This is a genomic window from Serratia marcescens subsp. marcescens ATCC 13880, from assembly GCF_017299535.1.
Taxonomy (GTDB): Bacteria; Pseudomonadota; Gammaproteobacteria; order Enterobacterales; family Enterobacteriaceae; genus Serratia; species Serratia marcescens.
Window position 1 is genome coordinate 914,430 of sequence record NZ_CP071238.1, and the last position, 57,671, is coordinate 972,100.

Below are 57,671 nucleotides of genomic sequence, written 5' to 3' on the forward strand. Positions count from 1 at the left end.
TGTGTCAATGTAGTTGCTTAAAAGACGAGCAATAATACTTTGCTTCGCCAAATAACACAACTAAAAGCTTAGAAGTTATCTTTCCGCAGGCGTAATTCGGAAAAAACTGAATGAAGGCTTTGGGGTGGTGAATTAAAGCCTAATTTCTTTTGTAAATCAGTGTCATGGCAGCGTAAAAATAGGTTAATTTTGCGCTCTAATTGCAATGTAGTCGGCACGCTGGCTTGGCCTTTTGCCCTTAACGCTTCAACATGTTGTTGATATGTTTCAATCTCTCGATCTTCCGGCAAAATAGCCCGCGCAAACTTAAGATTTGAAAGAGTATATTCATGCGCGCAGCAAATTAAGGTGTTATCGGGAAGTTGCGCGAGTTGTTGAAATGAGTCGTACATTTGTTTGGCGGTGCCTTCAAACAGCCTGCCGCAGCCGGCGGAGAAAATGGTGTCGCCGCAGAACAGATAAGGGGCACTATAGAATGCCACATGGCCCAACGTATGACCGGGAACGGCGATAGTCTTGTAGTGGCGGCCATCGATGTCAAAGGTGTCGCCATCGCGGACGATGTGGTTGGCGCCTTTGTCCGCGGTTTCTTGCGGCCCATAGACGGCCAGGCCGGGATACTGCGCCACGATCTGCGCCACGCCGCCGACGTGATCGTGATGATGGTGGGTCAGCAGGATCGCCGCCGGCGCCAGCTGCAGGCGCTGCAACGCTTCAAGTACCGGCTGCGCTTCACCCGGATCGACGATAATGCAGCGCCCCTGTCGGTCATCCAATAACCAAATGTAATTGTCCTGGAAGGCGGGAATGCTGATAAGATTCATGGTGTACCTCTCGTTGGCAACGGCTTGAAAGAAGATAATAAATCATGAAACCAGCCCATACTCTACAAAAGCTCACCGGCCCGCAGTCCTGGGCTGAGCTGCCGTGGGGGGAGTACTATCGTGAAGCGCTCGAGCGGCAGTTGCAACCCTGGTGGCCCAAGCTGTTCGGTTTCCATCTGCTGAAGATGGGCATGCTCAGCGCCGAGCTGGCCACGGACAAATGCGCAATCTCCCACCAGGTTAACGTAGGGCTGGAGGGGGAAGGGCTGCAGGTGGTCGCCGATGCTTATCAACTGCCGTTCGCCGCCAAGTCGGTAGATGCCTGCCTGCTGGCGCATACGCTGTCCTATGCGGACGATCCGCACCGCATGCTGCGTGAAGTGGACAGGGTGTTGATCGACGACGGCTGGTTGGTCATCAGCAGCTTCAATCCGTTCAGCCTGCTGGGATTGGGCAAGCTGGTGCCCGGGTTGCGTCGCCGCCAGCCCTATGTCAGCCGCATGTTTACCCAGATGCGGCTGCTGGATTGGCTCAGCCTGCTGAATTACGAGGTGTTGCACCAGGCGCGTTTTCACGTGCTGCCGTGGCACCGCAAGGGCGGCAAGTTTTTATGTACCCATTTGCCGGCGCTGGGCTGCATGAGCGTGATTGTGGCGCGTAAGCGCACCTTGCCGCTGACGCCTACGCCGATGAAACTGGGGGCGAGAAAGCCGTCTCTCAGCCGCGCGGTGGGCGCGACCAAGAGCTATCGCAAGCTGCCTTAGGCTTCCGGTTGGTAACCGACGTCTTCCTGCGTCGGTTTGCCGGCCGCTTCGCGCGCCAGCACGTCACAACGTTCGTTCTCCGGATGGCCGGCGTGGCCCTTGACCCATTCCCATTTCACCTCGTGGCGCTGAATGGCCTGATCCAGCCGCTGCCACAGATCGACATTTTTGACCGGTTTTTTGTCGGCGGTTTTCCAACCGCGTTTCTTCCAGTTATGGATCCAGCTGGTGATGCCCTGGCGCACGTACTGGCTGTCGGTGCTGAGCGTCACGGCGCAGGGGACGGTCAGCGCTTCCAGCGCCACGATCGCCGCCATCATTTCCATGCGGTTATTGGTGGTCAGACGAAATCCTTCGCTGAAGGTTTTTTCCGTCTGCTTATAGCGTAGTATCGCGCCGTAGCCACCGGGGCCGGGGTTGCCAAGGCAGGAGCCGTCGGTGAAAATTTCTACCTGTTTGAGCATCTCTGGTAGACTCTTCCTATCAGTTTTATAAAAGCCAAGTCTGACATAAACGAGCGCTGTGAGCACTGCAATATGATCTCTACAACCACCAGACAGATTGTCCTCGATACCGAAACCACCGGTATGAACAAGCTTGGGGTGCACTACGAAGGGCACCGCATCATCGAAATCGGTGCGGTGGAGGTGATTAACCGCCGTCTGACCGGGCGCAACTTCCACGTTTACATCAAGCCGGATAGGCTGGTGGATCCGGAAGCCTACGGCGTACACGGCATCAGCGACGACTTCCTGGCCGACAAGCCGACCTTCGATCAGGTTGCCGAGGAATTCCTCGACTTTATCCGCGGCGGCGAGCTGGTGATCCATAACGCGGCGTTCGATATCGGCTTTATGGATCACGAATTCCGCATGTTGCAGCAGGGCATCCCGAAGACCGAGACCTTCTGCACCATCACCGACAGCCTGTTGATGGCGCGTCGCCTGTTCCCGGGCAAACGCAACAACCTCGATGCCTTGTGCAGCCGTTATGAGATAGATAACAGCAAGCGTACGCTGCACGGCGCATTGCTCGATGCCGAGATCCTGGCGGAAGTCTATCTGGCGATGACCGGCGGTCAGACCTCGATAGCGTTCCAGATGGAGGGGGATACCCAGCAAAATGACGCCGCGCAAGAAATACAGCGCATTGTCCGTCCGGCGACGGCGATGAAAGTGGTCTACGCCAGCGACGAAGAAGTGAAGGCGCATGAGGCGCGTCTGGATCTGGTGGCAAAAAAGGGCGGTAGCTGCCTGTGGCGCGGGGCGCCGGCGGAATAACGGCGTTTTTGCGTGAAAAAACCTCACCGGATGAATCTTCGTTGAAAAACTGTGCAAACGGTTCATTTGCGGAGAAAAAGGCGTTGACGGAACCGAGAGGCGTCCGTAATATGCGCCTCGTTCCCCCGCAAGAGGGAATGGCGCGGAGCGGTAGTTCAGTTGGTTAGAATACCTGCCTGTCACGCAGGGGGTCGCGGGTTCGAGCCCCGTCCGTTCCGCCACTATTCAGAAGCCCTGAGTTAGCGATAACTCAGGGCTTCGTCGTTTCCGTTCTCTGAAAAACGGTGCGGCCCAATCAACGGGGCCGGCGGACCGGCCCCTTATCCTCAGAATAACACCGAATAGTTCAAGCCGAAGGTGCGTCCGCGGCCTTTATAGCTGTATAGCTCAGGCGAGCCGTAGGTCGGACTGTACAGGATCGGCGCGCGTTGGCCCCAAACGGTGGTGTACTCCTTGTCCAGCAGGTTTTCCACGCTGAAGCTGATTTTTCCTACCGGCAGGGTATAGCTGCCGAGGAAGTCGACGGTGTTGTAGCCATCGATCTTGCGGCCCTGAGTGGAGTTGGCTTTGGTGTAATCGCCATCGTCCGACACGTCGAAGGTTTGCTGCGACTGTAAGCGCAGATTCCAGTCGCCCGGCGCCCAGCCGACATAAGCGGTGACTTTCGATGGGCTGGCGGTATCGACCACCAGCTTCTTCCATTCGCCGTTGACCTTGGTTTCGGAACGAATGAGGTTGAAGTTGGTACCGGCGCTCCAGTCGCTGTCTTCAAAGAAATAATCCACCGCGCCTTCCAGCCCATAGATGCGCCGCTTGTCCGCATTGACGTTGATGGTCATGTCGGTTTTGTTGATGGCGATGCTCTTGTCGGACAGCGAGTAGTAGGCGGCGATTTGCGTGCGCAGGTTATCACCGGTATAGCGCCAGCCCAGCTCGTAGGCGTTGACCTTGATGCCTTCCAGCTTGGAATCGCCGACGTTGACGCTCTTCAACAACTGGTAATGGCTGCCGTTCAACGCGTAGGTGCCGTTGCCGTAATATTTGCCCGGATCCGGGATCTCGAAGCCCTGAGAGAAGTTGAACCAGGTTTGCTGGCGCTCGGTCAGATGTGCCAACAGGCCGGCGTTGAACAGCGCGTTGTTGTAGTCGGTTTTCCCTCCCGGTATAGCGTCGGCGGACGTCGCGGCGCCGGTGGCGATCGCCTGCTGCTGGTTATAACCGACGAAGTCATCAATCTTGTTTTCGGTGTACTGATAACGCACGCCGCCGCTCAGGGTGAAAATGGGATTGATGTCGTAACTGGCCTGCAGGAACGACGCCAGGTTGCTGGTGGTATAGCTCGGGTAGCGGCCGGTGCTGTAAGCGTTCTCCAGCGTCATGCCGCCGGACTGTTGGGCCTTCGCCAGATTGAAGAACTGCTGGTTGGCGTTGAAGCTTTCATGCTCGGCGTCGATGCCGTAAGTCAGCGTCAGCGCGTCGACAGGTTTGCTGTTTAACGTCAGTTTTCCGCCGTAAAAATCGGTTTTTTGCTGCGAAGCGCCAATGCTGCTGACGTAATAGTTCGGCGCTTTGCCCGCTAGCGTCGGGAACGGGTAGAAGGTCAACGTTTCGTCGCGATAGTAGACCTGCGCCACCAGATCCTGGCCGAGGAAATCGGTGTTGGAATATTGCAGGTTGATCAGGTGGCGCTCGGTGCCGGGGATGCGATCGGAGTTTAAGTTACCGCTGTTGTACGCCTTGGCGTTGCCGGTCACCGCCGCAAAGTTCTCTCCCAGAAACAGGCCGTGATCGCCGTCGGATTGGCTTTTGTAGTATTGGGTGGTCAGCTGCAGCTGTTGATGATCGTCGATGTTGAGGGTGCCGGTGCCCATCACGTCGAGGCGATCGGAATACTGCAGGCCGGTTTGGGTATTGTCGATCAATACCTCATTGCCTTTGCCGTCATACCAGCCGCCATAGCGCTGGTAAGAAACGGACAGGCGCCCCGAGGCGTTGTCGTTGCCGCCGCTGACCGCCGCCGCCACGTTCTCGTCGTGATCGTTATGGCCGCCAAAGCCGGTTTTACCGCCGACCTGCAACTCGACCTGCTGTTCCTGTTGTCCTTTTTTGGTGACGATATTGATCAGGCCGCCGGTGCTGCCGCCGCCGTACAGCGAGGTCGCGCCGGAAATCACCTCGATATGATCGATATTGAACGGATCGATCGAATCCAACTGGCGGCTGTCGCTGCGCGATGAATTCAGGCGCACGCCGTCAATCATCACCATCATCGAGCGGCCGCGCATATTCATGCCATAGTTGGTGCGGCCCTGGCCGCTGACGTCCATGCCGGGGATCAGCTGCGCCAACATGTCCTTGATCTCTTTGCCGCCCTGAACCTGCTGTTCGATCTCCTGGCTTTCGATCACCCAGGTGGTCTGCGCCATTTCCGCCATGCTGCGGTGTGAACGGCTGGCTGAGACCACCATCTGCTCTTCGGCGCCGGCTTTCTGATCTTCGGCCCAGGCCGCTGGCGCAAGCATTGCCAGCAGACAAGGGTTCAAAACCCAAAGGTGTTTGCGTTTCATCGTTATTTATTTCCCAGGTGATATTGTTATTGCGTTATTTTTGAGAATGATTCTTTTATCAATAACGTTTCTTGTTATCAATAAAATCATGATATGATTTTTTGCGATACATTAACGTAATTAATTAGTTTTATTAACATTTTGCCCGCTGCGCGATCGAGCAACCCACGCCGTCAACACGGCAGCCGATCGGCCATACGTTCAAGCGACAGCCGTTGCCGGAGAATCGAGAACATGTCCGCCAGCTACAGAATTTTTGATATCACCTTGAAAAGCAAAATGCTGATTTCACCTTCGCTGGTGCGCTGCGTGTTTGAAGGTGCGGATATTCATCGGATGAAGCTGGAAGCGCCGGATCAGCGCATCAAACTGCTGTTGCCGGCGGCGGACGGCCAGATCCCGCAGTTGGCCAATAGCCCGGACTGGTACGCCGATTACATGGCGATCCCCAAAGAGCGGCGCCCGGTGATGCGCACTTATACGCTGCGTGCGCTGCGCCGTGAGCAGAATCAGATGGACGTCGAGTTCGTGCTGCATGGCGTGAACGGCCCGGCCTCCGCCTGGGCGACTCATGCCGAGCCGGGTGATGCCATTCAGACCGTCGCCCCCAACGCTGACTTCGACGGCGACAGCGGCGGCTACGAATGGGCGCCGCCGTCGCAGTTGCAGCAGGCGCTGTTGATCGCCGATGAAACGGCCGTGCCGGCGGCGATGGGCATTCTGGAGCAATTGGCGCAGCAGGCTAATCCGCCGCGCGTGCAGGCGTTCTTCGAAGTGCCGCAGGCGGGGGATTGCCTGGATTTGACCCGCTTCCCGTTCGCCGAGGTTTACTGGCTGCCGCGCGATGTGGGCCGCCAGTTGGCGCACGGCACGTTGCTGGTGGAAGCGGTGCGCCAGCGGGTGGATATCCCCGCGTCGGCCTGTGCGCAGGCGCAGTCCCTGGTGGAAAGCAGCCTGAGCGATGAGGTGTTGTGGGAGCGGGCAGCCGGCAGCAACGCTTTCTACGCCTGGGTGGCGGCCGAGTCTTCCACGGTGAAAACGCTGCGGCGTTACCTGATCGGTGAACGCGATCTGGATCGCTCTACCGTCAACTTCATGGCCTACTGGTGTTGAGTGCGCCGTCCTTTTCCGGCATCGGCGCTGGAGGTGCAGCAGGCCGCCGCACGGATGATGACGCGCGGCGACAAGCTGGCGGCGATCGGCGCGGAGCCTTTATCTCTCTGCCGAACATCGACGTGGCAATCGCCGGCTGGGAGCGTGTTTAATCAGTCGAGACGCAGAAAGCTGTCGGCGTCGCGCCAGGCCGGGAAGGCGCTGCGGTAACTCTGCAGGGTTTCCAGCGACAGCTCAGCGTCCAGCTGCGCGGCTGCGCCGGGCTCGGCATCCGCCAGGATCTCGCCCTGCGGGCTGATGATCAGGCTGTCTCCGCTGTAGTTCAGGCCGTTGGCATCGTCGCCCACCCGGTTGCAGCCCGCCACATACACCTGATTTTCAATCGCCCGCGCCGCCAGCAGCGTTTGCCAATGGCGGCTGCGCGGCGCCGGCCAGTTGGCGACGTACAGCGCCAGATCGTAATCCTGCTGATAGCGCGCCCAGACCGGGAAACGCAGGTCGTAGCAGATCTGCGGCAGGATGCGCCAGCCGCGCCACTCGAAGATTTCACGCCGGTTGCCGGCCTGGTAGTGCAGGTGTTCGCCGGCCATGCGGAACAGATGGCGTTTATCATAGGCATGCACCTGGCCGCCCGGCTCCACCAGCAGGAAGCGGTTGACCGCGCCCTCGTCAGTTTTCAGCGCCACGCTGCCGCCGATTAACGCATGGCTTTTCACCGCCCAACCGTGCAGCCAGTCGATCACCTGCTGTTCGGGCAGGGCGCTCTCGCCGGCATCCATGGCGAAACCGGTGGTGAACATTTCCGGCAAGACGATGAGATCACGCCCGGCGATCGGCGCCAGCAACGCGTCGAAGGCGGCCAGGTTAGCGAGGCCGTCGCGCCAGACCAGCGGTTGCTGCAACAGGGTAATTTTTAAAGTCGACATAACCGCTCCGCAGCTGCATCCAGCGTGGCGTCCTGTTTAGCGAAGCACAGCCGGATCAATTTATGGGGGAAAGGATCGGCACAGAAGACCGACAGCGGAATGGCCGCCACGCCCACGTGCTCGGTTAACCAATGGCAGAACGCTACATCGTCCAGATCGGAGATGGCGCTGTAGTCCGCCAGCAAGAAGTATGTACCGGCGCAGGGTAAAATTTCCAGTCGGCTGCTCGCCAGCGCCTGCACAAAGCGATCTCGCTTGGCGCGATAGAACGCCGGCAGCTGTCGCCAGTGCTCCGGCTCGGCGCGCAGGCTATCCGCCAGCGCCAGCTGCGCCGGAGTATTGACCGAAAAGGTCAGGTATTGATGCACCTTGCGCACCTCAGCGCTCAGCGCGGCGGGCGCCACGCAGTAACCCACTTTCCAGCCGGTCATGTGGAAGGTTTTTCCGAAAGAGGAGACCGCGATCGCCCGTTGGCGCAGCTGCGGGTGGGCCAACACGCTGGCGTGGCCGCCTTTGGCGAAGCAGATGTGTTCGTAAACCTCGTCGCTGAGCACGTAGATTTCGCGTTCGGCGATGGCGTGCCACAGCTGTTGCATGTCTTCCGCCTGCCAGGCGGTGGCGGACGGGTTGTGCGGCGTGTTGACGATCACCAGGCGGGTGCGCGGCGACAGCGCGGCGGCGAACCGTTGCCAATCCACGGCAAACGCGGGCGGCTGCAGGGCGAGGCGTTTGAGTACGCCGCCCGCCAGCGTCACCGCCGGCGCGTAGCTGTCGTAGCTCGGATCGAAACAGACAACCTCATCGCCGGGGCGCACCAGCGCGGTGATGGCGGCGAACAGCGCTTCGGTGGCGCCGGCGGTGACGGTCACTTCGCCGCCGGCGTCCGGCTGCCAGCCATACAGCTCGGCGGTTTTGTCGGCGATGGCTTCGCGCAGCGCCGCCACGCCGGTCATCGGCGCATATTGGTTGGCCCCCTGGGCGACGTGCCAGGCCAGGCGTTCTTTCAGGTAGTCCGGCCCGTCGAAATCAGGGAAGCCCTGCGACAGGTTGATCGCCTGATGCTGCTGCGCCAGCGCGCTCATTTGGGTGAAGATGGTGGTGCCCAGGGCAGGCAGTTTACTTTCGGGAATCAATGCGGAAGTGCTCATAGCAGGTGAATACTCCAGGCGCTTATATTGCCGTCAATATAACACGATGCTAGTATTTGGCAATCAAGACGCTTAGATGGCTAAATGCGAAAAAGTGCTTAGCCCGCCACGCGGCAGGCAACGTTTCATCTGCCGGCCGCCTTACCGAACGGGAAACGATAACAATGACGGAGAATCCGCAACTTACCGCATTACTGGCGGCCTGCCACTGGATTGGCGACAAAGGCTGGTGTCCGGCGACCGGCGGCAACATGTCGCTGCGCCTCGACGAACGCCAGTGCCTGGTCACCGAATCCGGCAAAGACAAAGGCAGCCTGAGCGCCGCCGATTTTCTGCAGGTGGATATCGCCGACAATCATGTGCCGAGCGGCCGTACACCGTCGGCGGAAACCGGGCTGCATACGCTGCTCTATCGCTTGTACCCGCATCTTGGCGCGGTGTTGCATACCCATTCCGTCAACGCCACCGTGTTGTCGCGGGTGGAACGCGGCGATGCGTTGGTGCTGCAGGGGTACGAAATGCAAAAGTCGCTCGCCGGTCAGCGCAGCCACCTGGACAGCGTGGCGATCCCCATTTTCGATAACGATCAGGACATTCCCCGGCTGGCGTCGCGCGTCGCGGCCTATGCCGAGGTCACGCCGCTGCAGTACGGTTTTCTGGTGCGCGGCCACGGTCTCTATTGCTGGGGAAGCCAGGTGGCGGAAGCCCGCCGCCATCTCGAAGGACTGGAATTCCTGTTCCAGTGTGAACTGCAACGTCGTTTGCTGGAGGCGAAATGATCCGCGCTATCGTGACCGATATTGAAGGCACCACCAGCGATATTCGCTTCGTGCATCAGGTATTGTTTCCCTATGCCCGCGAACGGCTGGCGGATTTTGTACGCCGTCACGCCACGGAGAGCGAAGTCGCCGCGCCGCTGGCGGCGCTGCGCGCTGAAATTGACCAGCCGCAGGCGGATCTCGACGCGCTGATCGCCGCGTTGTACCGCTTTATGGATGAAGACCGCAAATCCACCGCGCTCAAGGCGCTGCAGGGCATCATCTGGCGCAGCGGCTATCGCGAAGGGGATTTCCGCGGGCATCTGTACCCGGAAGTCGCCGGGCAGTTGGCCGCCTGGCAGCGTCAGGGGCTGAAGCTTTACGTCTATTCCTCCGGTTCGGTGGAAGCGCAGAAACTGCTGTTCGGCCACAGCAGCGCCGGCGATCTGCAGCCGCTGTTCAGCGGCTATTTCGACACGCACGTCGGGGCCAAGCGTGAAACCGCGTCGTACCGCAACATTGCGCAGGCTATCGGCATCGCGCCCGACGAACTGCTGTTCCTGTCCGATATCCACCAGGAACTGGACGCCGCGCAGGCCGCCGGCTGGCATACCTGCCAGCTGATCCGCGATGAGGCGGATGCACAGAGCCGGCATCCGCAGGTCAGCCGTTTTGATCATATCGATTTAGGGGAGTTTGTCTCATGAGTGGATTGACCATTTTCAGTGATACAGCGCCGCAGCAGCAGCCGCTGTGGCAGAGCCGCGACGCGCAGGAGATCCAGCGGCAGCTGGCGCAGATCGGCGTGCGCTTTGAGCGTTGGCAGGCGGATCGCGAACTGGGCGACAATCCGCAGCCGCAGGCGGTGATCGCCGCCTACCAGCATGAGATCGACCGGCTGGTGGCGGAAAAGGGCTACCAGAGCTGGGACGTGATCAGCATGCGGCCCGACCACGAACAGCGCCAGGCGCTGCGCGAAAAATTCCTGTCCGAACATACGCACGGCGAGGATGAAGTGCGCTTTTTCGTTGAAGGGGCGGGGCTGTTTTGCCTGCATCTGGACGGCAAGATCTTCCAGATCCTGTGCGAAAAGAACGATCTGATCTCAGTGCCGGCCAACACCCGTCACTGGTTCGATATGGGCTCGGCGCCGCACTTTACCGCGATCCGGGTATTTGACAACCCGGAAGGCTGGGTGGCGCATTTCACCGGCGACACGATCGCCGATGCCTATCCGCGTCTGGACTGATCGTCAACCGGCGGGCGTTAACCCAGTGTCCGCCGGAAAATCCCCGCTTCAACCTGCTGCGGCGTGATCACGCCGCTGTCGAACACCCACCCGCTGATAAGCTTCGCCGGCGTGACGTCGAACGCCGGATTGTAGACCGGCGCATCGGCCGGCGCCCACTGACAGGCGCCGAAGCTGCCTGAAACGCCGGTGACTTCGGCCGCCGCGCGTTGCTCGATCGGGATGGCGGCGCCGTCCGGACAGTGCGGATCGTGGGTGGTGTGCGGGGCGGCCACGTAGAACGGGATGCCGTGATAGTGCGCCAGCACCGCCAGGCTGTAGGTGCCAATCTTGTTGGCGACGTCGCCGTTGGCGGCGATGCGATCCGCGCCGACCCATACCGCATCGACCTGGCCTTGCGCCATCAGGCTGGCGGCCATTGAATCGCAGATCAGACGATAGGGAATGCCCAGCTCGCCCAGTTCCCAGGCGGTCAGGCGGCCGCCCTGCAGCAGCGGCCGGGTTTCATCGACCCATACTTGTTGCACCTTGCCCTGCTGGTGGGCGCGCAGCAGCACCCCGATAGCGGTGCCGACGCCGGCGGTGGCCAATCCGCCGGTATTGCAGTGGGTCAGCAGGCGGCTGCCGGGCTTGACCAGCCCTGCGCCGCGATCGGCGATGCGATCGCACAGCAGGCGATCCTCCTCCACCAACCGCAGCGCTTCGTTCACCATCGCCGGCGCCCAGTCAGGCTCCGCCAGCGCCAACTTCATGCGATCCAGATTGTTCATCAGGTTAACCGCCGTCGGGCGGGCGGCGCGCAGCGTGTGCAGCGCCTGCTCCAGCTCGGCGCGCGGCAGACCGCGTTCCGCGAGCAGCGCCAACAGCAGGCTGGCGGACAGCCCGATCAGCGGTGCGCCGCGCACCCGCAGGCTGTGAATGTGCCCGACCAACTCTTCCACGCTGTCGCAAGCGCGCCACCGCTTTTCCTGCGGCAGGGCTTGCTGATCGAGGATCCAAAGGCGGTTATCTCGCAGGGTCAAACTGGTGGTGTTAAGCGCTTGCATCGGCGGTTAATTCCTTGTTGCGTGGTTATTGCATCTGAAACGCTATTCTGCCAACATGACTTCCAGATGTATAGACGTCCAAATGCTTTTACGTCTAAATAATCAAAGTCGCTGGGTCAGTGAGAGAGAACAGAGGGGTTGGGGAATGTCGCTTTATCGTACGTTTACGGCTGCCGATGCCGTTGAATATGCCCGCCAATACGGGCAGGTGGCCGAACCGCAGGCGCTGGTGAGCGCCGACGAGATCGGTGACGGCAACCTGAACCTGGTGTTCAAGATCCGCGATCGTGAAGGCGTGAGCCGGGTGATCGTCAAACAGGCGCTGCCCTACGTGCGCTGCGTGGGCGAATCCTGGCCGCTGACGTTGGATCGGGCGCGCATCGAAGCGGAAACGCTGCTGGTCCACGGCGGTTTCTGCCCGCGGCATACGGTAAAAGTCTTGCATCACGATCCCGAGTTGGCGGTGATGGTGCAGGAAGATCTCTCCGATCATCGCATCTGGCGCAGTGAACTGGTGCAGGGGAACTATCATCCGCTGGCGGCCGGGCAGTTGGCGGAATACCTGGCGCAGACGCTGTTTCACACCTCCGATTTTTATCAGTCGGCGCAGCAGAAAAAGGCGGAAGTCAGCCGTTTCACCAACCCCGAACTGTGCCAGATCACCGAGGATCTGTTCTTTACCGATCCCTATATCGACCATGAGCGCAATCAGTTCGAGGCGGCGCTGTTGCCGCAGGTGCAGGCGCTGCGCGAGGATGCGCCGCTGAAGGTGGCGGTCGCCGGCCTGAAACATCGCTTCCTCAGCAAGGCGGAGGCGCTGTTGCACGGGGATATCCACAGCGGTTCGATCTTCGTGGCGGAAGGGCGATTGAAAGCGATCGACGCTGAATTCGGTTTCTACGGCCCGATCGGTTTCGATGTCGGCACTGCGTTAGGCAATCTGCTGCTCAACTATTGCGGCCAGCCGGGGCTGTTCGGGCCGCGCGACGCCGCCGCCGGGCGCGAGCAGCGGCTGCAGGATGTGCGCGAGCTGTGGCTGATCTTTGCCGATCGCTTTCTGGCGCTGTGCCATCAGCAAAGCCGCGATGCGGCGCTGGCGACGCCGGGTTACGCTGAGCAGTTCCTGCAGCAGGTCTGGAGCGACGCGATAGGATACTGCGGCACCGAACTGATTCGGCGCACCATCGGCCTGGCGCACGTCGCCGATCTGGACAGTATCGCCGACGCCGACATGCGCCTCGACTGCCAGCGTCACGCCCTGGGATTGGGGCGCACGCTGATCGTCAATGCGCCGCAGATCGAGCATATCGACGCGCTGTTGGCGCGCATTCGTCAGCAGGGCTGAAAAGGCGGGTGCTCGTGGATCCTGCCTGACACCATCAGCCAACGGGCGGGGCGAACCCCGCCGTTGGGTTGCCTTACCGTCCGGATTCGTAAGCCAAAGTGGCCGCAACCTCCGAGTCTCCCAACCTGATGCGCAGTTCGCACAGCGAACCGCGGGTTAGCCAGATGAACGCGATCGGCGTCATACAGACGATCACCAGTTTAAGCACGACCCGTTTTTGCTGCATTTTTGACCTCCCTATCCTTGCCTTGCGGCGGGTAAGAGGCTAACCTGATGTTGCTAGGCATCAGAGTGGCCTCGGGTTGATAATATCGACTCGGGGCCTTTCTCTTTCTCTCCTTTGCCAAGGCTCCGGACAGAAAGATCCAGAGCACCCGCCGCGCAGTCTACTCGAACTTCCTTCCCGTGAAATCCGCCGTTGCGCCAACCTGCGGCGCGGTGCGCAGTTTGTGGTGCAAGAAAAGAAAAAGGGGCGATGATGATCGCCCCTTGGATGCGTGAAGTGAACGTTAAGCCGCTTCGGTCTGCTGCTGGCGCTTAGACTGCGCCGCCGGCTTTTCCGGCTTGGCGGCCGCCAGCGCATCCGGCGCAAAGTCGTCCACGTTGATGGAGCGCAGGCGGCTCTCTTCGGCTTTCACCAGGATCTTCGCTTCGTCGGCGCTGATCTTGCCTTCTTCCAGCGCGCGCTCCGCCAAACGATCCAGACGGGTGAACGGCAGGTTTTTGCCGGCCGCCTTGCACAGACGTTCGTGAATCGGCTCGGCGGCCATCACGTCGGCCAGCGCCGCTTCCAGCAGGCCGATTGGGTTATGCTCGCTCGGCGTCAGGTACTGGCCGCGCCCCAGACGGCTGCGGGTGGCGGAAGGCACCTGCAGGATCTTGGCCAACTGATGATCCAGGCGATCGGACGGCGCGGTATGCACGCGGCCGAACGGGAAGACCACGAAGCGCAGCGCGCCGGCGATAAAGCGGTTCGGGAAGTTGCGCAGCAGATCATCCAGCGCCTGTTCGGCTTTATGCAGGCTGTCTTGCACGCCCCAATGCACCAGCGGCAGATCTTCTTTCTGACGGCCTTCGTCGTCAAAGCGTTTCAGCACGGCGGAAGCCAAATACATCTGGCTGAGGATATCCCCCAGGCGAGCGGAGATGCGCTCACGGCGCTTCAGGCTGCCGCCCAGCACGCCCATGGAAACGTCCGACAGCAGCGCCAGGTTGGCGCTCAGGCGGTTCAGCTGCTGATAGTAACGACGGGTCGCGTCCTTGGTTGGCGTGGCGCTGGTGCGGCCGTTGGTCAGGCCCAGCCAGAAGCTGCGTACCTTGTTGCTGCCGACGTGGCCCAGGTGGCCGAACAGCGATTTATCGAAGGCGTTCAGATCGTTGTTCTGCGCCGCCGCCATTTCATCCAGCACATAAGGATGGCAGCGGATCGCGCCCTGACCGAAGATCATCATGGTGCGGGTCAGGATGTTCGCACCTTCCACCGTGATGGCGATCGGTGCCCCCTGATAAGCGCGAGCCAGGAAGTTGGATTCGCCCAGCATGATGCCTTTACCGCCGGCGATATCCATGGCGTCAACGATCGACTGCTGGCCGCGGTGCGTGCAGTGGTATTTGACGATGGCCGACAGCACGGCCGGCTTCTCGCCCTGCACCAGCGCATAGGTGATCAGCGAAGCGGCGGCGTCCATCACATAGGTGTTGCCGGCGATGCGCGCCAACGGTTCCTCGATCCCTTCCATCTTGCCGATGGAGATCTTGAACTGACGGCGAATGTGCGCGTAGGCGCCGGTCGCCAGGGCGATGGATTTCAGGCTGCCGGTAGAGTTGGACGGCAGGGTGATGCCGCGGCCGACCGACAGGCACTCAACCAGCATGCGCCAGCCCTGGCCGGCCATTTTCGGCCCGCCGATGATGTAATCGATCGGCACGAACACGTCGGTGCCGCGGGTTGGGCCGTTCTGGAACGGCACGTTCAGCGGGAAGTGACGGTTGCCGATTTCCACGCCCGGGGTGCTGGTCGGGATCAGCGCACAGGTGATGCCCGGGGATTCGTTGTCGCTCAGCAGGCGGTTCGGGTCATGCAGTTTGAACGCCAGGCCCAGTACGGTGGCGACCGGCGCCAACGTGATGTAGCGCTTGTTCCAGGTCAGGCGCATGCCCAGCACCTGCTTGCCTTGCCATTCGCCCATGCACACGGTGCCGACGTCCGGGATCGCGCCGGCATCGGAACCCGCTTCCGGGCTGGTCAGCGCGAAGCATGGGATTTCGTCGCCGCGCGCCAGGCCCGGCAGATAGTGGTTTTTCTGTTCTTCGGTACCGTAGTGCTGCAGCAGTTCGCCCGGGCCGAGGGAGTTCGGTACGCCGACGGTGATCGCCAGGATGCCGGAAACGCCGGCCAGTTTTTGCAGCACCATCGCCTGAGCGTAAGGGGAGAATTCCAGACCGCCGTACTCTTTCTTGATGATCATCGCGAAGAAACGGTGTTCTTTCAGGTACGCCCAGAGTTCTGGCGGCAGATCGGCCAGTTCGTGGGTGATCTGGAAGTCGTTGGCCATGCGGCAGGCTTCTTCCACCGGGCCGTCGATAAACGCCTGCTCTTCTTCCGTCAGGCGCGGTTTCGGGTAGCTGTGCAGTTTGTTCCAGTCCGGCGCACCGCGGAACAGATCGCCTTCCCACCAAGTGGTGCCGGCGTCGATCGCTTCCTTCTCGGTGGTGGACATCGGCGGCATCACCTTGCGGAAGGCGCGCAGCGCCGGCGCGGAGAGCAGGGAACGGCGCACAGAGGAAAGGTTCAGCGGCAGCAGCACGATCGCCAGCGGCAGCAACAGCCAGAAGCTCCACAGGCCGATAGCGCCCATGACGGCGGTGTACGCCACCAGGATCAGGCTGCTGAGGGTAAGGTTCACTCGGTGGTAGAACACCACGCCGAGGAGAGCCAGGAAAACGACGATACTAAGAACCATCATAAGAAGCTCCGAAGTAGTAAGAGGTCTGACCTGTTGTGTGTATGTAATAGGTTTTAGTACAAGGCAGAATTTTTATCAATGCGTTTACAGTTTAATTACAACTCAGGTCACAAACTGACAGCACCAATCATCAAAAACCTCTCCGCTTCCTTAACCGGCGCGCTGTTTGGCCGAGAATGCTTCTCGCTGTTTCCGCGATCCGGTACACTGCGGAGCGGAAGATTTGACGATAACAAGAGGTTCCTCATGTACCACGACCTTATTCGCAGTGAACTGAACGAAGCGGCTGATACCCTGGCGAAATTTATCAATGACGACGCCAACATCGACGCCATCCAACGCGCGGCGGTGCTGCTGGCGGATTCCTTCAAAGCCGGCGGTAAAGTGATTTCCTGCGGCAACGGCGGTTCCCATTGCGACGCGATGCATTTCGCCGAAGAGCTGACCGGCCGCTACCGCGAAAACCGCCCGGGCTACCCGGCGATTGCCATCTCGGACGTGAGCCACCTGTCCTGCGTCAGCAACGACTTCGGCTATGAGTATGTGTTCTCGCGCTATGTGGAAGCGGTGGGCCGCGAAGGCGACGTGCTGCTGGGCATTTCCACCTCCGGCAACTCCGGCAACATCATCAAGGCTATCGATGCGGCGCGTGCCAAGGGGATGAAAGTGATCACCCTGACCGGCAAGGACGGCGGCAAGATGGCGGGTTCCGCCGATGTGGAAATTCGCGTGCCGCACTTCGGTTACGCCGATCGCATTCAGGAAATCCACATTAAAGCGATTCACATCTTGATTCAGCTGATCGAAAAAGAGATGGTTAAGGCGTAATAGCCTTCGGGGGGCTGCGGCTCCCCATGAATAAGACTGCGGGCGCCGCATGTATGCCGTGTCCGCACAGTCTGTGTCAGTGTGGTTAAGGAGTGCTGGCGATGTGTGAACTGCTCGGGATGAGCGCAAACGTACCGACCGATATCTGCTTCAGCTTTACCGGCCTGGTACAGCGCGGCGGCCGCACCGGGCCGCATAAGGATGGCTGGGGCATTACCTTCTATGAAGGGAACGGCTGCCGCACATTCAAGGATCCGCAGCCGAGCTTCAACTCGCCGATCGCCCGCCTGGTGCAGGACTACCCGATCAAGTCTTGCGCGGTGGTGTCCCATATTCGCCAGGCCAACCGCGGCGAAGTGGCGTTGGAAAACACCCATCCGTTCACCCGCGAACTGTGGGGCCGCAACTGGACCTACGCGCACAACGGCCAATTGAAAGGCTATCGTCAGTTGGATACCGGCACGTTCCGCCCGGTCGGCCAGACTGACAGCGAATATGCCTTCTGCTGGCTGTTGCACCAGCTGGCGCTGAAATATCCGCGCACCCCGAGCCAGTGGCCGGCGGTATTCCGCTACATTGGCCTGTTGGCGAGCCAACTGCGCAAGAAAGGGGTATTCAATATGCTGTTGTCGGACGGGCGCTTCGTGATGGCGTATTGCTCCACCAACCTGTATTGGATTACGCGCCGCGCGCCGTTCGGCAAGGCGACGCTGCTTGATCAGGACGTGGAGATTGATTTTCAGCAACAGACCACACCGAACGATGTGGTCACGGTGATCGCCACCCAACCGCTGACCGCCAACGAAACCTGGCACAAGATTGAGCCAGGCGAGTTCGCGTTATTTCACTTCGGTGAGCGGCTTGTTCTGAGCGAAGGGGTTGGTGTTGGGCGTCGGGCTGGCTGACGCGTACTGCGTCATCATGCCGCCGCTGCTCATCAGCGGTTGACCCAAGACGTACTGGCCATTGACCACGCCCATTGTCGGCGGTTGGCGGTTCTTCGCGAAGTAATCATAGCCCGGCTTCAGCTGGCGCCAGAAGGCGATATAGCTGGATGACGCATGGCGTTTCAGGTTCTGTTCGGTCATGCGGAACGGGTAGATGCTGATGTCGACGCGGCTTTGGCCATAGGCGAAGGCGGCTTCGACGTAGCGATAGATCTCATCCATATAGGTGTTGGTCATCGCGTAACAGCCGATCGATTTACATTCGCCGTGGATCATCAGATAAGCGCCGGAATAGCCCTGCGACTTATCGTAATCGTTAGGGAAACCGATATTGATCGCCCGATAATACTTGCTGTCGGGTTTCAGATGGCGCGCGTCAACGCTATAAAAGCCTTCAGGACTTTTAAAGTCGCCTTCACGACGTTTAGGACCCAGCCCGCCGGAGAAATTACAGATCGGGAACGTGTTGACCAGGCGGAATTCATTGCCCATTCTGGCATACAATTCCAGCTTGCGTTCCTCTTTGAAGATCTGAATATAGACCGGCGAACCCAATAATTGCTGTTTAACTACCGGCGCTTCGGGTACCTGCTCGCTGGCGCTGCAGGCCGTGATCATCGGCATAGAAACAAGCATCGCAAACAACAGCGCGATTTTGCTCATTATAATTCCTGCTTATATTTATCTGCCGGCGTAATCAACCTGGCCAGCATGCCACTGATTATTGTTTTTACTGCTGCAAAACACCGCCAGATTACCAGCGCGTTTATTTTTAGCAATACGTGATATGTATAAAAAAACGACAAAGCTCGATAAAAGTGAAATGACCGGCAGATTTTAACGATAAGTAGTGAAAAACAGGCGAAATTTAATTGCGTTTGCTTGACCCAAGTCACGACGGAACGCAGAACAATGTTGCGAACAATGTTAATATTCTCTCTTCAATTTAACGCGCGGTGGCGATTGAAACGGCGGAGGTTATGGCATATAACCCGGCCGTTTCGGTGGTTATTTGGCTACAGGCCGTTAACACATCGATTGTCACGCAAATAACGGAGAGGGGGGAATCAAGGGAATGCGCGTTACCCCATATATTCACTGCGAGAAAGTTCATGTTGGGCGTGCCGTCGTGCGCACTGCCCGGCAATCCTGGCATCGTCCGCACCCGCCTCTGGGGCCGGGCAGACGTGTAAACCAAACTACATCGTATAAATCCTATGATTAAGATTAGAAAAGGGTTAGATCTGCCGATAGCCGGGGTTCCGGTTCAGGCGATCCAAGATGGCCCGAACATTCAGCATGTCGCCCTGCTTGGGGAAGAGTATGTCGGAATGCGCCCCTCCATGCTGGTGCAGGAAGGCGATACCGTTAAGAAAGGCCAGGCGTTGTTCGAAGATAAGAAAAACCCCGGGGTTTTCTTCACGGCACCCGCCAGCGGCCGCATCGCCGCGATTAACCGCGGCGAGCGGCGCGTATTGCAATCGGTGGTGATTGCGCTGGAAAACGGCGGCGACGATCAGCTTGAGTTTGCGCACTATCCGCTGGGTGAACTGAGCCAGCTGCCGCGTGAACAGGTCGAAAGCGAACTGATCGCCAGCGGCTTGTGGACCGCGCTGCGCACCCGTCCGTTCAGCAAAACGCCGAGCCCCGGCAGCGAGCCGCGCGCCATTTTCGTCACCGCGATGGATACCCAGCCGTTGGCCGCCGACCCGCAGGTGATCATCGCCGAACAGCAGGCGGCGTTTAACGCCGGGCTGGTGGTGTTGGCGCGCCTGACGGCGGGCAAGGTACACGTATGCCACGCCGCCGGCGCCTCGGTTGGGCAGCAAAGCGGCTCGCAGATCGCCTACAGCGAATTCGCCGGCCCGCATCCCGCCGGGCTGGCGGGCACCCACATTCATTTCCTTGAACCGGTCAGCCTGAAGAAAATCGTTTGGCACATCGGTTACCAGGATGTCATCGCCATCGGCACGCTGTTCACCACCGGCAAGCTCGATACCCGCCGTGTGGTGGCGCTGGCCGGGCCGCAGGTGGCGCAGCCGGCGCTGCTGCGCACCCGCCTGGGGGCCAGCCTCGATGAGCTGACCGCCGGCCGCCTGAAAGGCGGCGAGAATCGGGTGATCTCCGGTTCGGTGCTGAACGGCATGCACGCCGCCGGGCCGAACGCCTGGCTCGGCCGCTTCCACTCGCAGGTGTCGGTGTTGGAGGAAGGGCGCGACAAAGAGCTGTTCGGTTGGATCGTGCCCTCACCGAACAAATTCTCCATTACCCGCACCACGCTGGGCCACTTCCTGAAGAACAAACTGTTCGCTTTCTCAACCACCACTAACGGCGGCGAGCGCGCCATGGTGCCGATCGGCAACTATGAGCGGGTGATGCCGCTGGATATTTTGCCGACGCTGCTGCTGCGCGATTTGCTGGCGGGCGACAGCGACAGCGCGCAAGCGCTGGGCTGCCTGGAACTGGATGAGGAAGATCTGGCGCTGTGCACCTTCGTTTGCCCCGGCAAGTATGAGTACGCGCCGGTGCTGCGCGAGGTGCTGACCAAGATTGAGCAGGAAGGATAACCGATGGGCCTGAAGAATTATTTCGAGAAGATAGAGCATCACTTCACGCCGGGCGGCAAACTGGAAAAGTGGTACCCGCTGTATGAAGCGACCACCACGGTGTTTTACACCCCCGGCACGGTGACGCGCGGCGCTTCGCACGTGCGCGACGCCATCGATTTGAAACGCATGATGATCCTGGTGTGGCTGGCGGTGTTCCCGGCGATGTTCTGGGGCATGTACAACGTCGGCCAGCAGGCAATCCCGGCGCTGCACCATCTGTACAGCGGCGACGCGCTGCAACAGGTGCTGGCGGGCGACTGGCATTATCGCCTGGCGCAGTGGCTCGGCGCCTCGCTGGCGGCCGACGCCGGCTGGGTCAGCAAGATGGTGCTGGGCGCCTGTTACTTCCTGCCGATCTACGCCGTGGTATTCGTAGTCGGCGGCTTCTGGGAAGTGCTGTTCGCCATTATCCGCAAGCATGAGGTCAACGAAGGCTTCTTCGTCACGTCCATCCTGTTCGCGCTGATCGTGCCGCCGACCCTGCCGCTGTGGCAGGCCGCGCTGGGCATCACCTTCGGCGTGGTGGTGGCCAAAGAGATCTTCGGCGGCACCGGGCGCAACTTCCTCAACCCGGCGCTGGCCGGCCGCGCCTTCCTGTTCTTCGCCTATCCGGCGCAGATCTCCGGCGATTTGGTGTGGACCTCCGCGGACGGTTTCTCCGGCGCGACGCCGCTGGCGCAGTGGAGCGCGGGCGGGGCGCACAGCCTGAGCAACGTGGCCACCGGCCAGTCCATCAGCTGGCTGGACGCTTTCCTCGGCAACATTCCCGGCTCGATCGGTGAGGTGTCCACGCTGATGATCCTGATCGGCGGGGCGATTATCCTGTTCGGCCGCGTGGCCTCCTGGCGCATCGTCGCCGGCGTAATGCTCGGCATGGTGGCTTCCGCCCTGTTGTTCAACGCCATCGGTTCGGACACCAACCCGATGTTCGCCATGCCGTGGTACTGGCATCTGGTGCTGGGCGGCTTCGCTTTCGGCATGATCTTTATGGCGACCGACCCGGTTTCCGCCTCCTTCACCAATAAGGGGAAATGGTGGTACGGCATTCTGATTGGCGTGATGTGCGTGCTGATTAGGGTAGTCAACCCCGCCTATCCGGAAGGCATGATGCTGGCGATCCTGTTCGCCAACCTGTTCGCACCGCTGTTCGATTACCTGGTGGTGCAGGCCAACATCAAGCGGAGAAAAGCCCGTGGCGAATGAAGCGAAAAACGACGGCATCGGTAAAACGCTGCTGGTAGTGCTGCTGCTGTGTCTGGTGTGTTCAGTGGTGGTGGCGGGCTCCGCCGTCGGCCTGAAGTCCAAACAGCAGGAGCAAAAGCTGCTCGACAAGCAGCGCAATATTCTCGACGTAGCCGGCCTGTTGCAGCCGAAAATGGAGAGCGAGCAGGTCAAGCGCCTGTACAGCGAGCGCATCGAACCGCGCCTGGTGGATCTGAACAGCGGCGAGTTTGTCGCCGGCAAGGCGGCGGCGTTCGATCTGGGCGCCGCGCTGCGCGACGACGCCAAAAGCGTGGCGCTGGCGGCGGGCGACGATCCGGCCGGCATCAAGCGCCGCAGCAACCAGGCGGAAATCTACCTGGTGCGCGATGAAAGCGGCCAGGTGAACAAGATTGTGCTGCCGGTATACGGCACCGGTCTGTGGTCGATGATGTACGCCTTCGTGGCGCTGGATAATGACGGCAACACGGTCAAGGGCATCACCTACTACGACCAGGGGGAAACCCCGGGGCTGGGCGGGGAGGTCGAGAACCCGTCCTGGCGCCAGCAGTGGGTCGGCAAACAGCTGTTCGACGACAATGGCCAGCCGGCGATCCGCGTGGTGAAAGGCGGCGCGCGTCAGGGGGATGTGCATGGTGTGGACGGCCTGTCCGGCGCCACGCTGACCTCCAACGGCGTACAGCATACGTTTGATTTCTGGTTGGGCGAGCACGGCTTCGGCCCGTTCCTGAAAAAAGTTCGTGAAGGAGCGCTGAAAAATGGCTGATTCCAAAGAGATAAAGCGGGTCCTGCTGGGGCCGCTGTTCGACAATAACCCGATCGCCCTGCAGGTGCTGGGCGTCTGTTCGGCGCTGGCGGTGACCACCAAGCTGGAGACGGCGGTGGTGATGACCATTGCGGTGACGCTGGTGACCGCGTTCTCCAGCTTCTTCATCTCGCTGATCCGTCACCATATTCCCAACAGCGTGCGCATCATCGTGCAGATGGCGATCATCGCCTCGCTGGTGATCGTGGTCGATCAGCTGCTGCGCGCTTATGCGTTCGAGATCTCCAAGCAGCTGTCGGTGTTCGTCGGCCTGATCATCACCAACTGTATCGTGATGGGGCGCGCCGAGGCCTACGCCATGAAGTCGCCGCCGATCGAGAGCTTTATGGACGGCATCGGCAACGGGCTGGGCTACGGGGTGATCCTGGTGCTGGTCGGTTTCCTGCGCGAGCTGATCGGCTCCGGCAAGCTGTTCGGCGTGCCGGTGCTGGAAACGGTGCAGAACGGCGGCTGGTATCAGCCGAACGGCCTGTTCCTGCTGGCGCCGAGCGCGTTCTTCATCATCGGCCTGCTGATCTGGGTGCTGCGCACCCTGAAGCCGGCGCAGATCGAAAAGGAGTAAAGGCCGATGGAACACTATATCAGCCTGTTTGTGCGCGCGGTGTTCGTTGAGAACATGGCGCTGGCGTTCTTCCTCGGGATGTGTACCTTCCTGGCGGTGTCGAAGAAGGTCTCGACCGCCTTTGGCCTGGGCATCGCGGTGACCATCGTGCTCGGCATTTCGGTGCCGGTGAACAACCTGGTCTACAACCTGATCCTGCGCGACGGCGCGCTGGTGGAAGGCGTCGATCTGAGCTTCCTCAACTTCATCACCTTCATCGGCGTGATTGCGGCGCTGGTGCAGATTCTGGAGATGATCCTCGATCGTTTCTTCCCGTCGCTGTATAACGCGCTCGGCATCTTCCTGCCGCTCATCACCGTGAACTGCGCCATCTTCGGCGGCGTGTCCTTCATGGTGCAGCGCGACTACAACTTCGCTGAATCGGTGGTGTACGGCTTTGGTTCCGGCACCGGCTGGATGCTGGCGATCGTCGCCATGGCGGGGATCCGCGAAAAACTCAAGTATGCCAACGTGCCGGCAGGGCTGCGCGGCCTGGGCATTACCTTTATCACCACCGGACTGATGGCGCTGGGCTTCATGTCCTTCTCCGGTGTTCAGTTGTAAAGGCGGGAAGAATTTATGGAAATTATTTTAGGCGTAGCAATGTTCACCGCCATCGTGATGGTGCTGGTGTTGCTGATCCTGTTTGCCAAGTCGAAGCTGGTGAATACCGGCGACATTGCGGTGGAAATCAACGGCGATCTGGATAAGAGCTTCCATGCGCCGGCGGGCGACAAGCTGCTCAACGTGCTCTCCAGCCAGGGGATTTTCGTCTCCTCGGCCTGTGGCGGCGGCGGTTCCTGCGGCCAGTGCCGGGTGGTGATCAAAGAGGGCGGCGGCGATATCCTGCCGACCGAGCTCTCGCACATCAACAAGCGCGAAGCGAAAGAGGGTTGTCGCCTGGCGTGCCAGGTGAACGTGAAGCAGAACCTGAAGATCGAACTGCCGGAAGAGATCTTCGGCGTGAAGAAATGGGAGTGCGAGGTTATCTCCAACGATAACAAAGCCACCTTTATCAAAGAGCTGAAGCTGAAGATCCCCGATGGCGAAGACGTGCCGTTCCGCGCGGGCGGCTTCATCCAGATCGAAGCGCCGGCGCACGACATCAGCTACGCCGACTTCGACGTGCCGCAGGAGTATCGCGGCGACTGGGACAAGTTCAACCTGTTCCGCTACCGCTCGACGGTGAACGACACCACGGTGCGCGCCTACTCGATGGCCAACTACCCGGAAGAAAAGGGCATCATCATGCTCAACGTGCGTATCGCCACGCCGCCGCCGAACAATCCGGACGTGCCGCCGGGCATCATGTCTTCCTATATCTGGTCGCTGAAGCCGGGCGACAAGGTGACCATCTCCGGGCCGTTCGGCGAGTTCTTCGCCAAGGACACCGACGCCGAAATGATCTTCATCGGCGGCGGCGCAGGCATGGCGCCGATGCGCTCGCACATCTTCGATCAGCTCAAGCGTCTGAACTCGAAGCGCAAGATCACTTTCTGGTACGGCGCGCGTTCGCTGCGCGAGATGTTCTATGAAGACGATTTCAACCAGCTGCAGGCGGAGAACGAAAACTTCACCTGGCACGTGGCGCTGTCGGATCCGCAGCCGGAAGATAACTGGACCGGCTACACCGGCTTTATCCATAATGTTCTGCTGGAGAACTACCTGAAGAACCACCCGGCGCCGGAAGACTGCGAGTTTTACATGTGCGGGCCGCCGATGATGAACGCCGCGGTGATCAAGATGCTCAAAGATCTGGGCGTCGAAGACGAAAACATCATGCTGGATGACTTTGGTGGCTAAATTGCGCGCATTGGCGACGAAGAACTGGCTGGCGGGCGTGGCGCTGAGCGCCACCCTGCTGCTGACCGGCTGCGGGCCGGAACAGGTGGACCTGACGGGTAAAACCATGGGCACCTCGTATTCGATCCGTTACGTGGCCGGCGACAATACGCCGTCGGCGCGCGAGATGCAGGCGGAGATCGACAAACGGCTGGAGCAGGTGAACGATCAGATGTCCACCTACCGGCCGGATTCCGAGCTCAGCCGCTTCAACGCCAGCCGCGACATTGACCGGCCGTTCCCGGTTTCGCCGGCCACCGCCAAAGTGGTGCGCGAAGCGCTGCGCATCAATCGCGTCACCGATGGCGCGCTGGACGTGACCGTCGGGCCGCTGGTCAACCTGTGGGGCTTCGGCCCGGAAGGGCGGCCGGATAAGGTGCCGAGCGAGGCGGAGCTGGCGCACCGCCGCGCCTGGACCGGCGCCGATAAACTGGCGGTGCAGGGCAGCGCGCTGGTGAAAAGCATCCCCGAGCTGTATGTCGACCTGTCTTCGATCGCCAAAGGATACGGCGTGGACGTGGTGGCGGAGTATCTGCAATCGCAACACGTGAAAGACTACATGGTGGATATCGGCGGTGAAGTTCGCACCCGCGGGCGCAACGGCGAGCAAAAGCCGTGGCGCATCGCCATCGAGCGCCCGACCACCGGCGCGCAGCAGCAGGCGCAGCTGGTGATCCAACCGGGGGAGATGTCGATCGCCACCTCGGGTGACTATCGCAACTACTTCGAGCAGGACGGGGTGCGCTATTCGCACACCATCGATCCGATCACCGGGCGCCCGATCCATCATCGGCTGGTGTCGATCACCGTGCTGAGCCCGACCTGCATGACCGCCGACGGCCTGTCCACCGGCCTGAACGTGATGGGGCCGGAGCGCGGCATGGCGCTGGCCAACCTGCTCGGCATTCCGGTGTTCATGATCGTGAAAACCGCCGACGGGTTTGAGGAGCGTTATTCAGACGCGTTCAAGCCCTATCTGAAAAAGCGTTCGTGAGGTTGCTATGTTGACGGTATTCGCCGCTACTTTCGTGTTGTTCCTGCTGATCGTCGGCGGCATGTCGCTGGGCTATGTGTTCAAACGCAAAAGCCTGCAGGGCAGCTGCGGCGGCATCACCGCGCTGGGCATGGAGAAAGTCTGCGACTGCCCGGAGCCGTGCGATGCGCGCAAAAAGCGCGAAGCCAAAGCGGCGCAGCGGCGCGAGCAGTTGGAAAAGCACCGTATTCTGTAGCGAAGTGAAAACCCGGCCCTGGCCGGGTTTTTTTATTTCGCCTTGCGGAAACTTTTCGCCTCGGCCGGCGAGTTGACCATCACGCCGTCGGCGCCCAGCGCCAGCGCCTGCTGATACGCCTGCAGCGTGTTGACGCCGAACAGAATGATGTGCGCCGGGCCCTGCGAGCGGAAACAATCCATCGACTCTTTATCCCAGGTCAGAAACGCCTTCGACCGCCCTTCGCCGAGGGTGTACTTCTCCACCACTTCCACCTCGCGCTTCAGCTCCAGCCCGTACCAGCGCGGCTGCCGGTTGTCCGGTTTGACATCGCACTGGTGCGCCATGGTGACGTTGGCCAGCAGCGTGCGGGTTTCGTCGCGGCTTTCGAAGCGCGGGACGGCCGGCGGCAGCGCCTGCAGGTATTTGGCGTCGGTAGAGTAGACGCGGGTGCGATTCAGGCTGTCGGTGCTTTCCAGCGTCGCCAGCAGCGCCTGGCCAAACTGCGCCGGATCGGCATCCGGGGATTTGATGTCCAGATAGAAAGTCACGCGCGGAAAGGCCTTCAACACCTCATCCAGCCGCGGAATGCCGATACCCTGGCCGCGGAACGGATGCGCATCGCCTTTGGCGAACGCCCAACCGGCGTCGGTCTTGGCCAGCTGCGCGGCGGTATAGGCAGAAACCGGACCCTGCCGATTGGTCAGCGCCTTCAGATCCGAGGGGCGATACAGCACGATGACGCCGTCTTTGGATGCTTGCAGGGTGATCCAGATGGCGTCGGCGCCGTTTTTCAGCGCGGTTTCGATGGCGATGCGAGTGTTTTCCGGCGCATCGGCGGTGCCGCCGCGATGGGCGACGATCGCCGGCGCATGACCGGCGGCGGCGCTGGCCGCCAGCGCGCTCAGCGACAGCGCGGAAGCCAGCAGCAAATGAGAAAATCTGATCATGTAGGGTACCTTGTCGTTATCGTTGTGGTGAGCCGCACGGGATGGCGGAAATCATACTATTGAAAAATTAAGCTTTTTTAACAACGCGGAAATATCTGTCAGAAACGCCGCTTTCCTCGAAGCCTGCGGCCTTGAGCTTTTGGTACCTGGCTGTATACTTATACAGTATTGTTGGAGGGTGCGATGCGTAAAATCATTCATGTCGATATGGACTGCTTCTTCGCGGCAGTGGAGATGCGCGACGATCCCAGCCTGCGCGATATCCCGCTGGCGATTGGCGGTAGCGCCGATCGCCGCGGGGTGATCAGCACCGCCAACTACCCGGCGCGGCGCTACGGCGTGCATAGCGCCATGTCCACGGCGATGGCGCTCAAACTGTGCCCGCATCTCACCCTGCTGCCGGGGCGCATGGCGGCCTACAAAGAAGCTTCGCAGCACATCCGTGAAATCTTTGCCCGCTATACCCCGTTGATCGAGCCGCTTTCGCTCGACGAGGCCTACCTCGACGTGACCGACAGCCCGCAATGCAACGGTTCGGCGACGCTGATCGCCCAGGAAATCCGTCAGGCGATCGCCGACGAGCTGAACCTCACCGCGTCGGCCGGCATCGCGCCAATCAAGTTTCTCGCTAAAATCGCCTCCGAGATGAACAAGCCGAACGGGCAATACGTGATCACGCCGGCGCAGGTGCCGGCGTTTTTGCAGCAGCTGCCGCTCAGCAAGATCCCCGGCGTCGGCAAGGTGACCGCCAAGCGGCTGGAGGAAGTGGGGCTTATCACCTGCGCCGACGTGCAGCAATACGATTTGGCGCAGTTGCTCAAGCGCTTCGGCAAGTTCGGCCGGGTGCTGTGGGAGCGCTGTCAGGGCATCGATCGGCGCGAAATCTCTCCTGAGCGGCTGCGCAAATCGGTGGGGGTGGAGCGCACGCTGGCGGAGGATATTCACGACTGGGAAGACTGCGAAACGCTGATTATCGACAAACTCTATCCCGAGCTGGAGATGCGGCTGCGCAAGGTGAAGCCGGATCTGCACATCGCCCGGCAGGGCGTGAAGCTGAAGTTTCAGGATTTTCAGCAAACCACCCAGGAGCACGTGTTCCCGGTGCTGAACCGGCAGGATTTGCTGGCGGTGGCGCGGCAGGCGTGGCGCGAGCGGCGCGAGGGGCGCGGCGTGCGGCTGGTGGGGCTGCATGTGACGCTGCTCGATCCGCAGCTGGAGCGGCAGCTGGCGCTGCCTTGGGAATAAAAAAGCCGGCGAGTCGCCGGCTTTTTGCGTTAAGCGCGCAGATTACGCGCGCTCAGGGATCGCTTTCAGCAGCGAGGTCAGCAGCTTCCAGTACAGGCCGACGCTTTCGATATGCACTTGCTCATCCGGCGAGTGCGGGCCGGTGATGGTTGGCCCGATCGATACCATGTCCATGTTTGGATACGGCTTTTTGAACAGACCGCATTCCAGGCCGGCGTGGATCACCATGATGTTCGGCGTCTTGTTGAACAGATCCTGATACAGCTCGCGCACCAGGTGCATCACCGGCGAGTCGGCGTCCGGCTGCCAGCCCGGGTAACCGCCCTTCGGCGCCACCTTGGCGCCGGCCAGCTGGCCCAGCGCGGTCAGCATCTCGACCACGTAATCTTTGCCGCTGTCGATCAGAGAGCGGATCAGGCAGATGATTTCCGCTTCATTTTCGCTGGTGGTGACCACGCCGACGTTCAGCGAGGTTTCCACTACGCCTTTGACCGCGTCGCTCATGCGGATCACGCCGTTCGGCGTGCCGTTCAGCAGCGCCAGGAAGCGTTGCTGGCTGTCGGCGCTCAGCGCCTGCGAAGCGCTGGTGGCCGGCTCCAGCAGCACGGTGATGTTCTTCTCTTTGGCGGAGAGTTCGTTCTGCAGCACGGCCAGGAACTCCTGGCTCAGCGCTTTCAGCGCGTCGGCCTTGTCCGCCGGCACCGCTACCACCGCGGAGGCTTCACGTGGGATGGCGTTGCGCAGGGTGCCGCCGTTCAGGTCCAGCACGCGCAGGTTCAGCGCCGCCGCATGGGCGAACAGGAAGCGCGCCAGCAGTTTGTTGGCGTTGCCCAGCCCGACGTGGATCTCGGCGCCGGAATGGCCGCCTTTCAGGCCCTTGAGGGTCAGCTTCAGGGTTTGGTAACCGGCCGGCACCGCTTCGCGCTGCAGCGGCAGGGTGGTGATGAAGTCGATACCGCCGGCGCAACCCATGTAGATTTCGCCTTCTTCTTCGGAATCGGTATTGATCAGGATGTCCGCCTGCAGCCAGTTCGGCTGCAGCCCGAAGGCGCCGTCCATGCCGGCTTCTTCGGTCATGGTCAGCAGCACTTCCAGCGGGCCGTGCTCAACGCTGTCGTCGGCCAGCACCGCCAGGGCGGAGGCCATGCCGATGCCGTTGTCGGCGCCCAGCGTGGTGCCGCGCGCTTTCACCCACTCGCCGGCGATATAAGGCTGGATCGGATCCTTGGCGAAGTCGTGCACGGTGTCGTTATTCTTTTGCGGCACCATGTCCAGGTGCGCCTGCAACGCGACCGGCTTGCGGTTTTCCATGCCTTTGGTGGCCGGCTTGCGCAGCAGGATATTGCCGACCTGATCGCGCTCGGCGTGCAGGTTCTTTTCTTTGGCCCAGGTGAGGATGTGCTGCGCCAGCGCTTCTTCATGATAAGAAGGGTGCGGGATAGAACAGATCTTGGCGAAAATATCCCACAGCGGCTGTGGCGAAAGCTGAGACAATTCAGACACTATAAGTCTCCTGTGACGGCAGGCTCCGACAGGACGGGCGTGCCGCGCGGTTAAGGTGAGCGGGTATCTGTGCGTCGTGGCACGATCGTCAGAGAATATCACTTTATTTCCGGCGGTGCGCCCCCCGTATTGTGCGGTTTAAGCGCTTGATCACACGGCTTTGCGGCGGGAACGCTCGCTTTTTCAGCATCAATCACCGAAAAGCCGCCCGGCGGAAATCGCGAGGTTTTCCTCGGTACAGCTGGAATTCAACGCGGCCAGTCTCTATAATCTCGCGCAACCTTTTTTCCCCTGAACTATAAAGTAAGCCGCTTCACCAACCGGCTGGGACACGATTCTATGAGCGAAAAATACGTTGTTACCTGGGATATGCTGCAAATACATGCACGCAAGCTGGCGCACCGCCTGCTGCCTGCCGACAAATGGACCGGCATCATTGCCGTCAGCCGCGGCGGCCTGGTGCCGGCGGGCCTGCTGGCGCGCGAGCTGGGCATCCGCTATGTGGATACCGTCTGCATTTCCAGCTATGACCATGACAACCAACGCGAAATGAAAGTGCTCAAGCGCGCCGAAGGCGACGGTGAAGGCTTCATCGTGGTGGACGATCTGGTGGATACCGGCGGCACCGCGAAAGCGATCCGCGACATGTACCCGAAAGCGCATTTCGTCACCATCTTCGCCAAGCCGGCGGGCCGTCCGCTGGTGGACGACTACGTGATCGACATCCCGCAGGACACCTGGATTGAGCAGCCGTGGGACATGGGCGTCAGCTTCGTTCCCCCTATCGGCGGTCGCTAAGCCCAGCCAGTTCCAAGTCAACGCCCGGTTATGCCGGGCGTTTGTTTAATGATAAACGTGATGGCGTTGTCAGGCTTACCGAAGGCAAGATATAAAAAATCAGGAAAATCAATTTATTGATTTTCGGCCGTTGACCACAAAGGAGGAAAAACCACGCTTTTTCCTCCTTTGTCAGCCACCTGACGCTCGGTTATGCCGGGCGTTTGCGTTATCTTGGTTTATCCCGCCAGAGTTAGGTACACTACCTCCAGTTAAGTAGGCCTGTTGCGGCCTATCGCCAGATTTACGGAGGCTGTTGTTACCATGGCACAGGCCAACCTTTCTGAAATTCTTTTCAAGCCCAAATTCAAACACCCTGAAACCTCGACGCTGGTGCTGCGCGCGCGCAACAAAGTGAGCGCCGCCATGCATTCCGCGTTGGAAGGCGACACCACCGGCAGCTGGTATCGCATGCTGAACCCGCTGCTGTGGGCCTGGCGCGGCGTCAGCCCGATCGAAATCCACGAAGTGTTGGCGCGCATCGCCGCCTCGGACGCCGAGCGCAGCAACCCGCAGCGGCTGGATACCGTGGTGGGCTACCGCAACGGCAACTGGATCTACGAGTGGATCCATCAGGGCATGCAGTGGCAGCAGCGGGCGACGGAGCAGCAGGATCCGCTGCTCGGCGGCGAGTACTGGCTGAAGGCCGCGAGCCTGTACAGCATCGCCGGCTACCCGCATCTGAAGGGCGACGAGCTGGCTGAACAGGCGGAGATGCTCGCCAACCGCGCTTATGAAGAGGCGGCGCTGCTGTTGCCGTATCAGCTGAAAGAGCTGGAGTTCCGCATCGAAGGCGGCGGTTGCGTCACCGGTTTCCTGCACATGCCCGAGAAGGGCGAGGCGCCGTTCCCTACGGTGCTGATGTGCGGCAGTCTCGATACGCTGCAGACCGACTATCACCGTCTGTTCCGCGACTACCTGGCGCCGCACGGCATCGCCATGCTGACGCTCGACATGCCGTCGATCGGCTCCTCCTGCAAGTGGAAGCTGACGCAGGACTCCAGCTACCTGCACCAGCAGGTGCTGATCCAGCTGGCCTCGGTGCCGTGGGTGGATCATCAGCGGGTGAGCGCTTTCGGCTTCCGTTTCGGCGCCAACGTGGCGGTGCGCTTGGCCTATCTGGAGCCGCAGCGGCTGCGCGGCGTGGCCTGCCTGGGGCCGGTGGTGCATCGCCTGCTGTGCGACAGCAGCACCCAGTTGAATGTGCCGGACATGTATATGGACGTGCTGGCCAGCCGCATGGGCATGGCCAATGCCTCCGACAATGTGCTGAAGGTGGAGCTGAACAGCTACTCGCTGAAAATGCAGGGGTTGCTGGGGCGCCGTTGCCCGACGCCGATGATCTCCGGCTACTGGGAGCGCGATACGCTCAGCCCGAAAGAAGAGTCGCAGCTGATCGTCACCTCCTCGGTGAGCGGCAAGCTGGTCGCCATCCCGCGCACCCCGGTTTACGACAGCTTCCACCGGGCGTTGCTGCAGATGTCCGGTTGGCTGAGGGACAAAATGCGTTAATTAGTTGCTAAATTTTAACAGTTTGTTAAAAAGAGTGGTCTACATTGAGGAGGTTAGAGAATGACGTTACCGAGTGGTCACCCTAAAAGCCGACTAATGAAACGTTTTGCCAGCTTGGGGCCGTACCTGCGTGAAGGGCAATGTGAAAACGACCGTTTTTTCTTTGATTGTTTGGCCGTCTGCGTCAATGTAAAGCCCGCTCCGGAGAAGCGTGAGTTCTGGGGCTGGTGGATGGAGCTGCAGGCGGAAGAGGCGCGCTTCACCTATTCGTACCAATTCGGCCTGTTCGACAAGGAAGGCGACTGGACGGCGCAAAACATTAAGGATGATGAAGTGAACGCCAAGCTGGAAGACACCCTGCGCGACTTCCATCGCCGCCTCGGCGAGCTGTTGGCGACCATGGAGCTGGGGCTGGAACCCGCCGACGATTTCAAAGAAAAACTGATCAAACTCTCCGCCTGACCCCGTTTGACCACGTATTGTGCTGATTTCGCGTTGTGCCTGTTGGCATAACGCGTCTCTCCTGTTACAAAGACCTTTGCACTCTTCTTCTCATCATTACACACGGCAGAAATACTATGAACGGCAGCCAGACATTGGTTGTGAAATTGGGCACCAGCGTGTTGACCGGCGGATCGCTGCGTCTTAACCGCGCCCACATCGTCGAATTGGTGCGCCAGTGCGCGCAGCAACACGCCGCGGGCCACCGCATCGTCATCGTCACCTCCGGCGCCATCGCCGCCGGGCGCGAACACCTGGGTTACCCCGAGCTGCCCGCCACCATCGCCTCCAAGCAGCTGCTGGCGGCGGTGGGGCAGAGCCGGCTGATCCAGCTGTGGGAACAGCTGTTCTCCATTTACGGCATTCACGTCGGGCAGATGCTGCTGACGCGCGCCGATCTGGAAGACCGCGAGCGCTTCCTCAATGCGCGCGACACTATGACGGCGCTGCTGGACAACCGCATCGTGCCGGTAATCAATGAGAACGACGCCGTCGCCACCGCCGAAATCAAGGTGGGCGACAACGATAACCTGTCGGCGCTGGCGGCCATTCTGGCCGGGGCCGACAAACTGCTGCTGCTGACCGATCAGCAGGGCCTCTACACCGCCGATCCGCGCAACAACCCGCAGGCCGAACTGATCCGTGAAGTGCACGGCATCGACGACGCGCTGCGCGCCATCGCCGGCGACAGCGTCTCCGGCCTGGGCACCGGCGGCATGGGTACCAAGCTGCAGGCGGCCGACGTGGCCTGCCGCGCCGGCATCGATGTGGTGATCGCCGCGGGCAGCAAGCCGGGCGTGGTGGCGGACGTGATCGAAGGCAAACCGGTGGGCACCCGTTTCCACGCGCTGGAAACCCCGCTGGAAAATCGCAAGCGCTGGATCTTCGGCGCGCCGCCGGCCGGTGAGATCACCGTCGACGACGGCGCGGTGGAAGCGATGATGGCGCGCGGCAGCTCGCTGTTGCCGAAGGGCATCCGCGAAGTGAAGGGCGATTTCTCGCGCGGCGAAGTGATCCGCATCCGCAACCTGGCGGGGCGCGATCTGGCGCACGGCGTCAGCCGCTATAACAGCGATGCGATGCGCATGATCGCCGGGCACCACTCGCAGGAAATCAGCGAGATCCTCGGTTACGAATACGGTCCGGTGGCAGTGCACCGCGACGATATGATTGTCAGTTAAGGAGTGAGCATGCTGGAGCAGATGGGGAAGGCCGCCAAGCAGGCCTCCTGGCAGCTGGCGGTGCTTAGCACGGCGAAGAAGAATCAGGTGCTGTCGGTGATGGCCGACAGGCTGGAAGCCAACAGTGAGGCGATCCTGCTGGCGAACGAACAAGACATGGCGCAGGCGCGCGCCACCGGCATGAGCGAAGCGCTGCTCGATCGCCTGCTGCTGACCCCGGCGCGGTTGGCGGCGATCGCCAACGACGTGCGCCAGGTATGCCGCCTGAACGATCCGGTCGGCCACGTGCTGGACGGCAACCTGCTGGACAGCGGGCTGAAGCTGGAGCGCCGCCGGGTGCCGCTCGGCGTGATCGGCGTGATTTACGAGGCGCGGCCGAACGTCACCATCGACGTCGCCAGCCTGTGCCTGAAAACCGGCAACGCAGTGATCCTGCGCGGCGGTAAAGAGACGCACAATACCAACCAGGCGACGGTGAAAGTGATCCAGCAGGCGCTGGAACAGTGCGGCCTGCCGGCGGCGGCGGTGCAGGCGATCGACAGCCCGGATCGCGCGCTGGTGAACGAACTGCTGCGTCTGGATCGCTACGTTGACATGCTGATCCCGCGCGGCGGCGCCGGCCTGCACAAGCTGTGCCGCGAGCAATCGACCATTCCGGTGATCACCGGCGGCATCGGCGTGTGCCACACCTACGTGGATGCCGACGTCGATTTCGACAAGGCGCTGACGGTCATTGAAAACGCCAAGATCCAGCGCCCGAGCGCCTGTAACTCGCTGGAAACGCTGCTGGTGAACCGCAGCATCGCCGCCGAGTTCCTGCCTGCGCTGAGCGCCAAAATGGCGGCGGCCGGCGTGACGCTGCACGCGGCGGAAAACGCGCTGCCGCTGCTGCAGGGCGGCCCGGCGACGGTGGTGCCGGTGAACGCGGAGGATTACGACGACGAATGGCTGTCTCTGGATCTGAACGTGTTGCTGGTGGACGATATCGATCAGGCCATCGACCACATCCGCACCCACGGCACCAACCACTCCGACGCGATCCTCACCCGTTCGCTGAGCAGCGCCGAGCACTTCGTGCGCGCGGTGGACTCCTCGGCGGTGTACGTTAACGCCAGCACTCGCTTCACCGACGGCGGCCAGTTCGGCCTGGGCGCAGAAGTGGCGGTGAGCACCCAGAAACTGCACGCCCGCGGCCCGATGGGCCTGGACGCGCTGACCACCTACAAGTGGATCGGCTACGGCGACGATCTGGTGCGCAGCTAAGGCCGCATTGCGGTCATAAAGACGTCAGGGCGCAGCGGGCTGCGCCCTGATTTTTTTGTGAAGGGGGCAACGCGCGGCAGTCTGGCTGCTTGCAAAACAACCAAACGCCCCGGTGGCTATTGACTCATTTCGTGCACGGGTCTACCTTGTTCAACGCACTTCCGGCTTGCCCCGCAGGTCCGGCTCGATGCCGATATAGCTCAGTTGGTAGAGCAGCGCATTCGTAATGCGAAGGTCGTAGGTTCGACTCCTATTATCGGCACCACCTCCTCTTCCTGTGACGTCCGTGATTATCCAGAAATATATTAAATAACAATGTATTGATTGGATTTTATGTCCGTGATTGTCCGGCGCTGTCCTGTGGAATCCAATATCATGTGTGTGTAGAATTGCGTGTACTTCTGTTCGGTCTTGAATTTCTATACACATGCGACTTAATAACTTACAAATCCGGAATGCTAAACCCACCCCTAAACCTTACACGTTGAGTGATGGGTTGGGCTTATCCCTTTTGGTTGAACCCAATGGCAGCAAGAGCTGGCGCTTTCGTTATCGCTTTGCCGGTAAGCCCAAGATGATTTCATTCGGCGTCTATCCTGCCGTTTCGTTGGCCGATGCTCGGTCAAAACGCGATGAATCCAGAAAGTTAGTTGCTGAGGGGCAGAACCCCAGCACAGTTCGTAAAGAGAAAAAGCTGGCGCAGCTATACGGGAATGCGAACACCTTTGAAGCGATTGCGAAGGAGTGGCATAAGTCCAAATTGGCGACGTGGTCAGAAGGCTATGCGACCGATATCATGGACGCGTTCAACATTGATATTTTCCCCTATCTGGGGCAGCGCCCCATATCAGCGATAAAGCCGCTTGAGCTACTCACCGTTCTTCGCAAAATTGAGGCGCGTGGGGCGCTTGAGAAAATGCGTAAGGTCAGACAGCGCTGTGGTGAGGTCTTCCGATATGCCACGGCAACCGGGCGGGCGGAGTTCAACCCGGCCGCCGATCTCTCCACCGTTTTGATTAGCCCAAAATCTACTCATTATCCTTTTTTATCCGTTGATGAAATCCCCGGATTTCTTGCTGCGCTGGAGGCGTACTCCGGTAGTCGGTTAGTACAACTGGCGACGAAGTTGCTGATGTTGACCGGAGTCAGGGGGATTGAGCTGCGCATGGCGCAATGGCATGAGTTTGATCTGGATAACGCGCTTTGGGAAATTCCGCTGGAGCGCATGAAAATGCGCCGGGAGCATCTCGTGCCGTTATCGACGCAGGCGGTGGCCATCCTGAATGAACTGAGAACCTATACGGGCAACTATCGCTATGTTTTCCCGGGCCGTAATGACGTCAACAAGCCGATGAGCGAAGCGAGTATCAACCAGCTCCTTAAGCGTATCGGTTATCACGGTCGGCTCACCGGCCATGGCTTCAGGCACATGATGTCCACGATTTTGCATGAGCAGGACTTCAATACCGCCTGGATAGAGATGCAGCTCGCTCACGTGGATAAGAACGCCATTCGCGGCACTTACAACCACGCGCAGTACCTTGAGAAGCGTCGTGACATGTTGCAGTGGTACGCCGACTTTATCGCGGGCCTTGCTCGTCAGTCTCACCGCCAATAAATCGTTAAAACCCCCTGGCGCGCAATGCTACCCCCGCCTCGCCTGCGCGCTTTGTGTGTCGCTTTTCATGCACCTGAATGAGAGGCCGCAAGCCGCGCCGCTGCTGGTGCGGCAGGGGGTAAAACATGCATCTTTCCGCATGCAAAATCATGCACCCTATGCATGCACGCGTCATTTGACACCCGCTAGCCAGGAAAAAAGCCTTTTTTGATGACGGGGTGAGAGGGCGTTGCGCCTGGCGTTGTCATGCGTCACCGCAAACCGGTGACCGAGGGCAGTTTCTGATGCGGGGGAGATGTACCGCGCGCTGACGATAATCACATCAGAGCGCTTTTAGTTTTATTCATAACTCTTCATACTGTTCACCAAAATAAAAAAGTAGAGATAAATCAGTTAGTAGTGGGGTGAAGAGTGGCGACTGTATCCGTTCACCCGGTGTTCACGCCTGTTCACCGGCTCTCACAAGGCCTTTTCCCTGGCGAGCCGGTGTTTGGCGGTTTTTCCCTGTTAATCAACCGCCCATTCATCGCTCAGGCTTTTCGGCCGGTTTGCCAACAACGGTCAATAAATGCCAATAAAGGCCAATATCGGCCAGCGTTGTCCACTTGATTGAAAAACAAGCATAAAATCTGTTCCACCACACAACAACACCTTGTTGCCACCCCGGTAAAACTTCACATAATAGGGCGCTACCGAAGTTCACACAGTCCCGGCCAGCGTTGGCCGGACACAAAGAGGTCGCGTTTTATGTTGACCGTTTCCACTCCCGCCCCATCCACTCTGTCGCCGGTGTTTCCTGGCGGTTACACCCCGCGAGAGCGCTTTATCCGCCTGCCGGAAGTGCTCTACACCACCGGCCTGTCCCGTTCCACTGTGTACGAGATGATGGGCCGCAAACAGTTTCCGGTTCAGGTCTCCCTCGGCGGTAAAAATGTCGCCTGGCTGGTCTCCGAGGTCGAGCATTGGATGGATGAACGCATCGCCAACCGCCATCAGGGGAGTGCCGAGTGATGCAGTTAACGCTGGGCCGACACCGTTTTACCCTGAGCGACAACGACGCGCTGTTTGTGGCGGAAGCCATCTTGTTGCAGCGCAAACACCCGGATATCGTCTTGCCTGAACATCGCAGCGATAAACACGGCGTTATTCGTCTGACGAACCGGCGGGCCGAGCTGCGTCTGCTGCATGCCGCCGAAGTGATTGATCACTATGCGATCGATTGAACGTCCGGGGGCGTCTTACGGCTTGCTCCCACGTCCGGCCCTGCGCTATAGTCCTCCCGCTGCCGCAAAATCGGCAGCCGGGCGTAGGAACCCGTGTATCTCTAAGGCGACACAACACGCGCCAGGCGTGTTTTTTTATGTCGCAGCCTTTGCTTGCTCATTTTTTGCGCGGTGGATGTTATGCTATCGCAGCAGTCAATCAATGGTGGCTCAGGCGGGGCAGCCTTCGGGCTGGCCGGTATTCTTAGAGGCCGGTATTCCTACCCCCGTCTGGGCTACCACCCATAAGTGTAGGAACTTCGGTGGTAGCAATAACCTTTACTCTAAGGAGGCTGCCACCATGGCTACGACCCTCACCCCGACTCACCCGACATTCTGCTTCCTGTTTGCGGCCGTGCGCCGTTCTGCGCTGACGGCTTCACCGCGTATCGTGCGCACCGTGGCGGATTCTGAGCACAACGCTCGCCGCCTGCTGGCCCGTGATTATGTGTTGTCCTTTGCCGGTCGTTTGCCGGTTAAGGCGGCAGCATGAACACCCTGGCCGACCGCTATTACCGCGACACCCATTACCCTATCCCGCACGCCGATTTTCTGCGTCTCCAGCATGCGCACGCCACCGGCGTGCTGTTCCTCGACCTGCTGGACACCCTCGACCTCGGCGGGCAGCGCCCCGATGCCGTGCAACAGGCATCGTTTGCCTCGGTCATTGCCTTGCTGACCGACCAGCTCGGCCACGTCGTCAACACCTGTGAATCCCAAATCCTTGCCCGCATGGAGGCCACCGCCGCATGAACACTGCATCCTGTTTACCGATTGAAGTCCGTACCGCCGTTTTCCGCCGCGCCGTGGCGCAGGCCTACCTGGATACCTGTGCCTTTTACCGGGTGAGCCTGGGGTACACGCTGGACGAGCTTCAGATGACGATTGCCGTGCGCCTGGAAGGGCACTTTGTGCGTCAGTACGGCGCAGAGGACGGCATGGACATGGCGTGCACCATGCTGAGTGACATGGTGCAGCCGGACGTTCTGGTGGCCGCACCGCGCTTGACCGCGCTGGGGCAAAAGATGATGGACGAGCTGTGCTGCGAGCGCCTGTCGGCATCGCAGAACGCCACCGTACACTGAGGAGAAGAGCATGAGCGCCCACTTCGTATCTCAGACCGTACGCACCGCCACCGGCCACTGGCCGGTGATACTCCCGGCCCTCGGCATTACCTTGCAGCCGAACGGCAAGCCGCAGCCGTGTCCGACCTGCGGCGGTAAAGACCGCTTCCGCTTCGATAACCAGGACGGGCGCGGCACCTGGTTCTGCAATCAGTGCGGGGCCGGTGACGGCCTCAACCTGGTGGAAAAGGCCCTGTCACTGTCTGCCCGGGCTGCCGCCGAACAGGTGGCTGCCGTGATGGGAGAAAACACCAACACCCTGCCACCGGCCGCTGAAGCCCGCCATGCCTCACTGAAGGGCGGTGGGCAAGACAAGGCCGAGGCTCAGCGCAAGGCCGCGCGACAGGCACAGGCTCTGGTGGCCGCTGCCCGCCTCCAAACCGGCAACGCCTACCTGAGCGCCAAAGGCTGGCCGGAGGTGGACACCCTGACCCTGCACGGCCAGTCGCTGCGCGTCGGCGGTATCACCTTCCACCCCGGCGACCTGCTGCTGCCGCTGCACAATGACGGGGGCGAGGTGGTCAACGTGCAGCTGATTAACGCCCACGGCGACAAACGCATGCTGGCAGGCGGGCAGGTGAAAGCCGCCTGCCACACCCTAAGCGGCCCGGACAACGCGGTTATCTGGCTCACCGAGGGCTACGCCACCGGCCTCACCGTGCACCGTCTCACCGGTGAGACGGTGTGCGTGGCGCTCAGCGCCAACAACTTGGCGGCGGTGGCAGAGCAGCTGCGCAGCCATTACCCGGATGCGCGGCTGCTGCTGGCGGCCGACAATGACCGCAGCGGCACCGGGCAGACCCGCGCCGCCGAGGCGGCCACACGCACCGGCGGCACTCCGGCGCTGCCGCCCACGGAAGGCGACTGGAACGACGTTTATGGCCGGGAAGGGGCAGACGCTACGCGTGCCCAGCTCCAGGCGTTTAGCCAGTCGCCACAGCCGAGCCCGTTCGACACGCTGAGCGATGCCGATTTGAAAGCCATGAGCGCCAGCGAGAAGGCCGAACTGCTGGCCGAGCACTACGGCAACACCCTGGCGGTGCCGCCGGTGGGCGAAGAGCTGTGCCGCTATACGCGCGGCGCCTGGCAGGTGCTGCCGCACCGACAGCTGAGCCGGGAGATTGCCGCGCTGTTCCAGAAGGTGCGTGCACCGTTCTCTGCCGCCGGTATCAACAGCATTTTGGACACCCTCAAGCTGATGGTGCCGCAGATGGGCGACCCGGCCCGCCGGTTGATAGGCTTTCGTAACGGGGTGTTTGATACCGTCAGCGGGCAGTTCAGCGTCCACCGGCAAGCGCACTGGCTGCGCACCGTCAACAGCGTGGACTACACGCCACCGCGTGCCGGGGAGAACCTGGCCGACCATGCGCCGCACTTCTGGCAGTGGCTGACGCGGGCCGCCGGGGGCAAGCACGACAAGCAAGAACGTATCCTCGCGGCGCTCTTTATGGTGCTGGCCAACCGCTACGACTGGCAGCTGTTCCTCGAAGTGACCGGCCCCGGCGGCAGCGGCAAGAGCGTAATGGCGGCCATCGCCCGGCTGCTGGCGGGAGCCGATAACACCACCTCCGCCACCATCGATAACCTGGAGTCGGCGCGCGAGCGGGCCAGCGTGGTCGGCTTCTCGCTGATACTCCTGCCTGACCAGGAGAAGTGGAGCGGTGACGGCGCGGGTATCAAGGCCATCACCGGTGGCGATGCGGTCGCCATCGACCCCAAATACCGCGACGCCTACGCGGCGCACATCCCGGCGGTGATACTGGCGGTGAACAACAACCCGATGCAGTTCAGTGACCGCAGCGGTGGCGTATCACGGCGGCGGGTGATACTCACCTTTCCGGAGACGATACCGCTGGCCGAGCGCGACCCGCAGTTGCTGGACAAAATCACCCAGGAGCTGGCGGTGATTGTGCGCCACCTGATGCAGCGCTTCGCCAACCCGAACGAGGCCCGCACCCTGCTTCAGGCGCAGCAAAGCTCGGACGAGGCGCTGACCATCAAACGCCAGGCGGACCCGCTGGTCGATTTTTGCGGTTACCTGACGGTGCTGGGCACCCCGGAAGGGATGATGATAGGCAATGCCAACATCACCCCGCCGAACCCGCGCCGCTATTTGTACCACGCCTACCTGTCGTTTATGGCGGCACGGGGCTATCAGCACGTGATGAACCTGACGGCGTTCGGGCTGGCGGTGCCGCAGACGCTGAAAGAATATGAGCATACGTTGCTCAAACGCCGCACCAAACTGGGTATCCAAACCAACCTGCGGCTGAATGATGACTGCGACGTGGACTGGCTGCCAAAATGCGAGGCATAACAGACGCAACAAAGGAGGCGACGATCGGCCGTGCCGATCAATGTGACTTTATTGATCTGCCTAACCCATTGGACGGTCAATCATCACGCAGCCTATAGTGGTGGCGAACAAACATTCCGCCACACCAGGGTATTTCTTCGGGCAGTGTTTATCAGCCCCCTCATAACAACACGTGCGCTCCCAACCGGCTTCGGCCGGTTTTTTGTTTTGCGGGGCATCAGTGTGTGTGCCGGTCGTGGTGGGCGCTGGTCCTCCCTCAGACGCATTCCATGCGCGGCGTTCGCGCCGAACGGTGACGCGAAAGGCACGTCTGGCGACTTACATTTTTATAATTCAGATTTATCCTTTCTATTTCGCTTATCTTATAGTGAAAAATGCTAATGTGTTTGGGGTTTTATTCATTTTTTGATGAGGTGGCATGAGCCAGCGGAAGTATTTGACGCAGTCCGAAGTGGAGCGTCTGTTGCAACAGGCCTTGGCAGGGGGAAATGCCGAGCGTGACTATTGCCTGATTTACATGAGTTTTATCCACGGCTTTCGCGTCAGCGAAGTGTGCCATTTGCGGTTGTCCGATTTGGATTTGCGGGGGCACAGTTTGTATATCCGGCGAATAAAGAGCGGGTTTTCGACCAGCCACCCCTTGCTGAAGGATGAATTGCGGGCCATCAGGGCCTGGCTGGCGGTGCGGGCGGGACTGCCGGGGGCGGACAGCGACTGGGTGTTTTTGTCGCGCCAGGGGAACGCGTTGACGCGTCAGCGGGTGTACCAAATCATCAGCCAGTTGGGTCAGGCGGCAGACATTTCCGTCGTGCCGCATCCGCATATGCTGCGTCATGCCTGTGGATTTGCGCTGGCGGACCGGGGAATTGATACGCGGCTGATACAAGATTACCTGGGGCATAAAAACATCCGTCATACCGTGCGGTATACGGCGAGTAATGCAGAACGGTTTGAAGGGGTCTGGCATCGCCCAAAAAACAAGCGAAAGAGTAGACAGTTAGGACCAAACTGTAAAGTAGTATACGCAACGCGTTGAAAAAGAGTACAGCCTCGCAAGAAAAAAATCACCGAAAAATTATTATCCGATTGAATAATAATGAAATCCACTCCTCTTTAGGCACTCTCCCCCCTTTTGCCCTTTCGGGCATGTTGCACCGTATCAACGGTTATTCCCGCATCTCCCCTCGGCAAGGAAACAGTTTTTTATTCCACTCTTCAGGGGTATTGGCCCATCTATTAAGCATTAAATAGATTTTATATCTAAATAAGCCCTTTTTTTGTTGTTTTTACCAACTGGTCAAAATGGTCCTAATTGTTAAGTTCGACGCGTGCGGCGCCCGCGCTCAGGGCGGGCCCGTGATGTCCGTGTATTGCCCACGACGCTGGTGACTCCGCGTCGTGCGGTAGCCATGGCGACGCGCCGTCAGGGATTGGGGCTTTATGTCGGTGTCGTGTGATTGGGGGCGCTACCGTCAGGTTTGCGGATGACCAGGGAGGAGATGTTTGCGCAGTGGTGTCGCCGACCCCAGCGGCGTGATCGACGTTGCGCACGTTACACAGCAAAGCAAAGAGCCGCGGGGTTTCAGGAGAACGGAAACCCCGGACGATTTTTGACTCATCATCGGTGAAAACAATGAAAAACAAACACACAGGCCATGCTGGCGTCTTTTCGCGCCGACTCAGGGCGCTGACCTGGGTAAACATTGGCATACAAGCGTGCTTTCCGCTGGCGGTGGCGTTTACGCCAACAATCGCGGCGGCCGGCGGTTTCCTGCGGGATAATGGCAGTAAAACGGTGGCGAAGACCCAGATATATACCTTGGCGGCCGGAGAAACGACAGCCTCGGTGGCCCGAAAATTCGGTATCAGCATTGCAGAATTACGCAAGATGAACCAGTTTCGTACGTTTGCGCATGGCTTTGACCATCTGCAACCGGGAGACGAACTGGATGTGCCGGCGGTGCGCGCAACGGGTGATGCGTCCGGCAAGAAAACGGCTGCGCCGCACGAGGATGCACAGGCGGTGAAGGTGGCCGGCATTGCCTCGCAGGCCGGCTCTTTCCTGGCCAATAACCCCAACGGGGAGGCGGCGGCGTCGATAGCACGCGGCATGGCGATGGGGGAAGCCACGAAGGAAGTGCAGGACTGGTTGGGCCAATTTGGCACGGCGCGTGTGCGATTGGACGCGGACCAGCATTTCTCGCTGAAAAACTCCCAACTGGATCTGTTGGTTCCGGTGTTTGACCGGGACGATACCCTGGTCTTCACGCAGGGCAGTCTGCACCGTACGGATGACCGGACGCAAGCCAACCTGGGGGCTGGCGTGCGCTGGTTCAACGATGGCTGGATGCTGGGGGGGAACACTTTCCTGGATTACGACCTGTCACGCCAGCATACTCGCCTCGGGATAGGGGTAGAGTATTGGCGCGACTTCATGAAATTGGGTGCCAACAGCTATTTGCAACTGAGCAACTGGAAAGATTCTCCGGACTTCAGTGATTATAAAGAGCGCCCTGCCAATGGGTGGGATATTCGCGCGCAAGGGTGGTTGCCGGCGTTGCCGCAACTGGGCGGCAAACTGACGTATGAGCAGTACTACGGTGATGAGGTCGGGCTGTTTGGTAAGGACCATCGCCAGAAGGATCCGCACGCGTTCACTGCGGGCATCGAGTATACGCCGGTGCCGCTGGTGACGTTACGTGCTGAGCAGCGGCAGGGGAAAGACGGCGAGAACGACACCCGTTTTGGCGTGGACTTCCGCTATCAATTGGGGGCACCTTGGCAACAACAGGTTGACCCAGGCGCGGTACAGGCGATGCGTAGCCTGGCGGGCAGCCGTCATGACCTGGTGGAGCGTAACAACAATATCGTCCTGGAGTACCGCAAGAAAGAGACCATCCGCTTGCATGCCGCGTCGCTGGTGACCGGGTATGCCGGGGAGAAAAAGTCCCTGGGCGTCTCCGTCAACAGTACCCATGGCCTGGACCGCATTGACTGGTCGGCACCGGCGTTGCTGGCTGCGGGCGGGAAAATCGTCCAGGATGGTCCGCAGGCTTACAGCGTGGTGCTGCCAACCTACCAGTATGCCCCGGGCATCAACAATTACACCGTCAGCGGCGTGGCCGTGGACAAGAAGGGGAACCGGTCAAACACCAGTGAGACGCAGGTGAGTGTGCGCGCACCGGAAATTAATAAGGGGAACAGCACATTTACACCACTTGATAGCATGCTGGTCGCTGATGGCAAGAGCACTCAACATCTGACCTTGAGCGTCAGGGATGCGCAAGGCAATGCGGTGGATGTGCCTGTCTCGGAAATCAGTATCGATACGGGGAATCTGAAGTCAGCATCCGTCTCTTCGCCGGTGAAAAAAGCGATCGGGGAGTTTGAGGTAACGGTGACGGCCGGGGTGGATGAAGAAATCGTCACCCTGACGCCAAGCGTAAGTGGCGTGAAGCTTGATACAGCGCGTGTGGCGATAAACAAGGCGTTTCCAAGCAGCGTCAACTCGACGTTTGCGGCATCGCCGAAGAGTATCGCGGCGGACAACACCGCGACCTCGACGCTGACGTTCACGGCGAAGGACGCGGACGGCAACCTGATCACCACGCTGAACGCCGGTGACGTGAGCTTCGGTATCACGGCAGCGGGGGGCGACGCCAGCAAGGTGACGCTGGGTGCGGTGACCAAGGTGAGCGATGGCGTGTTCACGGCGACCCTGAAGGGGACGCTGGCGGACACCTACACCATCGTGCCGGCGGCGAACGGGACGCCGGTGAGCGGCCTGAGCGACACGGTGACGCTGACGGCGGGCACCACGCCGGATGCCGGCGAGGGCAACTCGACGTTTGCGGCATCGCCGAAGAGTATCGCGGCGGACAACACCGCGACCTCGACGCTGACGTTCACGGCGAAGGACGCGAACGGCAACCTGATCACCACGCTGAACGCCGGTGACGTGAGCTTCGGTATCACGGCGGCGGGTGGCGACACCAGCAAGGTGACGCTGGGTGCGGTGACCAAGGTGAGCGATGGCGTGTTCACGGCGACCCTGAAGGGGACGCTGGCGGACACCTACACCATCGTGCCGGCGGCGAACGGGACGCCGGTGAGCGGCCTGAGCGACACGGTGACGCTGACGGCGGGCACCACGCCGGATGCCGGCGAGGGCAACTCGACGTTTGCGGCATCGCCGAAGAGTATCGTGGCGGACAACACCGCGACCTCGACGCTGACGTTCACGGCGAAGGACGCGAACGGCAACCTGATCACCACGCTGAACGCCGGTGACGTGAGCTTCGGTATCACGGCGGCGGGTGGCGACACCAGCAAGGTGACGCTGGGTACGGTGACCAAGGTGAGCGATGGCGTGTTCACGGCGACCCTGAAGGGGACGCTGGCGGACACCTACACCATCGTGCCGGCGGCGAACGGGACGCCGGTGAGCGGCCTGAGCGACACGGTGACGCTGACGGCGGGCACCACGCCGGATGCCGGCGAGGGCAACTCGACGTTTGCGGCATCGCCGAAGAGTATCGCGGCGGACAACACCGCGACCTCGACGCTGACGTTCACGGCGAAGGACGCGAACGGCAACCTGATCACCACGCTGAACGCCGGTGACGTGAGCTTCGGTATCACGGCGGCGGGCGGCGACACCAGCAAGGTGACGCTGGGTGCGGTGACGAAGGTGAGCGATGGCGTGTTCACGGCGACCCTGAAGGGGACGCTGGCGGACACCTACACCATCGTGCCGGCGGCGAACGGGACGCCGGTGAGCGGCCTGAGCGACACGGTGACGCTGACGGCGGGCACCACGCCGGATGCCGGCGAGGGCAACTCGACGTTTGCGGCATCGCCGAAGAGTATCGCGGCGGATGACACCGCGACCTCGACGCTGACGTTCACGGCGAAGGACGCGAACGGCAACCTGATCACCACGCTGAACGCCGGTGACGTGAGCTTCGGTATCACGGCGGCGGGTGGCGACACCAGCAAGGTGACGCTGGGTACGGTGACCAAGGTGAGCGATGGCGTGTTCACGGCGACCCTGAAGGGGACGCTGGCGGACACCTACACCATCGTGCCGGCGGCGAACGGGACGCCGGTGAGCGGCCTGAGCGACACGGTGACGCTGACGGCGGGCACCACGCCGGATGCCGGCGAGGGCAACTCGACGTTTGCGGCATCGCCGAAGAGTATCGCGGCGGACAACACCGCGACCTCGACGCTGACGTTCACGGCGAAGGACGCGAACGGCAACCTGATCACCACGCTGAACGCCGGTGACGTGAGCTTCGGTATCACGGCGGCGGGTGGCGACACCAGCAAGGTGACGCTGGGTGCGGTGACGAAGGTGAGCGATGGCGTGTTCACGGCGACCCTGAAGGGGACGCTGGCGGACACCTACACCATCGTGCCGGCGGCGAACGGGACGCCGGTGAGCGGCCTGAGCGACACGGTGACGCTGACGGCGGGCACCACGCCGGATGCCGGCGAGGGCAACTCGACGTTTGCGGCATCGCCGAAGAGTATCGTGGCGGACAACACCGCGACCTCGACGCTGACGTTCACGGCGAAGGACGCGAACGGCAACCTGATCACCACGCTGAACGCCGGTGACGTGAGCTTCGGTATCACGGCGGCGGGTGGCGACACCAGCAAGGTGACGCTGGGTACGGTGACCAAGGTGAGCGATGGCGTGTTCACGGCGACCCTGAAGGGGACGCTGGCGGACACCTACACCATCGTGCCGGCGGCGAACGGGACGCCGGTGAGCGGCCTGAGCGACACGGTGACGCTGACGGCGGGCACCACGCCGGATGCCGGCGAGGGCAACTCGACGTTTGCGGCATCGCCGAAGAGTATCGTGGCGGATGACACCGCGACCTCGACGCTGACGTTCACTGCGAAGGACGCGAACGGCAACCTGATCACCACGCTGAACGCCGGTGACGTGAGCTTCGGTATCACGGCGGCGGGTGGCGACACCAGCAAGGTGACGCTGGGTGCGGTGACGAAGGTGAGCGATGGCGTGTTCACGGCGACCCTGAAGGGGACGCTGGCGGACACCTACACCATCGTGCCGGCGGCGAACGGGACGCCGGTGAGCGGCCTGAGCGACACGGTGACGCTGACGGCGGGCACCACGCCGGATGCCGGCGAGGGCAACTCGACGTTTGCGGCATCGCCGAAGAGTATCGCGGCGGACAACACCGCGACCTCGACGCTGACGTTCACGGCGAAGGACGCGAACGGCAACCTGATCACCACGCTGAACGCCGGTGACGTGAGCTTCGGTATCACGGCGGCGGGTGGCGACACCAGCGAGGTGACGCTGGGTACGGTGACCAAGGTGAGCGATGGCGTGTTCACGGCGACCCTGCAGGGGACGCTGGCGGACACCTACACCATCGTGCCGGCGGCGAACGGGACGCCGGTGAGCGGCCTGAGCGACACGGTGACGCTGACGGCGGGCACCACGCCGGATGCCGGCGAGGGCAACTCGACGTTTGCGGCATCGCCGAAGAGTATCGCGGCGGACAACACCGCGACCTCGACGCTGACGTTCACGGCGAAGGACGCGAACGGCAACCTGATCACCACGCTGAACGCCGGTGACGTGAGCTTCGGTATCACGGCGGCGGGTGGCGACACCAGCAAGGTGACGCTGGGTGCGGTGACCAAGGTGAGCGATGGCGTGTTCACGGCGACCCTGAAGGGGACGCTGGCGGACACCTACACCATCGTGCCGGCGGCGAACGGGACGCCGGTGAGCGGCCTGAGCGACACGGTGACGCTGACGGCGGGCACCACGCCGGATGCCGGCGAGGGCAACTCGACGTTTGCGGCATCGCCGAAGAGTATCGCGGCGGATGACACCGCGACCTCGACGCTGACGTTCACGGCGAAGGACGCGAACGGCAACCTGATCACCACGCTGAACGCCGGTGACGTGAGCTTCGGTATCACGGCGGCGGGTGGCGACACCAGCAAGGTGACGCTGGGTGCGGTGACCAAGGTGAGCGATGGCGTGTTCACGGCGACCCTGAAGGGGACGCTGGCGGACACCTACACCATCGTGCCGGCGGCGAACGGGACGCCGGTGAGCGGCCTGAGCGACACGGTGACGCTGACGGCGGGCACCACGCCGGATGCCGGCGAGGGCAACTCGACGTTTGCGGCATCGCCGAAGAGTATCGCGGCGGACAACACCGCGACCTCGACGCTGACGTTCACGGCGAAGGACGCGAACGGCAACCTGATCACCACGCTGAACGCCGGTGACGTGAGCTTCGGTATCACGGCGGCGGGCGGCGACACCAGCAAGGTGACGCTGGGTGCGGTGACGAAGGTGAGCGATGGCGTGTTCACGGCGACCCTGAAGGGGACGCTGGCGGACACCTACACCATCGTGCCGGCGGCGAACGGGACGCCGGTGAGCGGCCTGAGCGACACGGTGACGCTGACGGCGGGCACCACGCCGGATGCCGGCGAGGGCAACTCGACGTTTGCGGCATCGCCGAAGAGTATCGCGGCGGATGACACCGCGACCTCGACGCTGACGTTCACGGCGAAGGACGCGAACGGCAACCTGATCACCACGCTGAACGCCGGTGACGTGAGCTTCGGTATCACGGCGGCGGGTGGCGACACCAGCAAGGTGACGCTGGGTACGGTGACCAAGGTGAGCGATGGCGTGTTCACGGCGACCCTGAAGGGGACGCTGGCGGACACCTACACCATCGTGCCGGCGGCGAACGGGACGCCGGTGAGCGGCCTGAGCGACACGGTGACGCTGACGGCGGGCACCACGCCGGATGCCGGCGAGGGCAACTCGACGTTTGCGGCATCGCCGAAGAGTATCGCGGCGGATGACACCGCGACCTCGACGCTGACGTTCACGGCGAAGGACGCGAACGGCAACCTGATCACCACGCTGAACGCCGGTGACGTGAGCTTCGGTATCACGGCGGCGGGTGGCGACACCAGCAAGGTGACGCTGGGTACGGTGACCAAGGTGAGCGATGGCGTGTTCACGGCGACCCTGAAGGGGACGCTGGCGGACACCTACACCATCGTGCCGGCGGCGAACGGGACGCCGGTGAGCGGCCTGAGCGACACGGTGACGCTGACGGCGGGCACCACGCCGGATGCCGGCGAGGGCAACTCGACGTTTGCGGCATCGCCGAAGAGTATCGCGGCGGACAACACCGCGACCTCGACGCTGACGTTCACGGCGAAGGACGCGAACGGCAACCTGATCACCACGCTGAACGCCGGTGACGTGAGCTTCGGTATCACGGCGGCGGGTGGCGACACCAGCAAGGTGACGCTGGGTGCGGTGACGAAGGTGAGCGATGGCGTGTTCACGGCGACCCTGAAGGGGACGCTGGCGGACACCTACACCATCGTGCCGGCGGCGAACGGGACGCCGGTGAGCGGCCTGAGCGACACGGTGACGCTGACGGCGGGCACCACGCCGGATGCCGGCGAGGGCAACTCGACGTTTGCGGCATCGCCGAAGAGTATCGTGGCGGACAACACCGCGACCTCGACGCTGACGTTCACGGCGAAGGACGCGAACGGCAACCTGATCACCACGCTGAACGCCGGTGACGTGAGCTTCGGTATCACGGCGGCGGGTGGCGACACCAGCAAGGTGACGCTGGGTACGGTGACCAAGGTGAGCGATGGCGTGTTCACGGCGACCCTGAAGGGGACGCTGGCGGACACCTACACCATCGTGCCGGCGGCGAACGGGACGCCGGTGAGCGGCCTGAGCGACACGGTGACGCTGACGGCGGGCACCACGCCGGATGCCGGCGAGGGCAACTCGACGTTTGCGGCATCGCCGAAGAGTATCGTGGCGGATGACACCGCGACCTCGACGCTGACGTTCACTGCGAAGGACGCGAACGGCAACCTGATCACCACGCTGAACGCCGGTGACGTGAGCTTCGGTATCACGGCGGCGGGTGGCGACACCAGCAAGGTGACGCTGGGTGCGGTGACGAAGGTGAGCGATGGCGTGTTCACGGCGACCCTGAAGGGGACGCTGGCGGACACCTACACCATCGTGCCGGCGGCGAACGGGACGCCGGTGAGCGGCCTGAGCGACACGGTGACGCTGACGGCGGGCACCACGCCGGATGCCGGCGAGGGCAACTCGACGTTTGCGGCATCGCCGAAGAGTATCGTGGCGGATGACACCGCGACCTCGACGCTGACGTTCACTGCGAAGGACGCGAACGGCAACCTGATCACCACGCTGAACGCCGGTGACGTGAGCTTCGGTATCACGGCGGCGGGTGGCGACACCAGCAAGGTGACGCTGGGTGCGGTGACGAAGGTGAGCGATGGCGTGTTCACGGCGACCCTGAAGGGGACGCTGGCGGACACCTACACCATCGTGCCGGCGGCGAACGGGACGCCGGTGAGCGGCCTGAGCGACACGGTGACGCTGACGGTCGCTACGGCGGTGCAGGACATCCTGGTGAATGGTTACACGTACGCTGTGGACGCGGGTTTCCCGAAAACCGGGTTTGCGGGGGCGAAGTTCACCGTACAATTGAATGGCGGTGAGCCGACGGACTACACCTGGACGTCGAGTGCGTCCTGGGCGTCGGTTTCCGCAGGCGGGGAAGTGACCTTCACAGGCAAGGGTGACAGCACGCCGGTCACCGTCACAGCCACGTCAAAACTCGACCCGACCAAGGCATTTGAATATACCTTCACGCTGAACGACTGGTACATCAATAACGGGTCAACGACCATGACATGGTCTGCGGCCAACACGTACTGCACGAATCAGGGCGCGTCTCTGGCGACCCGTCTGCAACTGGGCGGCCCACAACTGACCACTGGTCAGTACAACGTTCGCGGTACGGTTGGTTCGCTGTGGAGTGAGTGGGGGGATGTGAGTACGTACACCGGCTCGGGCTTCCCGAGTGGCGGCCTCACCTGGACGTCCGAGGTCGGCAGCAGTGGTCACCACTACTACGTCGACTTGACCACGGGCAACGTCAGCGACTTCTACGACAGCAGCAGCCTCTACGTTGCGTGTCGGCAGGGTCTTTAACCTTTAGCGTTTAGATTTTAACCTTGGTTTTTATTGTTCCTTGACCGGCACCTTTGGGTGCCGGTCCGAAATAAAGGAGACGGCATGAATATTGAAGAAAAATTAGGCTTAAGTGCAAGAAAGGGGAAAATAACCCTATTGAGGGAGGGATTGTTCTTGCGGTGTTATGAGGAGTCTCTTTATGCAGTGATTAATGGTCCATACCCCACGTTAAGCGTGATAAGTCGAGCATTCAAAAATCTCAATGGTCGTCGTGTATTATACGGCGGATTTCCGGAGCCTCAACTTCGCAAAATCCTTCCTGACGCCATTGAAATGGAGTGGGGATATGAATGCGGCTGTCATGATATAGACACCGAGAAATATCGTGCCTGGTGGGACAATATTGTACATCACATGGACATGGCAAATAATGAGAAGGTGCAGGAGCAAAACGGTGTACAGATTTTATTGGATGGTGAGTGCTGTCGATTTTTGGCATCATGGCAACCAGAGGCCTTTCCGTCTGCTGTTGATGCGGGATTTATTGCCGCCGTAAAGAAAAAAGCGGGGGTGTAGTCATTACAATGACTCGTTGCAAAAGGCGGGATTGAGCAGTGGTGCAGGCGGTGCGTAAGGACTGTATCGCCAAGGCGTAACAGGAATATGCTATAAAAGAAGACCGACCCACCCCACGACCTCCCTATTGGCGAGGGCGTTATAAAGGGGCAAACTTCGAAAGAGGGTAAGCTGAAATAAAGAGGGAGGGTAAGTGAGCGCCGGGTGTGAGTTCGGCTCGGGCTTCCCGAGTAGCAACAACACCTGGACGTCCGAGGTCAACAGCAGTGGTAACCACTACAACGTCAACTTGACCACGGGCAACGTCAACAACAACAACGACAGCAACAGCAACTACGTTGCGTGTCGGCAGGGTGTTCTTACCCTCTGTACTGCTGCACAATCCAGTCTTGTTTACAGTATTGTTTGATACGTATGGCGCCGTAGTTTGCGTCAGCGGGGATAAACCATGTTTTAAGTAAACCTGCATAACGGTGCCATATTTGCTTGCGAAGGCGCCAGTGTTGCGTGTGTTGCATCATGCCCAAATAACTATTGATGACTGACTGAATTTGAGTGAGTAGTTCATAGTGGGGTGTAATGGGGGTACCGTTGAGATAGGCTGCCCACTTGTGGACAAAGGCGTCTGAGTTATTATGCGTGTGCCTCGGGGGATGCCCCGATAGTACTTGATTAAAGAAATGCAGTCGGTAAATGAACCGGCGAATGTTACGGTTTCTCATGTGGAGATGATGAGGATAAACGCGATACCCCAAATAATCTGCACCTTGACTGCATTTTTGAATGCTTTGTTTTTTCGGGTGTAAAGTGAGGCTTAATTCGCTCGCGCAGAACGAGGCGATAAGTTCTCGCCATTGAGACATTTTTTTTGATGAGCTGCCGAGTAGAAACAAGTCATCCATATACCGAACGTACCCTCGGGCTTTAAGTGAATGTTTAATGAAGTGGTCCAAGGGGCTTAGCCATAAATTAGCGAACATTTGACTTGCTGAAGAACCTAGTGGGAGTCCTTTGTCACTTCCTGCACCGAGTAGGGTTTTGTGTGGGGGGATGGTGTTCAGTAATCGCCTGTCGCCAGAAACAGTCCATGTGCATCGCGCTACTGGGTGGAGAATGCATCGCTCTAAAATGAAATCCAGTGTTTCATAGAGCGGGCTTTCTGATAGATAACGTTGTGTAATGGATTGGCATTGAGTCAGCAATGGGGTGCGCGGTATAGCGTTAAAAAAATTCTGGATATCTAACTGAAGATAATATGTGTGGTCAGGTTGGCGCATGAAGCGCTGGACTCGCTGTACCGCAGCCAGCGTGCCTTTGTTTTTCCTGTTTGCAAACGTGTCATCGATTAGCACACGTTCAACATACGGGTTTATGTGATAAACCAGCCAGCATTGCACCAACCTGTCACGAAAGGAAGGGGCATAGATTTCTCTCAGCTTTGGATCTGTGACGGCAAAGCGTGAATAAATCGACGGTTGATAACGTTGCGAACTGATTTCATCTGCCAACGTTCGACATGTTTGGGAAATTGATTCTGTGTTTAACGATTTATGTATGCTTCTGCCCATTTTAACGACGCACTGTAAAAGTTCATAATTAATTTGCTTGGCGAGTGATACCTTGAAATCCATATTTAAGCATCCAAAGGTGTATGATGATTTACTGCGATTATATAAGGCATATTGGAATGTGCATAAGCACTTGCCGCGTACGTTCAGAATAACGACAGGTGATGTTATATTGCAAACTATAACGGCATGTATAGCAGAGGTCATTTCAGCCAACCACCTGGATAAGCATGTGGCGGAGCAGCGAGCTTTGTCGGGCGAGTGCCTGGGGAGAGGTCGAACGCAGCTCGTTATTATTAGGGGGCTGCTCACGGTGGGGTGGGATATGCGTTTCATTCCCCATGGTTCATTCATGCATTTAACGTTTCAACTCGATGAAATCGAAAAACAGGTAACGAAATGGCAAGCCTGGTTTATGAATGACTCAGCAGGCATGTAACATCATTTATCATTACCTCTCGCTTCACGTTGCATATTTCATTGGCAGAACGATGGTTATTGCATGGCGATAAAGGCCGTCGGTATTAAATAGTCGGTATTAATACGGTGTTTTGATTGCGGATGCACCTGATGTCACTACGGTGAGCAGGGCAACAGGTTGTCAAAAAGGAGCGTGAATATGACACATAATACCCTCTCCCCAAAAGATTTGCCTTCTTCTGACGGGGGCGGTACAGGTCGGTATGTTACACCGCGTCAGTCCAATCATGAGGTGTATACGTTGCCTGAATGCCTGGCCAATTTTCCACCCATGCCCCTCTATTTAGCGGTGGCGCATTTTGGTCTGCTGAGCGGGCGACCGCTGTCACGAGAAGACATTTCCCAGGCTTTTCATATCGACAGGCGTCGCGCATTGGAGGTTATGCGCTATTTGGTTAATAACGCTCCACGGGTCACCTGCAAGTGCCTGTCCCTGATGAAAGGGCGAGGATATTGCCTGCACATTATCGATATTGCTTCACCTGAGCAGGGGACTGGCGAGCCTCCCTCATGTTCAGCGCGCCCGCGTGGCAGCGCGGCTAAGCGTGAGCGAGCACAGCAGCAGATGCGGCAGTGGTTTTTGCAACGTCCCAATCCTTAGGCGGCAGTCACGGGCATCAGGGTACTCTCCTCTGGAAATAACTCCTCTATAGCGTGATGTTTGGTGTTTTGCTTACCGGTGGAATGGTGCGCATTTTGCAGCAGTAACGGCATGCTCTGGTTTGTTGCGATGCGCAACCACGGATATCCATGGTCTTGTTATGGCAGATGGAATAATGAAAGAAAGTGAAAGAATGATGAGGTTAGACGTTGGCGATTTTTTGCCTGGTGTCCACACCATGTCGACACCCAGGGCGCGTTTTCGTGTGGCAATGCGCCAGGCCGCCATGCTGGAGCGTAAGGGGTGTTTCAACGAGGCCGTGTCCTATTGGCAGGAGGCGTTGACGTTGGCGGTATCGGAGCGCGAGCGTCATTGGTGTGAGTCACGAGCGCACCTGTGCCAAAAACGCAGTATGCAGGGGGAATAACAGAATGCGTTGACTTCCCGGCAGAAAAAAAGGAGGGAAGCACAGCATCGCTTGTCAAACATAGTGGTTACATGAAGGCGAAGGTAATGAGATGAATGTGGAAAAAAGCAGTTTGCGCAGTCCGGATCGAGGAAAAGAAATGAGGCATAGCCTGTGGTGTCGGATAAGTCGTCGATGGATGTGGTTTGGGGTGGGGGCGGTGAGTGTGATGATATGGGGGATGTTGTTGGGACTTATTGTGGTGCTGGCATAAGCTCTTGCCGTACTCAGATAGTCTGCCCATTCTGAATGATGATTTGCTTCGACATTCTTGCGACCCCTTTCCGTTCGTGTCGCTTGCTCTGGCCGGAGAAGAGGACAGGAGCTTAACCGATACGGTGCGAGAATGGCCGCATAAAACACGAACGTCTTGTCTGTCTGAATAATGCAAGGGAGGAAGGTTTGAGTTTGCTGCTCAGTAATATTTACTCGCTTGATGGCTGATTATTATCGCGAACATTGTGAGATGCTATGTGCTAATAAATTAATTTGACATCGAATACCTCCCGTCAGGAGTCTTGCTCCGATCTTCTGGTGAATTATGGGGTAGGTGCCCTTTTTCTGTTTATATCGACTTTTGTGTAAAAGAGGATGTGTCGCGTCTGGCGGTGTTGTTTTTGTGTGTTAAAGATATGAAGGTGACATGATAAGACGCGTTGTTTTTATTACTCGAATTGAAAGCGCATAAAAATAGGGATTGGATTAATTGTGGAAACAAGATAGCGATTATTGCTCGTTTATATTCCCCCTTATTATTGAAGGTGCGAAAAATGGAAGGTGCGACGGCGGGAGCCTGGATATGGCTGTGGGTACTGTGGCTGAGCCTCAGTGTGTTGTTGTTGGGCGGGATGCTGTCGCTGCCCCCCAAAGACGTGGTAACTCCCCTGCCTGCCCGGCTTCCTCCCTGGGTTTTGCGGTTTGTGCAAGGGGAGATGGCGGTGGGCGGCACGGTGCGCATTGGCCTGGGGCTGGGCGGGGCCGGGTGGTGGTGCGGTGCGGCGGGCTTGTTGGTGTCGGACCTGTCTCGCAGCCTGTTGGTGGTCGGGGGTGGTACTCTGGTGCTGATAGCGCTGTTTAATGCCGGGCGTCGGGGGGTGCAGTCCCTCGTTGGGTTGGTCGTGCTGTCTGGCTTTCAGGGGGCGGGATGGGTCGTACTTCTGCTGATTGTGCTTCAGCTCTACGGGTTGTCGGTGCGATGAGAATAAGAGGGGCGGGACAATGGCAGTGAGTACAGGCAGTGAGTGTTTCAGTGGGCAGATTGCAACCGCTTCCCGCGGTCGTGTCTCGGCCCCTCTGTCGATAGCGGTGGTTGATGCATGTCAGTTCGGGCTTATTGGGTTGCACGGCTTGTTGACCCTTCCCGCGCTTTCACCGACAGCGATAGCTGTCAGTGCTCATGAGCAGGTAGAAAGCGCGCTGGTTGCTGTACACCTTGGGCAGGCAGGCATGGGGTATGGCGGTGGGGAACGGTGTCTGGTTTTGCGGCTGTCGGCGCACCCGGCGCAGGCCTTGCAACAGTTGTTGTATCTGGAACATGAACTGATGGTGCGAGCGGGTTTTCGGCGCTTGGTTGTTCTTTCACCCTTCGGGGTCAATAACGCCGTCCGGCAGGTGCTGGTCTGTGGCGGGGTGCGCCTACCGGTACGCATTGTGGATGCACGCAGCCCGGTAATGTGGTTGCGTCGCGTGGTGTTGTCGCAGGCCGGGGAGGATGAATTGCTGCCCCAGATGCCAGCGTTGATATTGTCCGCCCCCGAGCGTTGGGTTCTTGTCAGGACATTAATGGAAATCTCCATTCACCAGCAGGCGCGATTACAGCACCGCAACAACAAGACGTTGTACGCACAGCGGCACAATGCGTTGCGAAAACTCCACGCATCCGGGGTGGCAGACCTGTTGCGGCGATTTGTTTCGATGTGAAGGCATGAGGCGTTCAGTGATGTGGAGGTGGGTAATGCGAAGAAGGCAGCGAGGGCGGCGACATTATGTACTTGAACAAACGGACTATTTTCGGGAGCGGATATTGAAACGCGTGGTGTTGTGGGTGCTTTTGCCACTTCTGGCTGCGCTGTTGGTGGTGTTATGGAGGACAGGGTGATGTGGAAGCGTGCTGGGGAAGAGAAAAATGACGGCGGGCATTGGCCTGAGTTGCATGTCATGTCGACACCTGGCGAGCGCTTGCGTGCGACGTTGCAGCAGGCGGCGGCGTTGGAACGGGCCGGGTGTTTTGATGATGCGGCAAATTACTGGCTGGCGGGCCTTGAATTGGCCCGGCACGGGAATGAGCAGCACTGGTGTGAGGTGCGGGCGCTGCTGTGTCAAAAGCGAAGCGCGGAACCACGACGTTAATCGTGCTGACCCGTCAGCGTGTGCGGCGGGCTAATCATTTCGCCTGGACAGCTGTGGTTATCTGGTTGTTTCTCGGGGCTGTGGTGGTGATGTTTTGGTCTGGGCGTGGTGTGGGGCGCTGGTTGTCCCGGCTGGGGCATGGCGTGATAAGTGGATTGATGTAGGTGGCAGAGTCTTCGGTAAGGGG

At 60.0% G+C, this 57,671-nt stretch carries 50 protein-coding genes and 2 tRNA genes; 40 read left to right on the forward strand and 12 right to left on the reverse strand.

Features of this window, described 5'->3' with window-relative positions:
• Positions 1-68: 68 nt before the first annotated feature.
• Positions 69-824, reverse strand: coding sequence for a hydroxyacylglutathione hydrolase (gloB, locus tag J0F90_RS04235; protein WP_016929005.1), 756 nt, complete (start codon positions 822-824; stop codon positions 69-71).
• Between the two features lie 44 nt (positions 825-868).
• On the opposite strand from gloB, the gene J0F90_RS04240 reads away from it, so the two are divergent.
• The gene (locus J0F90_RS04240; RefSeq protein ID WP_016929004.1) at positions 869-1,588 is read left to right on the forward strand and encodes a class I SAM-dependent methyltransferase; all 720 of its coding nucleotides are present in this window, start codon (positions 869-871) and stop codon (positions 1,586-1,588) included.
• Here J0F90_RS04240 and rnhA read toward each other — a convergent pair.
• Complete coding sequence (gene rnhA, locus J0F90_RS04245; protein WP_004930193.1) at positions 1,585-2,052, reverse strand: ribonuclease HI; 468 nt, start codon at positions 2,050-2,052, stop codon at positions 1,585-1,587. The two genes, J0F90_RS04240 and rnhA, sit on opposite strands and share 4 nt — an antisense overlap.
• Positions 2,053-2,124: 72 nt before the next feature.
• On the opposite strand from rnhA, the gene dnaQ reads away from it, so the two are divergent.
• Positions 2,125-2,868 (forward strand): DNA polymerase III subunit epsilon, encoded by a 744-nt coding sequence (gene dnaQ / locus J0F90_RS04250; RefSeq protein ID WP_004930195.1) that lies wholly within the window; start codon positions 2,125-2,127, stop codon positions 2,866-2,868.
• 144 nt (positions 2,869-3,012) lie between these two features.
• A tRNA-Asp gene (locus tag J0F90_RS04255) sits at positions 3,013-3,089 on the forward strand.
• Between the two features lie 105 nt (positions 3,090-3,194).
• On the opposite strand, the gene J0F90_RS04260 is transcribed toward J0F90_RS04255, so the two are convergent.
• Positions 3,195-5,435, reverse strand: coding sequence for a TonB-dependent siderophore receptor (locus tag J0F90_RS04260; protein ID WP_033641298.1), 2,241 nt, complete (start codon positions 5,433-5,435; stop codon positions 3,195-3,197).
• Positions 5,436-5,669: 234 nt separating this feature from the next.
• Between J0F90_RS04260 and J0F90_RS04265 the strand changes: the two genes are divergently transcribed.
• Entirely contained in the window at positions 5,670-6,548 is an 879-nt protein-coding gene (locus J0F90_RS04265; RefSeq protein WP_033641300.1) for a siderophore-interacting protein, read from the forward strand.
• Between the two features lie 152 nt (positions 6,549-6,700).
• On the opposite strand, the gene J0F90_RS04270 is transcribed toward J0F90_RS04265, so the two are convergent.
• Together J0F90_RS04270 and J0F90_RS04275 are read right to left on the reverse strand one after the other, a co-directional pair.
• Positions 6,701-7,474, reverse strand: a complete 774-nt coding sequence (locus tag J0F90_RS04270; RefSeq protein ID WP_033641301.1) for an amidohydrolase — start codon at positions 7,472-7,474, stop codon at positions 6,701-6,703.
• Positions 7,462-8,622, reverse strand: a complete 1,161-nt coding sequence (locus tag J0F90_RS04275) for a pyridoxal phosphate-dependent aminotransferase (RefSeq protein WP_016929000.1) — start codon at positions 8,620-8,622, stop codon at positions 7,462-7,464. The genes J0F90_RS04270 and J0F90_RS04275 overlap by 13 nt, the downstream gene beginning before the upstream one ends.
• Positions 8,623-8,786: 164 nt before the next feature.
• Between J0F90_RS04275 and J0F90_RS04280 the strand changes: the two genes are divergently transcribed.
• Genes J0F90_RS04280 through J0F90_RS04290 form a run of 3 tightly spaced genes read left to right on the forward strand, consistent with a single transcriptional unit; the run spans position 8,787 to position 10,629 of the window.
• Positions 8,787-9,401 carry a methylthioribulose 1-phosphate dehydratase gene (locus J0F90_RS04280; protein ID WP_016928999.1) on the forward strand — a complete coding sequence of 205 codons (615 nt, stop codon included), beginning with the start codon at positions 8,787-8,789 and terminating at the stop codon, positions 9,399-9,401.
• A complete protein-coding gene (mtnC, locus tag J0F90_RS04285) occupies positions 9,398-10,087 on the forward strand; it encodes an acireductone synthase (protein ID WP_016928998.1) in 690 nt (229 codons plus the stop codon). The genes J0F90_RS04280 and mtnC overlap by 4 nt, the downstream gene beginning before the upstream one ends.
• Positions 10,084-10,629 (forward strand): 1,2-dihydroxy-3-keto-5-methylthiopentene dioxygenase, encoded by a 546-nt coding sequence (locus J0F90_RS04290; RefSeq protein WP_033641302.1) that lies wholly within the window; start codon positions 10,084-10,086, stop codon positions 10,627-10,629. Before mtnC ends, J0F90_RS04290 begins: the two co-directional genes overlap by 4 nt.
• Before the next feature lie 17 nt (positions 10,630-10,646).
• Here J0F90_RS04290 and mtnA read toward each other — a convergent pair whose 3' ends face one another.
• On the reverse strand, positions 10,647-11,675 hold the full coding sequence (gene mtnA, locus J0F90_RS04295) for an S-methyl-5-thioribose-1-phosphate isomerase (protein WP_033641304.1): 1,029 nt from the start codon (positions 11,673-11,675) through the stop codon (positions 10,647-10,649).
• Positions 11,676-11,820: 145 nt separating this feature from the next.
• Between mtnA and mtnK the strand changes: the two genes are divergently transcribed.
• Complete coding sequence (gene mtnK, locus J0F90_RS04300) at positions 11,821-13,020, forward strand: S-methyl-5-thioribose kinase (RefSeq protein WP_033641305.1); 1,200 nt, start codon at positions 11,821-11,823, stop codon at positions 13,018-13,020.
• A 73-nt stretch (positions 13,021-13,093) separates the two neighbouring features.
• On the opposite strand, the gene J0F90_RS04305 is transcribed toward mtnK, so the two are convergent.
• Entirely contained in the window at positions 13,094-13,246 is a 153-nt protein-coding gene (locus J0F90_RS04305) for a Hok/Gef family protein (protein WP_033641306.1), read from the reverse strand.
• A 283-nt stretch (positions 13,247-13,529) separates the two neighbouring features.
• Positions 13,530-15,986 (reverse strand): acyl-CoA dehydrogenase FadE, encoded by a 2,457-nt coding sequence (gene fadE / locus J0F90_RS04310; RefSeq protein ID WP_016928993.1) that lies wholly within the window; start codon positions 15,984-15,986, stop codon positions 13,530-13,532.
• A 246-nt stretch (positions 15,987-16,232) separates the two neighbouring features.
• Between fadE and lpcA the strand changes: the two genes are divergently transcribed.
• Positions 16,233-16,814: a D-sedoheptulose 7-phosphate isomerase gene (gene lpcA, locus J0F90_RS04315; RefSeq protein WP_004930220.1), complete on the forward strand. Its 582-nt coding sequence runs from the start codon at positions 16,233-16,235 to the stop codon at positions 16,812-16,814.
• Positions 16,815-16,915: 101 nt separating this feature from the next.
• Entirely contained in the window at positions 16,916-17,719 is an 804-nt protein-coding gene (locus J0F90_RS04320) for a class II glutamine amidotransferase (protein WP_004930222.1), read from the forward strand.
• On the opposite strand, the gene dpaA is transcribed toward J0F90_RS04320, so the two are convergent.
• A complete protein-coding gene (dpaA, locus tag J0F90_RS04325) occupies positions 17,654-18,424 on the reverse strand; it encodes a peptidoglycan meso-diaminopimelic acid protein amidase (protein WP_004930225.1) in 771 nt (256 codons plus the stop codon). The two genes, J0F90_RS04320 and dpaA, sit on opposite strands and share 66 nt — an antisense overlap.
• A gap of 554 nt (positions 18,425-18,978) precedes the next feature.
• Between dpaA and J0F90_RS04330 the strand changes: the two genes are divergently transcribed.
• From J0F90_RS04330 to nqrM, 8 genes are read left to right on the forward strand one after another with little or no spacing between them, the layout of a single operon-like run.
• On the forward strand, positions 18,979-20,328 hold the full coding sequence (locus tag J0F90_RS04330) for a Na(+)-translocating NADH-quinone reductase subunit A (RefSeq protein ID WP_028128252.1): 1,350 nt from the start codon (positions 18,979-18,981) through the stop codon (positions 20,326-20,328).
• Positions 20,329-20,331: 3 nt separating this feature from the next.
• Positions 20,332-21,573, forward strand: a complete 1,242-nt coding sequence (locus tag J0F90_RS04335; protein WP_016928991.1) for an NADH:ubiquinone reductase (Na(+)-transporting) subunit B — start codon at positions 20,332-20,334, stop codon at positions 21,571-21,573.
• Positions 21,563-22,357: a Na(+)-translocating NADH-quinone reductase subunit C gene (locus tag J0F90_RS04340; protein WP_015376731.1), complete on the forward strand. Its 795-nt coding sequence runs from the start codon at positions 21,563-21,565 to the stop codon at positions 22,355-22,357. Before J0F90_RS04335 ends, J0F90_RS04340 begins: the two co-directional genes overlap by 11 nt.
• Positions 22,350-22,979 (forward strand): NADH:ubiquinone reductase (Na(+)-transporting) subunit D, encoded by a 630-nt coding sequence (locus J0F90_RS04345; RefSeq protein ID WP_004930232.1) that lies wholly within the window; start codon positions 22,350-22,352, stop codon positions 22,977-22,979. Before J0F90_RS04340 ends, J0F90_RS04345 begins: the two co-directional genes overlap by 8 nt.
• A 6-nt stretch (positions 22,980-22,985) precedes the next feature.
• Positions 22,986-23,582, forward strand: a complete 597-nt coding sequence (gene nqrE, locus J0F90_RS04350; protein WP_004930235.1) for an NADH:ubiquinone reductase (Na(+)-transporting) subunit E — start codon at positions 22,986-22,988, stop codon at positions 23,580-23,582.
• A 15-nt stretch (positions 23,583-23,597) separates the two neighbouring features.
• Complete coding sequence (gene nqrF / locus J0F90_RS04355; protein ID WP_033634097.1) at positions 23,598-24,821, forward strand: NADH:ubiquinone reductase (Na(+)-transporting) subunit F; 1,224 nt, start codon at positions 23,598-23,600, stop codon at positions 24,819-24,821.
• Positions 24,805-25,854: an FAD:protein FMN transferase gene (locus tag J0F90_RS04360; protein WP_033641307.1), complete on the forward strand. Its 1,050-nt coding sequence runs from the start codon at positions 24,805-24,807 to the stop codon at positions 25,852-25,854. The genes nqrF and J0F90_RS04360 overlap by 17 nt, the downstream gene beginning before the upstream one ends.
• Before the next feature lie 7 nt (positions 25,855-25,861).
• On the forward strand, positions 25,862-26,089 hold the full coding sequence (gene nqrM / locus J0F90_RS04365) for a (Na+)-NQR maturation NqrM (RefSeq protein ID WP_016928987.1): 228 nt from the start codon (positions 25,862-25,864) through the stop codon (positions 26,087-26,089).
• Positions 26,090-26,121: 32 nt separating this feature from the next.
• Here nqrM and J0F90_RS04370 read toward each other — a convergent pair whose 3' ends face one another.
• Positions 26,122-27,018: a glycerophosphodiester phosphodiesterase family protein gene (locus tag J0F90_RS04370; protein ID WP_033641308.1), complete on the reverse strand. Its 897-nt coding sequence runs from the start codon at positions 27,016-27,018 to the stop codon at positions 26,122-26,124.
• Between the two features lie 183 nt (positions 27,019-27,201).
• On the opposite strand from J0F90_RS04370, the gene dinB reads away from it, so the two are divergent.
• Positions 27,202-28,263 (forward strand): DNA polymerase IV, encoded by a 1,062-nt coding sequence (gene dinB / locus J0F90_RS04375; protein ID WP_033641309.1) that lies wholly within the window; start codon positions 27,202-27,204, stop codon positions 28,261-28,263.
• 42 nt (positions 28,264-28,305) lie between these two features.
• On the opposite strand, the gene pepD is transcribed toward dinB, so the two are convergent.
• Positions 28,306-29,766, reverse strand: coding sequence for a beta-Ala-His dipeptidase (pepD, locus tag J0F90_RS04380; protein WP_033641310.1), 1,461 nt, complete (start codon positions 29,764-29,766; stop codon positions 28,306-28,308).
• A 339-nt stretch (positions 29,767-30,105) separates the two neighbouring features.
• Between pepD and gpt the strand changes: the two genes are divergently transcribed.
• From gpt to J0F90_RS04460, 16 genes are all read left to right on the forward strand, one after another.
• A complete protein-coding gene (gene gpt / locus J0F90_RS04385; protein ID WP_004930253.1) occupies positions 30,106-30,564 on the forward strand; it encodes a xanthine phosphoribosyltransferase in 459 nt (152 codons plus the stop codon).
• Positions 30,565-30,867: 303 nt separating this feature from the next.
• Positions 30,868-32,115 (forward strand): esterase FrsA, encoded by a 1,248-nt coding sequence (frsA, locus tag J0F90_RS04390; RefSeq protein WP_016928979.1) that lies wholly within the window; start codon positions 30,868-30,870, stop codon positions 32,113-32,115.
• A gap of 60 nt (positions 32,116-32,175) precedes the next feature.
• The gene (gene crl / locus J0F90_RS04395) at positions 32,176-32,577 is read left to right on the forward strand and encodes a sigma factor-binding protein Crl (RefSeq protein WP_004930258.1); all 402 of its coding nucleotides are present in this window, start codon (positions 32,176-32,178) and stop codon (positions 32,575-32,577) included.
• 116 nt (positions 32,578-32,693) lie between these two features.
• A complete protein-coding gene (gene proB / locus J0F90_RS04400; protein WP_015376738.1) occupies positions 32,694-33,797 on the forward strand; it encodes a glutamate 5-kinase in 1,104 nt (367 codons plus the stop codon).
• Positions 33,798-33,806: 9 nt separating this feature from the next.
• Entirely contained in the window at positions 33,807-35,060 is a 1,254-nt protein-coding gene (gene proA, locus J0F90_RS04405) for a glutamate-5-semialdehyde dehydrogenase (RefSeq protein ID WP_015376739.1), read from the forward strand.
• 189 nt (positions 35,061-35,249) lie between these two features.
• Positions 35,250-35,325 (forward strand) — tRNA-Thr (locus J0F90_RS04410).
• A 162-nt stretch (positions 35,326-35,487) separates the two neighbouring features.
• On the forward strand, positions 35,488-36,678 hold the full coding sequence (locus J0F90_RS04415; protein WP_033641311.1) for a tyrosine-type recombinase/integrase: 1,191 nt from the start codon (positions 35,488-35,490) through the stop codon (positions 36,676-36,678).
• A 747-nt stretch (positions 36,679-37,425) separates the two neighbouring features.
• Complete coding sequence (locus tag J0F90_RS04420; protein WP_033641312.1) at positions 37,426-37,689, forward strand: helix-turn-helix transcriptional regulator; 264 nt, start codon at positions 37,426-37,428, stop codon at positions 37,687-37,689.
• The gene (locus J0F90_RS04425) at positions 37,689-37,901 is read left to right on the forward strand and encodes a hypothetical protein (RefSeq protein ID WP_227944656.1); all 213 of its coding nucleotides are present in this window, start codon (positions 37,689-37,691) and stop codon (positions 37,899-37,901) included. Before J0F90_RS04420 ends, J0F90_RS04425 begins: the two co-directional genes overlap by 1 nt.
• The gene (locus tag J0F90_RS04430) at positions 37,888-38,433 is read left to right on the forward strand and encodes a host cell division inhibitor Icd-like protein (RefSeq protein WP_042706795.1); all 546 of its coding nucleotides are present in this window, start codon (positions 37,888-37,890) and stop codon (positions 38,431-38,433) included. The genes J0F90_RS04425 and J0F90_RS04430 overlap by 14 nt, the downstream gene beginning before the upstream one ends.
• Positions 38,430-38,693 carry a hypothetical protein gene (locus J0F90_RS04435; protein ID WP_015376559.1) on the forward strand — a complete coding sequence of 88 codons (264 nt, stop codon included), beginning with the start codon at positions 38,430-38,432 and terminating at the stop codon, positions 38,691-38,693. Before J0F90_RS04430 ends, J0F90_RS04435 begins: the two co-directional genes overlap by 4 nt.
• Positions 38,690-39,025 carry a DUF5375 family protein gene (locus tag J0F90_RS04440; RefSeq protein WP_033641314.1) on the forward strand — a complete coding sequence of 112 codons (336 nt, stop codon included), beginning with the start codon at positions 38,690-38,692 and terminating at the stop codon, positions 39,023-39,025. Before J0F90_RS04435 ends, J0F90_RS04440 begins: the two co-directional genes overlap by 4 nt.
• Positions 39,026-39,035: 10 nt before the next feature.
• Complete coding sequence (locus J0F90_RS04445; protein ID WP_033641315.1) at positions 39,036-41,381, forward strand: primase-helicase zinc-binding domain-containing protein; 2,346 nt, start codon at positions 39,036-39,038, stop codon at positions 41,379-41,381.
• 418 nt (positions 41,382-41,799) lie between these two features.
• A complete protein-coding gene (locus J0F90_RS04450; protein WP_033641316.1) occupies positions 41,800-42,417 on the forward strand; it encodes a tyrosine-type DNA invertase in 618 nt (205 codons plus the stop codon).
• Positions 42,418-43,269: 852 nt separating this feature from the next.
• Positions 43,270-51,462, forward strand: a complete 8,193-nt coding sequence (locus J0F90_RS04455; protein WP_327279621.1) for an invasin domain 3-containing protein — start codon at positions 43,270-43,272, stop codon at positions 51,460-51,462.
• Positions 51,463-51,546: 84 nt separating this feature from the next.
• Entirely contained in the window at positions 51,547-52,020 is a 474-nt protein-coding gene (locus J0F90_RS04460; RefSeq protein WP_033641211.1) for a hypothetical protein, read from the forward strand.
• 359 nt (positions 52,021-52,379) lie between these two features.
• Here the strand turns inward: J0F90_RS04460 and J0F90_RS04465 are convergent, their stop codons facing one another.
• Entirely contained in the window at positions 52,380-53,651 is a 1,272-nt protein-coding gene (locus tag J0F90_RS04465) for an RNA-directed DNA polymerase (RefSeq protein WP_072009632.1), read from the reverse strand.
• Between the two features lie 556 nt (positions 53,652-54,207).
• On the opposite strand from J0F90_RS04465, the gene J0F90_RS04470 reads away from it, so the two are divergent.
• The 5 genes from J0F90_RS04470 to J0F90_RS04490 all read left to right on the forward strand — a co-directional run bounded on the left by J0F90_RS04470 (position 54,208) and on the right by J0F90_RS04490 (position 57,484).
• Positions 54,208-54,669, forward strand: coding sequence for a CaiF/GrlA family transcriptional regulator (locus J0F90_RS04470; protein ID WP_072009631.1), 462 nt, complete (start codon positions 54,208-54,210; stop codon positions 54,667-54,669).
• A 238-nt stretch (positions 54,670-54,907) separates the two neighbouring features.
• The gene (locus J0F90_RS04475) at positions 54,908-55,096 is read left to right on the forward strand and encodes an ANR family transcriptional regulator (protein ID WP_151250762.1); all 189 of its coding nucleotides are present in this window, start codon (positions 54,908-54,910) and stop codon (positions 55,094-55,096) included.
• 695 nt (positions 55,097-55,791) lie between these two features.
• Positions 55,792-56,334, forward strand: coding sequence for a hypothetical protein (locus tag J0F90_RS04480; protein ID WP_126186566.1), 543 nt, complete (start codon positions 55,792-55,794; stop codon positions 56,332-56,334).
• 19 nt (positions 56,335-56,353) lie between these two features.
• Positions 56,354-57,055: a hypothetical protein gene (locus J0F90_RS04485; protein ID WP_033641207.1), complete on the forward strand. Its 702-nt coding sequence runs from the start codon at positions 56,354-56,356 to the stop codon at positions 57,053-57,055.
• 177 nt (positions 57,056-57,232) lie between these two features.
• Entirely contained in the window at positions 57,233-57,484 is a 252-nt protein-coding gene (locus J0F90_RS04490) for an ANR family transcriptional regulator (protein WP_033641206.1), read from the forward strand.
• Positions 57,485-57,671 lie beyond the last annotated feature (187 nt).

Bases quoted from the DNA above. Each gene is read 5' to 3' on its own strand.
- gloB (WP_016929005.1), bottom strand. From the start codon at position 824: ATGAATCTTATCAGCATTCCCGCCTTCCAGGACAATTACATTTGGTTA.
- J0F90_RS04240 (WP_016929004.1), top strand. From the start codon at position 869: ATGAAACCAGCCCATACTCTACAAAAGCTCACCGGCCCGCAGTCCTGG.
- rnhA (WP_004930193.1), bottom strand. From the start codon at position 2,052: ATGCTCAAACAGGTAGAAATTTTCACCGACGGCTCCTGCCTTGGCAAC.
- dnaQ (WP_004930195.1), top strand. From the start codon at position 2,125: ATGATCTCTACAACCACCAGACAGATTGTCCTCGATACCGAAACCACC.
- J0F90_RS04260 (WP_033641298.1), bottom strand. From the start codon at position 5,435: ATGAAACGCAAACACCTTTGGGTTTTGAACCCTTGTCTGCTGGCAATG.
- J0F90_RS04265 (WP_033641300.1), top strand. From the start codon at position 5,670: ATGTCCGCCAGCTACAGAATTTTTGATATCACCTTGAAAAGCAAAATG.
- J0F90_RS04270 (WP_033641301.1), bottom strand. From the start codon at position 7,474: ATGTCGACTTTAAAAATTACCCTGTTGCAGCAACCGCTGGTCTGGCGC.
- J0F90_RS04275 (WP_016929000.1), bottom strand. From the start codon at position 8,622: ATGAGCACTTCCGCATTGATTCCCGAAAGTAAACTGCCTGCCCTGGGC.
- J0F90_RS04280 (WP_016928999.1), top strand. From the start codon at position 8,787: ATGACGGAGAATCCGCAACTTACCGCATTACTGGCGGCCTGCCACTGG.
- mtnC (WP_016928998.1), top strand. From the start codon at position 9,398: ATGATCCGCGCTATCGTGACCGATATTGAAGGCACCACCAGCGATATT.
- J0F90_RS04290 (WP_033641302.1), top strand. From the start codon at position 10,084: ATGAGTGGATTGACCATTTTCAGTGATACAGCGCCGCAGCAGCAGCCG.
- mtnA (WP_033641304.1), bottom strand. From the start codon at position 11,675: ATGCAAGCGCTTAACACCACCAGTTTGACCCTGCGAGATAACCGCCTT.
- mtnK (WP_033641305.1), top strand. From the start codon at position 11,821: ATGTCGCTTTATCGTACGTTTACGGCTGCCGATGCCGTTGAATATGCC.
- J0F90_RS04305 (WP_033641306.1), bottom strand. From the start codon at position 13,246: ATGCAGCAAAAACGGGTCGTGCTTAAACTGGTGATCGTCTGTATGACG.
- fadE (WP_016928993.1), bottom strand. From the start codon at position 15,986: ATGATGGTTCTTAGTATCGTCGTTTTCCTGGCTCTCCTCGGCGTGGTG.
- lpcA (WP_004930220.1), top strand. From the start codon at position 16,233: ATGTACCACGACCTTATTCGCAGTGAACTGAACGAAGCGGCTGATACC.
- J0F90_RS04320 (WP_004930222.1), top strand. From the start codon at position 16,916: ATGTGTGAACTGCTCGGGATGAGCGCAAACGTACCGACCGATATCTGC.
- dpaA (WP_004930225.1), bottom strand. From the start codon at position 18,424: ATGAGCAAAATCGCGCTGTTGTTTGCGATGCTTGTTTCTATGCCGATG.
- J0F90_RS04330 (WP_028128252.1), top strand. From the start codon at position 18,979: ATGATTAAGATTAGAAAAGGGTTAGATCTGCCGATAGCCGGGGTTCCG.
- J0F90_RS04335 (WP_016928991.1), top strand. From the start codon at position 20,332: ATGGGCCTGAAGAATTATTTCGAGAAGATAGAGCATCACTTCACGCCG.
- J0F90_RS04345 (WP_004930232.1), top strand. From the start codon at position 22,350: ATGGCTGATTCCAAAGAGATAAAGCGGGTCCTGCTGGGGCCGCTGTTC.
- nqrE (WP_004930235.1), top strand. From the start codon at position 22,986: ATGGAACACTATATCAGCCTGTTTGTGCGCGCGGTGTTCGTTGAGAAC.
- nqrF (WP_033634097.1), top strand. From the start codon at position 23,598: ATGGAAATTATTTTAGGCGTAGCAATGTTCACCGCCATCGTGATGGTG.
- J0F90_RS04360 (WP_033641307.1), top strand. From the start codon at position 24,805: ATGACTTTGGTGGCTAAATTGCGCGCATTGGCGACGAAGAACTGGCTG.
- nqrM (WP_016928987.1), top strand. From the start codon at position 25,862: ATGTTGACGGTATTCGCCGCTACTTTCGTGTTGTTCCTGCTGATCGTC.
- J0F90_RS04370 (WP_033641308.1), bottom strand. From the start codon at position 27,018: ATGATCAGATTTTCTCATTTGCTGCTGGCTTCCGCGCTGTCGCTGAGC.
- dinB (WP_033641309.1), top strand. From the start codon at position 27,202: ATGCGTAAAATCATTCATGTCGATATGGACTGCTTCTTCGCGGCAGTG.
- gpt (WP_004930253.1), top strand. From the start codon at position 30,106: ATGAGCGAAAAATACGTTGTTACCTGGGATATGCTGCAAATACATGCA.
- frsA (WP_016928979.1), top strand. From the start codon at position 30,868: ATGGCACAGGCCAACCTTTCTGAAATTCTTTTCAAGCCCAAATTCAAA.
- crl (WP_004930258.1), top strand. From the start codon at position 32,176: ATGACGTTACCGAGTGGTCACCCTAAAAGCCGACTAATGAAACGTTTT.
- proB (WP_015376738.1), top strand. From the start codon at position 32,694: ATGAACGGCAGCCAGACATTGGTTGTGAAATTGGGCACCAGCGTGTTG.
- proA (WP_015376739.1), top strand. From the start codon at position 33,807: ATGCTGGAGCAGATGGGGAAGGCCGCCAAGCAGGCCTCCTGGCAGCTG.
- J0F90_RS04415 (WP_033641311.1), top strand. From the start codon at position 35,488: ATGCGACTTAATAACTTACAAATCCGGAATGCTAAACCCACCCCTAAA.
- J0F90_RS04420 (WP_033641312.1), top strand. From the start codon at position 37,426: ATGTTGACCGTTTCCACTCCCGCCCCATCCACTCTGTCGCCGGTGTTT.
- J0F90_RS04425 (WP_227944656.1), top strand. From the start codon at position 37,689: ATGCAGTTAACGCTGGGCCGACACCGTTTTACCCTGAGCGACAACGAC.
- J0F90_RS04430 (WP_042706795.1), top strand. From the start codon at position 37,888: ATGCGATCGATTGAACGTCCGGGGGCGTCTTACGGCTTGCTCCCACGT.
- J0F90_RS04435 (WP_015376559.1), top strand. From the start codon at position 38,430: ATGAACACCCTGGCCGACCGCTATTACCGCGACACCCATTACCCTATC.
- J0F90_RS04440 (WP_033641314.1), top strand. From the start codon at position 38,690: ATGAACACTGCATCCTGTTTACCGATTGAAGTCCGTACCGCCGTTTTC.
- J0F90_RS04445 (WP_033641315.1), top strand. From the start codon at position 39,036: ATGAGCGCCCACTTCGTATCTCAGACCGTACGCACCGCCACCGGCCAC.
- J0F90_RS04450 (WP_033641316.1), top strand. From the start codon at position 41,800: ATGAGCCAGCGGAAGTATTTGACGCAGTCCGAAGTGGAGCGTCTGTTG.
- J0F90_RS04455 (WP_327279621.1), top strand. From the start codon at position 43,270: ATGAACCAGTTTCGTACGTTTGCGCATGGCTTTGACCATCTGCAACCG.
- J0F90_RS04460 (WP_033641211.1), top strand. From the start codon at position 51,547: ATGAATATTGAAGAAAAATTAGGCTTAAGTGCAAGAAAGGGGAAAATA.
- J0F90_RS04465 (WP_072009632.1), bottom strand. From the start codon at position 53,651: ATGGATTTCAAGGTATCACTCGCCAAGCAAATTAATTATGAACTTTTA.
- J0F90_RS04470 (WP_072009631.1), top strand. From the start codon at position 54,208: ATGACACATAATACCCTCTCCCCAAAAGATTTGCCTTCTTCTGACGGG.
- J0F90_RS04475 (WP_151250762.1), top strand. From the start codon at position 54,908: ATGTCGACACCCAGGGCGCGTTTTCGTGTGGCAATGCGCCAGGCCGCC.
- J0F90_RS04485 (WP_033641207.1), top strand. From the start codon at position 56,354: ATGGCAGTGAGTACAGGCAGTGAGTGTTTCAGTGGGCAGATTGCAACC.
- J0F90_RS04490 (WP_033641206.1), top strand. From the start codon at position 57,233: ATGTGGAAGCGTGCTGGGGAAGAGAAAAATGACGGCGGGCATTGGCCT.